The sequence below is a fragment of the Acidobacteriota bacterium genome, assembly GCA_016208495.1.
GTDB lineage: Bacteria > Acidobacteriota > Blastocatellia > Chloracidobacteriales > Chloracidobacteriaceae > JACQXX01.
This window is the reverse complement of record JACQXX010000010.1, coordinates 1-57,671: the sequence shown is the minus strand read 5'-3', so window position 1 is coordinate 57,671 and position 57,671 is coordinate 1. Positions and strand designations below refer to the sequence as shown.

45 protein-coding genes, 1 tRNA gene and 1 pseudogene (1 of these 47 running past the window's edge) are annotated in these 57,671 nt (G+C 51.0%); 12 read left to right on the top strand and 35 right to left on the bottom strand.

Annotation, left to right across the window (positions count from 1 at the left end; genetic code table 11):
* A protein-coding gene (locus HY774_01625) for a hypothetical protein (protein ID MBI4747161.1) crosses the window boundary here: on the bottom strand, positions 1-580 show its 5' portion. It extends 1,106 nt beyond the left edge of the window; 580 of the gene's 1,686 nt are visible here — the first part of the coding sequence; it begins with the start codon at positions 578-580; its stop codon lies off the left edge, out of view.
* 409 nt (positions 581-989) lie between these two features.
* A complete protein-coding gene (locus HY774_01620; GenBank protein ID MBI4747160.1) occupies positions 990-1,784 on the bottom strand; it encodes a Fic family protein in 795 nt (264 codons plus the stop codon).
* Between the two features lie 453 nt (positions 1,785-2,237).
* On the opposite strand from HY774_01620, the gene HY774_01615 reads away from it, so the two are divergent.
* A complete protein-coding gene (locus tag HY774_01615) occupies positions 2,238-4,007 on the top strand; it encodes an alkaline phosphatase family protein (protein ID MBI4747159.1) in 1,770 nt (589 codons plus the stop codon).
* A gap of 197 nt (positions 4,008-4,204) precedes the next feature.
* A complete protein-coding gene (locus tag HY774_01610; GenBank protein ID MBI4747158.1) occupies positions 4,205-4,975 on the top strand; it encodes an enoyl-CoA hydratase/isomerase family protein in 771 nt (256 codons plus the stop codon).
* A gap of 263 nt (positions 4,976-5,238) precedes the next feature.
* On the opposite strand, the gene HY774_01605 is transcribed toward HY774_01610, so the two are convergent.
* From HY774_01605 to HY774_01545, 13 genes and pseudogenes are all read right to left on the bottom strand, one after another.
* Positions 5,239-8,712: a TonB-dependent receptor gene (locus HY774_01605; protein ID MBI4747157.1), complete on the bottom strand. Its 3,474-nt coding sequence runs from the start codon at positions 8,710-8,712 to the stop codon at positions 5,239-5,241.
* Positions 8,713-9,084: 372 nt separating this feature from the next.
* On the bottom strand, positions 9,085-10,209 hold the full coding sequence (locus HY774_01600) for a DegT/DnrJ/EryC1/StrS family aminotransferase (GenBank protein MBI4747156.1): 1,125 nt from the start codon (positions 10,207-10,209) through the stop codon (positions 9,085-9,087).
* A gap of 318 nt (positions 10,210-10,527) precedes the next feature.
* Positions 10,528-11,793 carry a VWA domain-containing protein gene (locus tag HY774_01595; protein MBI4747155.1) on the bottom strand — a complete coding sequence of 422 codons (1,266 nt, stop codon included), beginning with the start codon at positions 11,791-11,793 and terminating at the stop codon, positions 10,528-10,530.
* 89 nt (positions 11,794-11,882) lie between these two features.
* Positions 11,883-13,379 carry a magnesium chelatase gene (locus tag HY774_01590; GenBank protein MBI4747154.1) on the bottom strand — a complete coding sequence of 499 codons (1,497 nt, stop codon included), beginning with the start codon at positions 13,377-13,379 and terminating at the stop codon, positions 11,883-11,885.
* Positions 13,380-13,561: 182 nt separating this feature from the next.
* On the bottom strand, positions 13,562-14,104 hold the full coding sequence (locus HY774_01585; GenBank protein MBI4747153.1) for a DinB family protein: 543 nt from the start codon (positions 14,102-14,104) through the stop codon (positions 13,562-13,564).
* 27 nt (positions 14,105-14,131) lie between these two features.
* Positions 14,132-14,446 carry a hypothetical protein gene (locus tag HY774_01580; protein ID MBI4747152.1) on the bottom strand — a complete coding sequence of 105 codons (315 nt, stop codon included), beginning with the start codon at positions 14,444-14,446 and terminating at the stop codon, positions 14,132-14,134.
* Positions 14,447-14,749: 303 nt separating this feature from the next.
* Positions 14,750-14,992 (bottom strand): hypothetical protein, encoded by a 243-nt coding sequence (locus HY774_01575; protein MBI4747151.1) that lies wholly within the window; start codon positions 14,990-14,992, stop codon positions 14,750-14,752.
* Between the two features lie 104 nt (positions 14,993-15,096).
* Entirely contained in the window at positions 15,097-16,731 is a 1,635-nt protein-coding gene (locus HY774_01570) for a hypothetical protein (GenBank protein ID MBI4747150.1), read from the bottom strand.
* A 346-nt stretch (positions 16,732-17,077) separates the two neighbouring features.
* The gene (locus HY774_01565; protein MBI4747149.1) at positions 17,078-18,718 is read right to left on the bottom strand and encodes a hypothetical protein; all 1,641 of its coding nucleotides are present in this window, start codon (positions 18,716-18,718) and stop codon (positions 17,078-17,080) included.
* A gap of 398 nt (positions 18,719-19,116) precedes the next feature.
* Positions 19,117-19,383: pseudogene (locus HY774_01560) on the bottom strand (hypothetical protein).
* 321 nt (positions 19,384-19,704) lie between these two features.
* Positions 19,705-21,516 (bottom strand): M61 family metallopeptidase, encoded by a 1,812-nt coding sequence (locus HY774_01555; GenBank protein ID MBI4747148.1) that lies wholly within the window; start codon positions 21,514-21,516, stop codon positions 19,705-19,707.
* Positions 21,517-22,038: 522 nt separating this feature from the next.
* On the bottom strand, positions 22,039-23,592 hold the full coding sequence (locus tag HY774_01550; GenBank protein MBI4747147.1) for an aldehyde dehydrogenase family protein: 1,554 nt from the start codon (positions 23,590-23,592) through the stop codon (positions 22,039-22,041).
* Positions 23,593-23,860: 268 nt separating this feature from the next.
* Entirely contained in the window at positions 23,861-24,148 is a 288-nt protein-coding gene (locus HY774_01545) for a hypothetical protein (GenBank protein ID MBI4747146.1), read from the bottom strand.
* A gap of 375 nt (positions 24,149-24,523) precedes the next feature.
* Between HY774_01545 and pgsA the strand changes: the two genes are divergently transcribed.
* Positions 24,524-25,315, top strand: a complete 792-nt coding sequence (gene pgsA, locus HY774_01540) for a CDP-diacylglycerol--glycerol-3-phosphate 3-phosphatidyltransferase (protein MBI4747145.1) — start codon at positions 24,524-24,526, stop codon at positions 25,313-25,315.
* A 97-nt stretch (positions 25,316-25,412) separates the two neighbouring features.
* Here the strand turns inward: pgsA and HY774_01535 are convergent, their stop codons facing one another.
* From HY774_01535 to HY774_01515, 5 genes are all read right to left on the bottom strand, one after another.
* Positions 25,413-26,405 carry a hypothetical protein gene (locus tag HY774_01535; protein ID MBI4747144.1) on the bottom strand — a complete coding sequence of 331 codons (993 nt, stop codon included), beginning with the start codon at positions 26,403-26,405 and terminating at the stop codon, positions 25,413-25,415.
* 288 nt (positions 26,406-26,693) lie between these two features.
* Positions 26,694-27,512 (bottom strand): enoyl-CoA hydratase/isomerase family protein, encoded by an 819-nt coding sequence (locus HY774_01530; protein ID MBI4747143.1) that lies wholly within the window; start codon positions 27,510-27,512, stop codon positions 26,694-26,696.
* Between the two features lie 497 nt (positions 27,513-28,009).
* Complete coding sequence (locus tag HY774_01525; GenBank protein MBI4747142.1) at positions 28,010-29,836, bottom strand: VWA domain-containing protein; 1,827 nt, start codon at positions 29,834-29,836, stop codon at positions 28,010-28,012.
* A 7-nt stretch (positions 29,837-29,843) separates the two neighbouring features.
* Positions 29,844-30,206 (bottom strand): hypothetical protein, encoded by a 363-nt coding sequence (locus tag HY774_01520; protein MBI4747141.1) that lies wholly within the window; start codon positions 30,204-30,206, stop codon positions 29,844-29,846.
* A 109-nt stretch (positions 30,207-30,315) separates the two neighbouring features.
* Positions 30,316-30,858, bottom strand: coding sequence for a hypothetical protein (locus HY774_01515; GenBank protein ID MBI4747140.1), 543 nt, complete (start codon positions 30,856-30,858; stop codon positions 30,316-30,318).
* A 232-nt stretch (positions 30,859-31,090) separates the two neighbouring features.
* Between HY774_01515 and HY774_01510 the strand changes: the two genes are divergently transcribed.
* The 3 genes from HY774_01510 (at position 31,091) to HY774_01500 (ending at position 33,865) form a co-directional block, all read left to right on the top strand.
* Positions 31,091-32,155, top strand: coding sequence for an SMP-30/gluconolactonase/LRE family protein (locus tag HY774_01510; protein MBI4747139.1), 1,065 nt, complete (start codon positions 31,091-31,093; stop codon positions 32,153-32,155).
* 241 nt (positions 32,156-32,396) lie between these two features.
* On the top strand, positions 32,397-33,062 hold the full coding sequence (locus tag HY774_01505; GenBank protein MBI4747138.1) for a site-2 protease family protein: 666 nt from the start codon (positions 32,397-32,399) through the stop codon (positions 33,060-33,062).
* A 17-nt stretch (positions 33,063-33,079) separates the two neighbouring features.
* Positions 33,080-33,865, top strand: coding sequence for a segregation/condensation protein A (locus tag HY774_01500; GenBank protein MBI4747137.1), 786 nt, complete (start codon positions 33,080-33,082; stop codon positions 33,863-33,865).
* A 238-nt stretch (positions 33,866-34,103) separates the two neighbouring features.
* Here HY774_01500 and HY774_01495 read toward each other — a convergent pair whose 3' ends face one another.
* Positions 34,104-34,241 (bottom strand): hypothetical protein, encoded by a 138-nt coding sequence (locus HY774_01495; GenBank protein MBI4747136.1) that lies wholly within the window; start codon positions 34,239-34,241, stop codon positions 34,104-34,106.
* 52 nt (positions 34,242-34,293) lie between these two features.
* Here HY774_01495 and scpB point away from each other — a divergent pair, with 52 nt between their 5' ends.
* The 6 genes from scpB to HY774_01465 all read left to right on the top strand — a co-directional run bounded on the left by scpB (position 34,294) and on the right by HY774_01465 (position 40,095).
* Positions 34,294-34,830 carry an SMC-Scp complex subunit ScpB gene (gene scpB / locus HY774_01490; GenBank protein MBI4747135.1) on the top strand — a complete coding sequence of 179 codons (537 nt, stop codon included), beginning with the start codon at positions 34,294-34,296 and terminating at the stop codon, positions 34,828-34,830.
* Positions 34,831-34,886: 56 nt separating this feature from the next.
* Positions 34,887-35,870, top strand: a complete 984-nt coding sequence (locus tag HY774_01485; protein ID MBI4747134.1) for an rRNA pseudouridine synthase — start codon at positions 34,887-34,889, stop codon at positions 35,868-35,870.
* A gap of 220 nt (positions 35,871-36,090) precedes the next feature.
* Positions 36,091-37,368, top strand: a complete 1,278-nt coding sequence (locus HY774_01480) for a tyrosine--tRNA ligase (protein MBI4747133.1) — start codon at positions 36,091-36,093, stop codon at positions 37,366-37,368.
* 220 nt (positions 37,369-37,588) lie between these two features.
* Complete coding sequence (locus tag HY774_01475) at positions 37,589-38,074, top strand: S24/S26 family peptidase (protein ID MBI4747132.1); 486 nt, start codon at positions 37,589-37,591, stop codon at positions 38,072-38,074.
* A 319-nt stretch (positions 38,075-38,393) separates the two neighbouring features.
* On the top strand, positions 38,394-39,329 hold the full coding sequence (gene rocF / locus HY774_01470) for an arginase (GenBank protein ID MBI4747131.1): 936 nt from the start codon (positions 38,394-38,396) through the stop codon (positions 39,327-39,329).
* A gap of 337 nt (positions 39,330-39,666) precedes the next feature.
* Complete coding sequence (locus tag HY774_01465; GenBank protein ID MBI4747130.1) at positions 39,667-40,095, top strand: CBS domain-containing protein; 429 nt, start codon at positions 39,667-39,669, stop codon at positions 40,093-40,095.
* A gap of 94 nt (positions 40,096-40,189) precedes the next feature.
* Here the strand turns inward: HY774_01465 and def are convergent, their stop codons facing one another.
* The 14 genes from def to tuf form a co-directional block, all read right to left on the bottom strand.
* Entirely contained in the window at positions 40,190-40,693 is a 504-nt protein-coding gene (def, locus tag HY774_01460) for a peptide deformylase (GenBank protein ID MBI4747129.1), read from the bottom strand.
* A 32-nt stretch (positions 40,694-40,725) separates the two neighbouring features.
* Positions 40,726-41,919, bottom strand: coding sequence for a chorismate synthase (gene aroC / locus HY774_01455; GenBank protein ID MBI4747128.1), 1,194 nt, complete (start codon positions 41,917-41,919; stop codon positions 40,726-40,728).
* A 92-nt stretch (positions 41,920-42,011) separates the two neighbouring features.
* Positions 42,012-42,689 (bottom strand): hypothetical protein, encoded by a 678-nt coding sequence (locus tag HY774_01450; GenBank protein MBI4747127.1) that lies wholly within the window; start codon positions 42,687-42,689, stop codon positions 42,012-42,014.
* Positions 42,690-43,115: 426 nt separating this feature from the next.
* On the bottom strand, positions 43,116-47,297 hold the full coding sequence (rpoC, locus tag HY774_01445; GenBank protein MBI4747126.1) for a DNA-directed RNA polymerase subunit beta': 4,182 nt from the start codon (positions 47,295-47,297) through the stop codon (positions 43,116-43,118).
* Positions 47,298-47,479: 182 nt separating this feature from the next.
* Complete coding sequence (rpoB, locus tag HY774_01440; protein MBI4747125.1) at positions 47,480-51,892, bottom strand: DNA-directed RNA polymerase subunit beta; 4,413 nt, start codon at positions 51,890-51,892, stop codon at positions 47,480-47,482.
* Positions 51,893-52,721: 829 nt separating this feature from the next.
* Entirely contained in the window at positions 52,722-53,099 is a 378-nt protein-coding gene (gene rplL / locus HY774_01435) for a 50S ribosomal protein L7/L12 (GenBank protein ID MBI4747124.1), read from the bottom strand.
* A gap of 200 nt (positions 53,100-53,299) precedes the next feature.
* Positions 53,300-53,842 (bottom strand): 50S ribosomal protein L10, encoded by a 543-nt coding sequence (locus tag HY774_01430; protein ID MBI4747123.1) that lies wholly within the window; start codon positions 53,840-53,842, stop codon positions 53,300-53,302.
* Positions 53,843-53,863: 21 nt separating this feature from the next.
* Complete coding sequence (locus tag HY774_01425; protein MBI4747122.1) at positions 53,864-54,559, bottom strand: 50S ribosomal protein L1; 696 nt, start codon at positions 54,557-54,559, stop codon at positions 53,864-53,866.
* Positions 54,560-54,707: 148 nt separating this feature from the next.
* The gene (gene rplK / locus HY774_01420; GenBank protein ID MBI4747121.1) at positions 54,708-55,133 is read right to left on the bottom strand and encodes a 50S ribosomal protein L11; all 426 of its coding nucleotides are present in this window, start codon (positions 55,131-55,133) and stop codon (positions 54,708-54,710) included.
* Between the two features lie 81 nt (positions 55,134-55,214).
* Positions 55,215-55,778: a transcription termination/antitermination protein NusG gene (gene nusG, locus HY774_01415; protein MBI4747120.1), complete on the bottom strand. Its 564-nt coding sequence runs from the start codon at positions 55,776-55,778 to the stop codon at positions 55,215-55,217.
* A gap of 37 nt (positions 55,779-55,815) precedes the next feature.
* On the bottom strand, positions 55,816-56,040 hold the full coding sequence (gene secE / locus HY774_01410) for a preprotein translocase subunit SecE (GenBank protein ID MBI4747119.1): 225 nt from the start codon (positions 56,038-56,040) through the stop codon (positions 55,816-55,818).
* A 96-nt stretch (positions 56,041-56,136) separates the two neighbouring features.
* Positions 56,137-56,212 (bottom strand) — tRNA-Trp (locus HY774_01405).
* Positions 56,213-56,223: 11 nt separating this feature from the next.
* Positions 56,224-56,376 (bottom strand): 50S ribosomal protein L33, encoded by a 153-nt coding sequence (gene rpmG / locus HY774_01400; GenBank protein MBI4747118.1) that lies wholly within the window; start codon positions 56,374-56,376, stop codon positions 56,224-56,226.
* Between the two features lie 107 nt (positions 56,377-56,483).
* The gene (gene tuf / locus HY774_01395) at positions 56,484-57,671 is read right to left on the bottom strand and encodes an elongation factor Tu (GenBank protein MBI4747117.1); all 1,188 of its coding nucleotides are present in this window, start codon (positions 57,669-57,671) and stop codon (positions 56,484-56,486) included.

Below are 57,671 nucleotides of genomic sequence, written 5' to 3'. Positions count from 1 at the left end.
TAATAGTGTAGTTTTCTGGAAGAGTAAACTCATTAAAATCTTCATATTCCCGTGCCGAACCAACTGGCTCCTTGCTGATGCTCACGTTATAGGTTCGCACATCTGAACGCGGGGTTTGTCCCAGCGCGGCCCCAGTCGGGGCATTAAACACCCATAATTTGAAATTGGCACCAACCGTCAAGGGAAAGGTTTCGTCAAAAGCTTTACTGATTGACAAATACAATACGCTTTTCAATGTGGCTGGATAGGCTGGTGGGGTAATCTGTTCACCAAACACCAGATTTTTAATGCTTTGTTGTGCCCGGATCCCGGTTTCAAGGTCGTCAAAGACCGGCTTGTCTGGGTCCAATCCAGCGGGTTTGACAACCACAGTACTGGTCGGCGGCAAGGCAGGTGGGACATCCCAACTGAGATTCACACTGCTCCCAGTCACGATTGCCTGCAAATTGGTTGGGGCTGGCGGAGCAGTTGACTGTCTGGTTTCAGCGGTATCAGCGGCAATATTGGCAACCAGCGGGAAACCTGCCACCAACATACCGACCATAAAAAAGACGATTCCTCTCGTCAAAAGACGCTGCATAGTAAGACTCCTCATCTTCAAACTTAGAAGTTCCCTGGGAAATTAACTTCGAGTTCATTCTTCGCACTCTGTTCCAAAGCCACATCCAGCACAGGGCAAAATCCTGCCTCAAAAATGCATGCCGGACACCTGGAATTGGTTTACATCTGCAATTTTCGATGGCGAGAGTGAGAGAAGGTTTTTTGGAAAGGTTAATATTAGAGGACTTGAGGCAAAATGCAAAGCTGACCAGATGACAGGGTGACCGGGTGACATCTGACCAAATGACACAGTGACATCTGACACAGTGACAGAATGATCTATTGTCACCCTGTCACCCTGTCACCTTGTCACCCTGTCACCCTGTCACCTTGTCACCTTGTCACCTTGTCACCCTGTCACCTTGTCACCTTGTCACCTTGTCATCTTATCATTTGGTCATCTCCAGCCACTGGTCCAGAGTTTGCTCCAGGAGTCGGGCAAAGAGTTCCACGCCGGGTTGAGTGATCATCTGAAATGAAAACCCAAGGGTGTCAAAATAGGCTGGCCGATTTTCAGCGGAAATCATCAAGGGCGGCAACCCGTCACGAAGCAAATAGTAACTGGCCAGAAGACGCACCAGCCGATTGGTGTGGCTGGCAAATGGCTGTAAATCCAGCATCCGCAAATGGAAGAGGCTGGCCTTTTCAACCGGGTGCATTTCGGCAAACGAGTCAGTTGTAAACCAGTCAAGCGCCATTTCAACCAGAACCGGTAATGCCTGAGGCGCGGCTGGTTGATGAGTTGGAACCTGGGGAGCGGCTTCGGCCCGACGAAATAGTTCGTTCCAGCCAGATACTGGATTGCCAGTCACCAGGCGGTAACTATGGATCAGGTCTTCCTTGCCAAGGGCATCACGCTCAGTGGTTGGTAGCGTGTTGGCCCGCTGGAAAACAGCGTTCGCCGCCTGGGAGAAACTCACGAGTTCACGCTGAATCGGATCGGTGGGTTGTGATTGATCAGCTTCTGTCTGCCAGGCTGTTGCCTGATCACGGTCCAGATCCGGATAGTCAAACTGGAGTTCAGTCAAAACCCACTCGTTCAAAGTCCAGGCTGTCACGTGTTCAATCACCGTACCCTTTGCCTCCACCTGGGTTTGCCAGAGCCTTTGTTTGGCAGCCAACTGGTTCGCCCAATCAGAAGAAGGATGATAGGAATTACTGTAACTTGGCAAAATCGGAAGCATAACCGGGTTTTCTCCATATATGGTTTTCCCGATTTAAAACTGAAACGGGCAAATCACCAATTCCAACTTCCGGTAAGTCCGGGTTCCGGGTTCTTTAAGGGATGAGGGATGAAAGATGAGGGATGAAAAAAATCACCTTGTCACCCTGTCATCTTGTCTGGGTTCTGGGTTCCGGATTCCGGGTTTTCGAAACCAGGTAAGTACTTTGTCATAAGTTTCCTGAGATATTGGATTGAGTAAGTGTTTGATTCTTTTCGTGTATTTCGTGTGTTTCGTGGTTCAAAATGTCTTGGAATTTTCGGTAAGGTACTTACCAGTCACCAGGTACAAAATACAAACAAGGTGGACGGATCTGACCATGTTCCGTTAGAGTAGGCAGCCTGTTTCCCAAACAGCCTTTCCGCCTGCTGACTCCCGATGCCCAACCTTACTTTTCCACCGAGCTAAACTGGCATGATCAATTCTGTTTCTCCCTCCACATCACCATCACATACAATCGGCTCCCGCATTTTTGCTACTTCTGCCCACCTTCGGCGATATCTGTTGATCTGGGTTTGTCTGGTTCTGATTTGGCCAGGTTTGGCCGTTGCGGCACAAAAACGAACCCCACGTCCTTTGCCAGCCAAATCAGCCGGTCCACCCAAACTAATTCTCTTAATTGTGGTTGACCAGTTTCGCCCCGATTACCTGACCCGGTTTGGAGACTTGTTTGGAACGGGTGGATTTCGACGGATGCTCAATCAGGGAGCCTATTTTACGTCGTCGCATTACCTGCACGCCTGCACCTATACCGCCTGTGGACATTCAGTTTTGCTTTCTGGATCAATTCCGGCCATTACAGGAATTATTGGGAATGAATGGGTGGACCGCGAATCAGGCTTTAAGGTCACCAGCGTGAGTGATGCCGATTATGTTGGCGTTCCCGAAGGCCGCGGCGCCAGCCCACGGAAAATGATGAGTACAACGATTGGTGACCAACTCCGCCTGCAGAACAATTTTCGGTCACGGGCAATTGGGATTTCGCTCAAGGATCGGAGCGCAATTCTTCCCGCGGGAAAAAGTGCCAATGCGGCCTACTGGTTTGACACCGCCAAAGGGCAGATGCAGACCAGCAGCTATTATCTTCCCCAGCTTCCAGCGTGGGTAAAAGCTTTTAATGATCAGAAAATTCCATTCGGGTATTTTGGAAAAACCTGGGATCGGTTGCTTCCACATAGTGAATATGCGCGCTCAGACCAGGACAATGCACCCTATGAAACTGGGCTTTCAGGAGTGAAGACGTTTCCACACGTTATCAATGGCGGCGGCACGCAGGCAGGCCCCAAATTTTATGATGATTTCACCCGAACCCCCTGGGCCAACGACTATCTGGTGGATTTTGCCGAACTGGCGATTGAGAACGAACATCTGGGGGAAGACGAATATCCGGACCTGCTCTCCGTCAGTTTTTCAGCCAATGACATTATGGGGCATGCCTTTGGCCCGTACAGTCAGGAAATGCAGGACATGGTGATCCGCACCGACCGCACACTTGAACGGTTTTTTCAAATCATTGATCAGCGAGTTGGACTGGCCAATACGCTGGTGGTCTTTTCGGCTGACCACGGTGTGGCGCCGGTCCCGGAATATGCGCAGGCAAAGAAGTTAGGTGGCGGACGGGTTTCGAAAAAAGCTCTCTATGAAATCATCAGCCAGACACTCAACGGAAAATATGGTGACGCGCCCTGGATTGCCGGCAGTTCCAACGAATCAATTTACCTCAACCAGGAAGTGATCAAATCAAAGGGATTGAATCGGTTAGAGGTCGAGCGTGTGGCAGGCGAGGCCGCGATGAATATTCCAGGGGTGGCGACCTACTTTACCCGAACCCAACTGATTAACGGCCCACAACCAGCCAATGACCTCTCACAGCGAGTTGCCGCCGCGTTTAATCCACAACGAAGCGGCGACGTGTATCTGATTGCCCAGCCGTACTTTTTCTTCGAAGAAGACTATTTTCTGGCCACGACTCACGGGTCTCCATATAGTTATGACACGCACGTCCCCGTCATTTTGATGGGGAAAGGACTGCGCCCAGGTCAATACCCAGCCCTGAGTTCGCCTTCCGACATTGCACCCACGCTGGCTGAAATCCTTGGGATTGAACCTCCGAGCGGATCAGTCGGTCGGGTGCTGACCGAAGCGTTGGAACCAACTGTAGCCCCATCCAAAAAGAAAAAATAACATCAGTTCGTAGTCAGTAGTCAGTAGCCCGTTAAATTCAATTTATAGAATCACTTGACTATTTTTCATCACAAAAGGTTCACTTCCAAACAACCTTCTTTCACTTTGAAATCCCACCTTGTGTTCTTAACCGGCGAAAGGGTTGAAAGGTCTGTATTTCCCTCAGCCCTTAGCCCTTAGCCCCAAGCCCTAAAGATATGACTACCGAATTTTCACGCATCCGCTATCAAGTCGAGGCACCGCTGGCAACGATTCTGCTCAATCGTCCTGACAAACGAAACGCTTTGGATGATCAGACACTCCACGAACTACGAACGGCAGTTGCCGTTGCCGGGGCTGATCCGGCAGTGCGGGTGGTTCTTTTGAAAGGCGCCGGAAAAGATTTTTGCGCTGGCGCCGATTTATCAGCCCTTGAAAAAATTGCCCAGGCTGGAACACTTGAAAATATCAGCGATGCCGAAGGCTTTATGCAGCTTTTTATCCAGATGCGATATCTATCCAAGCCGATTGTTGCTCAGGTGACAGGCCGGGCCCTGGCCGGAGGATGCGGACTGGCATCGGCCTGTGATGTCATTTTAGCGGCTGAAAGCGCTCAGTTTGGCTATCCAGAAGTCAAAATTGGGTTTATTCCAGCCATGGTGATGGCGATTTTACGCCGCAATATCAGCGAGAAACGGGCGTTTGACTGGATGGCGATTGGCGACCCACTTTCAGCCCAGGAAGCAGCAAATTATGGACTGGTCACTCACGTCTATCCAGATGCTGAATTTGAAACCAGAGCCCTGGCATACGTCACCACACTGGCGTCACGGAGTGCATCAGCCCTTTATTTAATGAAGCGCCTGCTCTATCACATGGATGGAATGACGTTTGAATCAGCAGTTCGAAGCGGCGTTGACGGAAATGTGCTCAGTCGAAGCACTGAAGATTGTCAGGCTGGGGTCGCCAAGTTTCTCAAGAAGAACTGATATAGAATTTCAGATAAAGAAACCACGAAACACACGAACTACACGAAAAAGAAAGCCAAATTTTTCAATGGTTTCTGAACGATGATCACCAAAAACACCAGGGCAATATTTATCTGAAAAACTATAGCAATTTGGGCTGAGGGTATCAGCCCACATTGCTATCACTATCTGGACCTGTCAAACACACAGCCCAGACAGAAAAAGGGAGACAGTGAACCACTGTCTCCCTTTTCACATTTCCAATCACAAACGAAGTCGTTTGATTAGAAGCTGTACTTAAACGCAAACTGGATCAGACGCGGGCCAGTTGAAGAGCTCACGATCCGTCCAAAGTTGGGGTTGGAACGAACATTCACCGGGTTGGCAAAATTCGTCTGGTTGAACGCGTTGAAGAACTCAGCCCGGAACTCAACTTTGTGACGTTCCTTAATCGGGATGAATTTCACAACTGAAATGTCAGTGTTGGTTTGGCCAGGGCCGGTCAAAATGTTACGACCGGTGTTACCAAAGTTTCCAGCACCACTCGAGAAAACAAAGGCACTGGTATTGAAGTACCGGTTCAGCCGTTCTTTATCTGGTCCGCTGCCGTTGGCATCGCCGCCGACAAACAACGGGTTGTAGCTGGCACGTGACGAGTCAAAGAGACCAGCCGTGTTGATAATGCTAAACGGTGATCCAGCCTGACGGGTGAAGACGCCTGAAATCTGCCAGTTGTTGAGCAACGATTTGCCGACAACACTATCACCTTTGTAGACAGCGGGCAGGTCATAGACCATGCTGACCACCAGGCGATGACGACGGTCGAAATCAGCCGAGGCCCGGTTCCCAGCAAAGTTCCCCTGGTTTCCGAAGTCAGCCGACACATCGCTCGTTCCGTTGGATGATCCCTGACCAGAGTATTCGTCAATGGCGTGTGAGTAGGTGTACGCCACCAACCCTTGCAGCCCATTGGCATACCGCCGGGTCAAACTCACCTGCAGTGAGTTGTAGTTGGATCGCGCCGTGTTTTCGGTCAAATGCACGCCAAATCCCTGAATCACAACTTCAGACAGCGAGGGTGAGAACGGTCCGGTTTGAACCAGGTTTGGCCCACGCAAGGTGTTGACATTGCGCAGCCGTGACAATTTGCGGCCTTGCGAGCCGACATAGGTCACTTCCAACTGGGTATTTGGAACGAACTCCCACTGGAAGCCTAATGTGTACTGTTGAATGTACGGCGTCCGTGACGCATGCAGTCCAGGGTAAATCCCTTGAACCGGAATCGGCACGCCACCCGCGAAGAATGGCAGGCCACCCGTTGGGAAGTTGGTGCGATCCTGAAGGTTCAATGGATAGGACTGTGGAATCGGAGCAAACGGGCTGCTGAATGGTCGTGAGAATGGCGTGCCAGGCAGAATTGAAGCAATCGTGTAATACGGGAAGCTCAACCCCTGGTTATTGGCCGCACGGGCATTTGGACGATCATAATACACACCATATCCGCCACGAATCACAAACTTTCCAGCATCAAACGGGGTGAAGGCAAACCCAAACCGTGGCGCAACGTTGTTCCGGTCTGGATCAACCAGTGATTTGCGCAGGGTTGGAATCCCAGCCAGCGGTGTTTCAGCATTATCAGCCTGGAAGAACCCGGTGAGCGTTCCTATCCGGCCAGCTCCTGGCACCGTGTCATCAAAGGTCACAAACCGACCTTCAGTGTCATAGAAGGCACCGTAGTAGTCATACCGAATGCCCAGATTCAGGGTCAGCTTGTTATTGACTCGAATGTCATCCTGGAAGAAAAACGCATGGTCATGTGAACGAACCGCACGCTGGGCTGAACCAGGACCAATGATTGAGAAGATGCTCGGCAACCCAAACAACTGACCATTTGAAGCCAGCGTTGGGGCCACCAGCAATTCGGTAAAGGCGTCCGGACGGGTAATCGAACCTGGACGGCTGGCCGCCAGCGCCGCCGCCACACCACCCGTGAAGGTGATCGAACCACGGGCGAAAATATCAAAGTCGAGGCGCACCCGGTTGTAGCGGTATTCGCCGCCAAACTTCATCGAATGTCGGCCTTTGGTCCAGGTTACCGTATCACCAAATGACAGGGTGTCGGCCTGGTTGTCGCTCTGCGAAAATCCTGATGGACCAACCGTAAACTGGTTCAACAGGGCAATCGCCGGCAACCCGCTGAAGTTCCCCTGATTGGGAGTGTTGATTCCAAATTGAGCCGCAGTGAACGGTTCTTCTGGAATGGCGGTGGTCGGAATGGCGTTGTAGCCAAACCGAAATTCGTTGACGATCCCGCCCCCAAACACATGCGTGTCAACCACTGACAAAAAGCGGTTGTCGGCAGTGGTGGCCACCGGGTACCCCGGCGTTTGCAAGGCATTCGCCAACCCAAACTGGCTAAACAATCCTTGATCGAGTGAATTGTTGGCAAAGAAGAATTTGACGCCCAACCGGTTGTTACTGTTGACCTGGGCATCCACGTTGGCATTGAACTGGTCTTCGTCAAAAGTTGACTCTGACGTCAAGGTCCGAACCGACAATCCATTTCCAGAAGGAATCAGAAAGTCTCCATTTGGGTATCGGGCTTGCAGCAATCCAATCGAGACTGGATTGACATATCCACCAAAGAGTGGCGCCCGGGTCCGGGATAAGGCGGCCAGTGCCGTCAATGACCGGTCATCGGTTAAATCTGGTGATGTAAACGCCGTCGCCAGACTGTTGGTCAATGAAGTACCGTTGGTTTCACGCGTTCCCTGGTATGAACCAAAGAACCACACTTTATCTTTGACAATCGGGCCACCGAAGGTTCCGCCAAACTGGTGGCGATTGTTCTTGGGCCGATCAACTCCCTGTCCGTTGAGGAAGAAGTTGTTGGCATTCAGCTTTTCATTGCGAATAAAGTAGTACGCGTTGCCGTGAAATTCATTGGTGCCTGATTTGGTCACCGCCGTCACAATCCCGCCGGCATTGCGTCCTTGAGACGCATCAAACTGGCTGGTTTGAACGATGAATTCCTGCAGCGCATCGGTGGCTGGTACCGCCAGGTTGGGAGTTGAGCCAGTTCCGATTGAGTTGGCATCAATCCCGTTGATCAGCACTGAATTGCTGGTTGTACGCTGACCGTTTACGTTGATGGCAGTGTCGCCACGACCCACTTCTGAAGTGTTGGTGATGTTGCTGGAGGTCCCAGCCGACAGCGTCAACAATTGCTGGAAGTTGCGGGTTGGCAGTGGCAATTGACGCAGGCTGCGTTCTTCAATCACCCGCCCGCCCGTGGCTGAATCGGTTCGCACCAGTGGTGTTTCACTGGTGACGGTAATAATTTCCGAGGTTCCGGCACCGACTTCCAGTTTGGCGTTCGCCACCGTGGTTTCGGTGATGCGTACCGGAACATTGTCAAGCGTAAACTGTTTGAAACCTTCGATCTTGACCTCAATTCGGTACGTTCCTGGCGGAAGAAGGGTGACCAGATAGTCACCGGATTCATTGGTGGTCACATCACGGCTGACCCCTGTATCCTGGTTGGTGACGGTCACCGTAGCCCCCGCAAGTATTGCCCCGGATGGATCCGTGACCGTACCACGAAGCTGCCCGGTTGCGGCCTGGCCCCAAGCAACGGTTGGGAAAAGACACAGAGCGAATGCCAAGAAAAACACGGCAGTTGAAAAGATTGACTTTTCGCGTTCGCCCAGCCTTTTCTTCTTCGGAGCTACAGCCAGATGTATGAGTTGGTTGAACATGTAGCAAACTCTCCTTTTATTTTCTGGACTCTTGCAAACGATGATGGTTGGAATGCCCGGCGATGGCACCTCCGTTCAATGTGAATGAAATCTCGGGGAATTGACCAGAAGGCCGCACCTTCCCCTGATTCCTAAGCACACTGAAGGCGAAGATATCCAAGTGTGTGGGCAAACTCACTGCACAAAAGCTGGCTACGGCTGGATTATAGTTTAGGATTTGACGAGTCAAAGGAAGATTTACACAAGGTTTAGTTCTTGTCTAGCCTTTTCCGACATTAGGGTACACTTCCTGCAACTCCTTGACGCCGTTGCACAAAAATCCAAATTTCCATAGGTGAAATCCAATTCTTCAGATCTTTGAGAATCTGAATTTCAGGGCATTTGAGCGTAGAAACCTGCCAGGCTTTCAACTACATATTGACGCATTTCAGCGGTGAGTTCGGGATAGATTGGAAGTGCCAGTGTTTCGAGCGCGGCGCGTTCAGATTCAGGAAAATCACCCGTGCAATAGCCTAAATCAGCAAAGCATTCCTGTTGATGGAGTGAAAGTGGATAGTAGACTTCAGTGCCGATGCCCTGCTCCCTGAGGAACTTCCGCAGGGCATCGCGGTTGGTGGCTCGAATCACAAATTGATTAAAAATATGTCGCACGTCAGGCAAAACCGTCGGCAAGTGAATCTTGTCGGCCAGCCCTGGGTGTGCCGCGATGAGTTCCGCATAGTGGCGAGCATTGTTCGCCCGAGCCGTGCTCCACGCATCCAGATGACGCAATTTGATCCGCAGTACCACGGCCTGGAGCGCATCAAGGCGACTATTAAAGCCAACATAGCGATGATAATACTTGGTGGTTTCACCGTGAACCCGGAGCGCCCGCAGCCGGGCTGCCAACCCAGCGTCCAGCGTGGTGAGGCATCCGGCATCACCTGCCGCCCCCAGATTTTTGGTTGGGTAAAAACTGAAGCACCCGATCAACCCCATTGAACCAGCCCGCTTCCCTTTCCACTCAGCACCAATGGCCTGGGCGGCATCTTCAATCACCGGCAGGTCGTGGGCACAGGCAATCTGATTGATGGCGTCCATATCCGCGCATTGGCCAAACAGATGAACTGGGATGATGGCACGGGTTCGGGGCGTGATTTTTTGTTCAAGCTGGGTGGGGTCAAGATTGAAGGTGTGAGGTTCGATATCAACAAAAACCGGAATGGCACCCAGGCGGGAGATCGAGCCGGCGGTGGCAAAAAATGTGTAGGGAGTGGTGATGACTTCATCGCCGGGTTTGATATCGAGTGCCATCAACGCCAGCAGCAGTGCATCCGAACCGGAAGCACAGGCAATGGCGTGTGGAACACCACAATACTCGGCGATTTCTTTTTCCAGGAGTTCGACTTCACGACCCAGGATAAAAGCCTGGTTTTCAAAGACGGTTTCAATTGCAGGGAGAAGTTCAGCACGAAGCGTCGCAAACTGCGCTTTCAGATCAAGCAGGGGAACATTCATGGGAATCAACTTTAGGATAATTTCAGGATGAGAGATCACCCAAGGTTACACCTCGATCACTCACTGGATACCAGTCAACCACAGGCCGAATCTCAAAAAGGGGCTACCCTACCCTATTCGCAGTTTGGTTGTCCACCTTTGGGAACAGGCTGAGAAAACCAGGGCCTGGGGTTTGGAGCTTGGGGCTGAAGACACCAAGCTGAAGACTCGCAAGCTCGGGGCAATCGAAGGGATGAAGGATGAGGGATGAAATCAAACCACTTCTTCAGCCCTCAGCCCCTGGCCCAATGTCTTCAGCCCGTTGTTTTCAGCCCGGTTCTAATGCACCTTCTGTGTTTTCTTCTTGAGAAAATCCATCATCACATACTGCCCGAGATTGTAGGTTGTGGTGAAATACGCTTTGCCCTGGGCAATCTCGGTCACTTTCTTGATGAAATCAACCAGGTAATAGTCATCCGCCAGCATAAACGTGTTGATCATAATGTTGCTGCGACGGCAGGCGGCCACTTCGCGGTAGGTGGCGTCCATAATCAACCGGTCAAGCCCCATTGGATTCTTGTAAATCCTTCCACCTGGCATAGTTAAGGCTGATGGTTTACCGTCAGTGATCATAATGATCTGCCGCATATCCTTGCGCTGGGCAGTCAAAATCCGACGGGCGAGTTTCAGTCCTTCGGCAGTGTTGGTGTGATAGGGGCCGACCTTGACCCGAGGGAGTTTGGCAAGGGGAACTTCTTCGGCTGAATCATGAAAGAGAACCAGTCGAATCGAATCGCCTGGATATTGCGTCCGGATCAAATGGGTCAACGCCAGCGCCACGGTTTTGGCCGGGGTGAAGCGATCTTCACCATACAGCACCATGCTGTGGCTGCAATCGAGCATGACCACGGTGGCACACGAACTGGAATATTCCGACTGATGCACCATCAAATCTTTGTATTCAACATTGAGCGGGACGCCCAGACCTTCGCGACGAATGGCGGACAGCAACGTGGCATTGACATCCAGATTGATCGTGTCGCCAAACTCATAGGGTTTGCTGGATTCGTGGGCTTCAACTCCGGTTGAGAGAAACCGGGTATCGTGGCGACCAAAGCTACTTTTCCCAACTGCCCCAAGCAACTTTCCAAGTGCTTTAAACCCAAGGAAATCAAGCCCTTTCGAGGTAATTTCAAATTCCAGCTTGACTGGTTTCGAGGCTTCGGCTTTTCCCTGCCCGGTGGCATCCGGCGGCGCGGGTCCGATCTGCCCATCCTCGGCTGACTGCGTGCTGATATACCCGGATTGAGTCAACCGCTGGATGATTTCGTCAATCAACTCATCCAGCTTTTCCGGACTCATATACCCATTTTCATCCATCAGGGATTGAAGGTCATCTTCATCAATCAATTCACCACGCATAATGAGCTGGCGGATGGCTTCGCGCAACGCCTCAACCGAGGTATCAATGTCTCGAATCCGCCGGGTATATCCACCCATAAATCCGCTCTGGAGCAAAAAATCCGACAGCCGGTCCATGAGCTTGCCCAGATCGAATGAATCCCAATCAATACCACTCCATTTGCCATATTTGGTGAATTTCATAACCCCTCAGAAGTCAGTACCACCTGCGTCAGTGGGTGGGAGTTGCTTGTGAGAACCCACCCGCTGACGCAGGTGGTACTGACATAGACTCAGTTCACGTTCCCGGTGTCGGTCCAGTCATAAAATCCTTCGGCGTCTCCGCCACGCCGACGGCGTTCGGGGGCAACCTTTCCGTAGCCGCGTTCTTCGCTCCGGCTGATTTTCTTCTGGGCATAGAGTCCTTCGAGAACAAGTTCAGCGGCGGCAACCAGATGGGCTGAGGTTGTGCCTTCAGCAAAGTTTCCAAGCCAAACGACATCAAGCAGTGTTCGAATGTTCTGAACCTGCCGCAGTCCCTGGTCTGCCGGAATCATATCGGACAGCTTTAGATGATGTCCCTGGTTGAACCAGTCCGTAATTTTTCCAGTTTCAGCCAGTTCCAGGTATTCCAGATACACTTTGCCACAGGCTTGCCGGATCAAATCACGGGCAATTCGCTCAGACCCAACCTGTTCGCCTTCATATTCAAGTTCGATTTTGCCAGTGATTGAAGGAATGGCGGCATAAATGTCACTAATTCGAGGCACAATCACGGTTTCGCGGCACATCAGCGCCCGGCGTTCGGCATTGCTCAGGACATTTTCCAGAACTGAGATTGGCAGGCGCTGACTGACGCCTGACCGTTTGTCAATTCGGCTGTCTTCGCGTGCCAGAAAGGTGATTTGTTCGACAATCTGTTTGATAAAGCGCGGCACCTGAACCTGTTTGGTTTGTGGGCGCTCGATCCAGGCTTCCTGTTCAGTAATTTTAATTGCCTCCGCCACCGAAGTCGGATAGTGGGTCACAATTTCTGACCCGATGCGGTCTTTGAGTGGAGTGATGATTTTCCCGCGAGCGGTGTAGTCCTCCGGGTTGGCGGTAAAAACAATCAGGACATCAAGCGGAAGCCGAATGGGATAGCCTTTAATCTGAACATCCCCTTCCTGCATGATATTGAACAGTCCAACCTGGATTTTCCCAGCCAGATCCGGCAATTCGTTAATGGCAAAAACCCCACGGTTAGCACGTGGCAACAGCCCATAGTGAATGGTCAATTCATCCGAAAGCAGATAGCCGCTTTTTGCCGCCTTGATCGGGTCCACATCTCCCAAAATATCAGCAATGGTGACATCGGGGGTGGCGAGTTTTTCCACGTATCTGGCGTGGCGTGGCATCCAGGCAATTGGGGTATCATCCCCTTTTTCTGCAATTGTTTGCCGGCCATAGGCACTGATCGGGTTGTAGGGATGATCATTGACTTCAGAACCGGCAATCACGGGCATTTCCTCGTCCAACAAGTTTTCGAGTGAGCGTAAAATCCGGCTTTTGGCCTGACCTCGATGCCCAAGCAAAATAAAGTTGTGACGTGACAAAACAGCATTGATCAACTGTGGAATGACCGAATCTTCATAGCCCACAATTCCTGGAAAGAGGGGGGCACCGGCTTCGAGTTTCCGGATCAGATTTTCACGCATTTCATCCTTGACGGAGCGATGGCGTAAACGGCTTTCACTCCAGGCGCTCTGCCTGAGTTCTCCAAGGGTCGCTGGTTTACTTAAATTTCCCATAAAACAGTTTCGTTGAGGCGGGTTGGTAATACCAATTTGGGCTGAGGGTATTGGGCTATGGGCTGAGGGAAACACAACATTTTCAATATTTTAGCATTTCCTGAATGCGAGAATTTCATCCCAGAATGGTATAACTGGTGGTTGGTTCCTGGTCCTGGTGACTGCCTGGTTGTTCTTTGGCACTAAGCACCTGATCTGAGTTTTTCTTTCAATGCCTGAATCTGAAGCAAATGGCGCTGGAAATGATAGGTATCAATCAACATTAATTCATAGAAATTGAGCGCACCAACACCCGGATGTTTGATATAGAGCTGGGTTAATTGTTCAGAGGAATACAGTTGCTCACATTGGGCAAGGTCGTCGAGTACCTGCCTCAAACCGGCAATCAGTTCGTGTCGAGGGGGAGTGGAAAGTGGTGCAACAAAAGAGGGGGCTTTGACTTTAAACAGTGGTCGGGCAATCATCCAGTGACCAGCCAGGAGGCCAATCCTGGCAATGAGACGCTGGCTCAAGCGGCGCTCACTGGGTTTTTGTCCCGTGGCGACCCGGCGAAAGAGCTTGAGCAATAAGGCATCAACCTGCCGCAGGTGCTCGATGACTTCAGCAATTGACCAGGTGCCAGGGGTAAGCTGACGGTACAAATCAGCATCAGAAAGCGGCTCAACTTCACTGAAGAGGTTTGAGTGAACGCGATGGCTAAATTCCATAATCGCTTTTGAGTTCACTCAGTCCTCCGTTCGATGAATCATCCGTCAATCGAGGTCTTCAATCATTTGTGAAATTTCATCCGCCATGCTGGGGTGACCGTGACTTTCGGCGGCCTGTTGACCAGCCAGCCAGGCGGCACGGGCTTCAGTCAGGTTTCCAAGCTTGTGGTATGCCTGACCCAACATGCGATAGCCGGCCCCTTGATCATCGGTGGCTTTCAAATAGGCAGTCATTTGTTCAATAACCGCTTCATAGTTGGCCATTTTCCAGTATTCATTGGCCAGACCATAGCGCACCATCACATTGGAAGGATCGCCAGCCAGCATCTTTGCCAGGGCATCAATTCGCGACTGAGACATAGGAAACCTTTTTGAATGAAGAATTGAGAATGTAGTTAGTGGTTAGAAACCAATACTTTCGAAGAAGAACCAAGAGCCAAAAACTGGCCACTAACCACTAAGGGAGTCGGATGGAAATATCATACCGCCAGGGTTCAGGGTTCAGGGCAGGATCATCCAACTTGAATGGTACCTGCTGGTTTCTCAGCACTTATCTTGAGTGGGATCAGTCAATTCATCACCCAAACCCTGAACCCTGAACCCTGAACCCGATTTCAGTGGGATTTTATTTTCTTCTGGGTCCCTAACCACTAACTACATTCTTCATTCTGCCTTATCATCCTTTTTCTTCGGTTCAATCCATTCGCGTTTGACAAACGTGAGTTCCGGGTGCTCTCTCTCAAGCTGACAGAAGAGCCCGTCGGTCATACGCAACCCACGAGTGGCCCAAAAGGCGCCGCGCTTTTCATATTCAAGCTGGAGTGGAAGCGATAAGCCTCGCACTTCGACTTCTTTACTCCATACAATGGCATCAATCGGTGAGGTAGGAACAGAGTTTTCAGACATATCGAAAGATTGTGTTCACCAAACGGAAGTTACCTGAAATCACTCAACTCTGGGTGAGAGTGAACGTCGTTTGATGCTCTTTTTTCAGATTGGATTTGAAACGGTTAGCTGAGTTGAATCAACTGATCAATCATTTTTATCACAGCTTCTGGTTTTTGGATATTCCAGACGCCGACGACACCCTTGCGGTCAAGTTCGAGCGTGTCTTCAACCAGTTGAATGGCATCGGCCTCAACCGAGGCACCAACGTTGAGGAGGTTGACCACATAGGGTCGCTGATAACTTCGGGTGACTGAATGGACCAGCGAGCGCAGATACGTCATTGCCGAACGCTGATGCATGCTGACAAAAAAGACAAAGCCCCAGATATTTCCGCCTAACAACCGCGTCACATCAATCAATCGGCTTTCATCTTCGACATCATGGATACTCATCAACAAATCAGAACGCATTAAAACTCTGGCCACTTCATATTCAGGTAAAGCTGGAATGGCCACCGAGGCACCACGCTTGATGAAATTTGATTGAACGGAGGAAATAAAACGCAGGGTATCGGCAAAGGCCCCCCGATACGCTGGCGGCAATCCAAGCGAGAGCAATTTGGCCCACTGAGCGTCAGATCCATAGGTTGAACGCAGCGCATCTGCCAGATCCAGTGTTTCGACGGCGGTAAAGTAGGGTTGATCCGGTCGTTCGCGAGGCGCCGGCTTGGCCAGGCTTGGGAGCGGAACTTCAGAGATTTCACCGGTTTCTTCATCAATGACCGTCTGGGTCTTCGGTGCATCCGCCACCGTTTCCAGCAACCCGGTTTTGACCATGTAGGAGGCTAAAAATTTGACTTTCTTTCCAAGCTTCGGATTCGCCGCAATGATTTCCCGGAGTGAGTTCCGGCCATCAAATAAGTCAAACAATGCCACCGTTTCCGGCGCAGCTTCGCCAAGGGCAATTTTGATCCCCAGTTTGGAAGACTTGTCAAACACGCTGTCAAGTGAGGGAATCACCTCCTCAAACAACAACAAATCAACGATATCCGCTGCAATTTCAGGAGTTTCGGCTGGGACTGCCAGCGCCGACCAGTCACGCGAACTTCGCACGTGATACATCTGGATTTCCTGCTGTACCACACTCACCAGGGCTTCAGGAGAAACGGGCTTGGTAATTGAGGACAATCCCAAAAGATGGAGCGAACGTGCCAGAGAGGCATCCGGCGTTCGGGTCAGGGCAATAATTGGCAATTCTCGACCATGATCGTGGTCGCGGAGCTGTTCAGCCGCCGCTAACTCGCCGTCTCCGGGTTCGGTGTCCAGAATAATCAGAGTTGGGGAAATTTGGGCCAGGGTTTCAACCGCCTGAGCTGAACTTGGCGCCACACTGACCTGGTATCCGATTTGTTCGAGTGTGTTTTCAGCCATTCCCGTAAGGCCGACATCTGCCGATAAAATCAACACATGGCCTCGGGCCCCGGCCCCGCGATCACTGGATTCAAAAAGTCCGTACCCGCGTTCAATTCGACCTTTGATCAACCGATACACGCCGGTTTCCCAGGTGGTGACGATATCTAACCCTCGATCACTCGGGAGCTGATTCACTTCCATGCTCTCGATCTTGCCATTACTGAAGTGAAAATCAACCCGTGTCGGACCGCGCTCGCAAATCAACGTGGCGACGGCTTCTCCCTGCGACAAGAGGCGAATTAACCCTGCGATTGTACCTGGACGGATGGCACCCAGTAAGGCCATGGCAATTGAACCTTTAAAGAGAGTTAGCGAAATAGCGAACTGAAAGCGAGTAGTGAGTAGCGAGTAGTCAGGTAGATTTTATAGAGGAGCGTAGAACATGCATACCCCTAAGAGACTATCTCAAATCGCTAAAATAAAATCTGTTCTCAACACTTAGCCTGGCTAAATTGGTGTTTTGAGATAATTTCTAAGTATCTTATCGAAAAATTCCAGACATTTTAACCACGAAGAGAAATGCAGAAAAATCAAACACTTACCAGGTCCACTATCTCTGAAAAGCTTATGACAAGGCACTGAGAAATAAAGGATTGACTACTCGCTACTCGCTACTCGCTACTCGCTCTTTTCAGGCTTCCCCAGCCGCACGGTTGGCGCCTTGCTGGGCATCTAAATATTCCTGGAGACGCTCAATGCGTTTTTCGAAGACCAGATTCTTAATTTCCTGAATGAGTTCCATTTGGCCAAGTTCGGCCAGCAAGACGTTGAGCCGCCACATGACCTGCTGGCGGTCTTTGCGGAAACGCTTCTTTTCGGATGACTCACTTTGACTGTACCAGTCTTCCAGTGTGGCGCGTTTGAAGAGGAACTGCTGGCGTTTGAGTTCTTCGAGGCATTCACCAATTTCGTTCAGGCGTTTGCTTTCCTGGTTCCCGGCTTCGCTCAGTTGCTGGAGCTGCTGTTGATACTGACGGAAGCGGTCGCAAATGCGCTCTGCCAGCCAGACTTTAATTCCCGCCGCCGCGGCAATGTCACCAGGCGAAGCGACAAAATAGACATCCAGGCTGGTCATACCGATTGAGAACAACTTCTTGATGGTGCCCTGACCAACGCCTTTAACCTGCTTCAACAAAGAATTGATGATAATGCCTTCGGGTGACTCTGAATCTTCTGGAATCTGGAAGGTTTGCGGCAGGAATTCTTCAAGGTCGGCATACGCCTTCATCAATTTGGCTTGCCAGTTGGACTTAATCGCCCGGTTGTCAGGTTCCTGCTGGGCACCCGCCAGATATTCATCAAAGGATCGCAACCGACGATACAATTCAAAGTATTCCATTGACTCTGCCGCCCGACCAATGCTCTGCACCGAAGGACGACAAATTTCAAGCCATTCCTTTGAAACCTTCCCGCGTCGCAATTCAGCAATAAATTCCTTGACTGGTTGGACGTAGGCCGCAGCGATATTGGCAAACAAGTCTCGCAGGTCATCGCTTGGGGTTTCAATCGCATATTCTTCGTGATGGCCAAACCCATGACCGCTGCCAGTCAACATCTCGGCGGCGGCGGCCTCGGAGAGTTCCCCGGTGGTCATCGCATGGACATCAAAGCCGTCGCTTTCAGCCGATCCACGCAGGGCACTATCGAGTGCATTATCCAGCCCGCCAATTACATCATCGAAAAAGTCTTCGCCCAGGGCCAGTTCATCAAACGGATCATCTTCCGCACTGAATAAAACTTCGGCTTCCTGCGGTGGCGGCGGAGACAGCGTCGAAGGCCCCTGCAACGAACCGGTCGCGTTGGCCTGGGCCGAGATGGAACCGGCACTGAGCAACGTCCGCAAATGGTGGGTAATTCGGTTGACCTGGCTCAGGTCAAAAGGCACCTCGATATTGCTTAAACTCCGCACCACACCTTCAAAACAGGATGTTGCCTGGGTTACCGAATCGGTTACTTCCCCAGGGTTGGTTACCTGCTGGGTGGCTAACCGCAAGGCTGAGTACTGAATCAGTTCCGCCAGGTCCGACAAACTCTCGATACTGGCAGCCAGATGAAATGAAATGCCCGGAGAAAGTGAACCGTCAGGGGTATAGAGCTCACGTTTGAGCAGATGCACCGCCTGGGCGATTTCCTCGCTATGCTGGCAAATCGCCTCGCAGTAGGTTGCGGCTTTACTGGGAGCACGTCTGAGCCGATCCAGGTAAAGCTTCAGCAAGGTGGTGCTGTCTTCAATATCGACAATAAAGTGTTCAAGATTGCTGAGCCGGTTCATTAAATTTCTTCGGCGCGAGACCCTCGGCCCTGAGGTCGAGGAGGAGCGCCGCCCCTCTCCGGAATTATGGTGTGACGGACACGTAATTTCGACAGGACACCCAATGGCTAAACCATCAAGACGTGTTGAGATGAGAGCAATGTGCCAATTACCAGGCGTTCCCCTTTTCGATCAAGTTGATGCGTTGAAGGTGTCCGCCTGACATGAGTGCTGAGTGATGCCTTCTGGAAGGGCGTGTCCGGGCCACAGCTTCAGCCGTCAGGTATGGCTGCGTTTGGAAATGTGGCTTTGGATGGAAATACACCTGCTGCCGTGAAAGCAGCACACTCTACCACAACTTCCCCAGAAATGCAGAGAGCGAGACAAAAATTTGTACCCGTTTTTCGGTGCCCAAATCCTCATGATTGAATCAATTCAACCAGCGATTCCGGTACTTCAATTTCCATGCGCAAGAGTGCCGAACTATAGGTCTTCCCCTGGGCGTCCGTCTTGAGCGATAGCGTTCCACCCCCCCCGAGCGAATGATGCAGGAGAAAGTTCAATGCTTCGAGATTTGGCAGCTCAAATCGTTCGACCTCCCCCAAACAGATTCCATCAAAATGCTGCTTGACCCGTTCAGCCGTCACTTCCTGGCACAAAACAGGATAAAATTCAGGCCGCAACGCACACCGCGAAGCGGTGCCGTTCGGATAGCCGGTCGGTTGGCCGCTTTGGGCCTACCACCGGATCCAAAGGCCACCCCTTGTTGCTCCCCCGCTTCGCCCGCGCCCCGCAGGGGCGCGGGCGAAGCGGGGGAGCACTGGAGAGAACGAACCTGTTCCCGGTGGTAGCTCCTTGTAGCCGAGCAACCACCGGCTATCCGAACTGCAGCCCTCCGGGATGCTCAATCCAAATGCCTGATTCCCAAACGAAAACGGGAAGTTGATTTTTTACAGTCCCTAAGAACCAATTACTAACCACTAACCACTAACCACTTTCTTCATTCTTCATTTGTTTGACGGCTCATTGAGCCACGAATTGAAAACCTTTTGTTGTCGGGTGGTCAGATTTTGTCGCACCCGAACTTCATACCGCAGACTGGTGCTTTCCTGCAAGGTAACGCTGAGTTCGCGTAAGCGCCCACGACGAAAGACATGAACTTTGACTTGCTCACCCGGCTTATGCTTGCGGCAGAGCACTGGGAGTGATGCGGCTGTAACTTGTTCAAACTCAATCGCAGCCAGGATGTCCCCTTTATCCAATCCAGCCCGAAATCCGGCTTCATCTGGTCGAACCTGGGCCAGTGTGACCTGTTTTTCATCCCCTCCGAAAGTTACGCCAAACACGCTCTCAGCCGTGTCTATGGTTCGACCTTCAACAACATCAACCCCGGCAATGTCGAGTGATTCTCTGTAGGGTAATTCCTTGACACCAGCCACATAGGCTTCAAAAAACTCAGCGAAGCTACTGCCGGTCACGGCTTCGCAGGCTTTCTGGATTCCGTCTTCCGGGAATCCAATTCCCTTCTGGGCGTAGGTGGCATACAGGTAGCGCATCACATCATCGAGCGTTTTTTGATTATCCGTTCGATGCCGCACCGCCATATCGAGCAATAGCCCCAGAAGCGCCCCCTTCGTGTAAATGTCAGTCTCGACATTGGCGGCATCATCCGGGGTCAGCCATTCGTCAAAACTGGCTTGAGCCGCCGAAGTAAGTTTGCGTCCGACCGAATTCTGCTGGGTCGTAATATTGCCGGCCAGCCCATCCAGATACCCGGCGACAGTGACCAATCCGGCCCGCTTGCAGAGCAAGTCGTCATAATAGGTCGTGATGCCTTCGGCAAACCACAGATTGCGCGTGTAAATCTCCTGTGAATAGTCAATCGAGGCAAGGACTTGCGGATAAAGGCGTTTAACATTCCAGACGTGGAAGAATTCGTGGGTGCTGATTGAATAAAACCGATTGAGTCCCCACCCGGTGGTAAAGGTCGCCGACGGCACGGTAATCGAAGTTGAATTCAGATGCTCAACACCGTGATAGCGGGCATCCGGCAAAACATGAAACAGAAACCAGTATTCACTAAATGGCGCTTTTCCAAAGATTTTGAGGGCTTCCACCACGGTTCGCCTCAGATTATCTGCCAGCTCCCGCCTGTCATATTCCACCTCTCCCTGAAAAGCCAGGAAATATCGGGCACCGTCATGGTCAAATGACACAACCTCCAGGGTTGGGCTGGCAATTCCAGGCGCATCGGCCAGCACGTGATAGTTGGCCGCCAGAAACACATTGGGTTCACGAGTCTTCTGCAAACCAGTCGCAATCCGCCAGGAAGGAGGAACATTGACTTGCAACCGGGTCGGTTGATCCTTGTGCCCAACCACATACATCAACAGGTTGGTCCCATTCCAGTACAACTCGTCTTCGTTGAGAAGCGTTGAACCGGCATCAAACACATTGGCATAGACTTTATAGCGAACCGTGATTTGCTTGAATGTTTGACCATTCACCCGCCAGGTGTTTTTGTCGATTTTCTCAGTTTTGAGCCGCTGGTTGCGTTCGTTGACGGCGGCAAACTCCCGCACATTGCGCGCATAGTTTTGAATTTTATATCGTCCAGGCCGCCAGGCGGGAATCGCAAAATCAACCGAAGCCACGGCTGTCGGTGGGGTATAAGTGATTTGAACTTCGATCAAATGCGAATTTGGCACGCCTGGGGTGAGTGCATATTCAATGGTTCGGCCATTCTGGCCAGCTTCAATCGTCATCGCCATCACCAGAGTCAAAATCGAGAAAACAAAGGCATGGACTACCGGTTTCAAATCAAAACCTCAAAGAATGTATCGTGATTTGTGTTTTCGGCAAGTACGGTACTTTCCGAAATCCACGTGCGGCCTGGGCAGCAGAGACCCATCAAAAGGCAGGAACAGCCAACAAACTGGAAGGAACGTGCAGGAAGGAAAATAAAGAACCAGGGCTTGGGGCTTGGGGCAGAAAGACTCGCAAGCTCGGAGCAATCGAAGGGATGAAGGATGAGGGATGAGGGATGAGGGATGAAATAAAACCAGTTCTTCATCCCACTTTCTTCAGCCCACTTTCTTCAGCCCGTTGTCTTCCACCCGAAGGTTTCAGCCCCATAAGCGCCAGGATAAGGAAATGTGGGCCTGTTTGAGACAAGGAGCTAGGAGAGACAAAGAGACAAGGAGATCCTCCGACCGACGTTGGGAGCGGGAGAATATTTTTTCTCCTTGTCCCCCTTGTCCCCTTGTCCCCTGTCCAGATTGGGCTCTGTTCCCTTATCCTGCCGCTTATGGCCCTCAGCCCTCAGCCCTCAGCCCTGGGTTTTAGTCTTCAATCTGGGCTTTTTGCAGGACACCGCTGAAGTCAACGTAAATGGACTTCCATTCGGTGTACACATCAAACGCTTCCAGACCGCCTTCGCGGTGACCATTGCCCGTGCCCTTGGTACCGCCAAATGGCAGGTGGACTTCAGCACCAATCGTTGGGGCATTCACATAACAAATGCCCGTTTCCAGATCGCGCAGGGCTGAAAATGCACGGTTGACATCACCAGTGTAGATTGAGGATGACAATCCATACTCAACTCCGTTGGCAATCTCAATGGCATGGTCAAAGCTGTCGCAGGGAATAATGGTCGTGACCGGACCAAAAATTTCTTCCTGGGCAATCGTGGCTTTGGCATCAACCTCGCCAAACACCGTCGGAGCGATGAAATATCCGTACTGCAAATCGCCTTCGGTCAGGCGTTCGCCACCGCACAGGAGTTTGGCTTTGTCTTTGGTTTTGCCAGTTTCGATATATCCGAGCACCTTCTCCATTTGCTTCTGGTTGATAACGGGTCCCATTTCACTGCGGTCATCAAGTCCTGGGCCAACTCGCAACGCTTTGACACGCTCAACCAGCGCGGCGGAAAACTTTTTGACAACTTTCTTGTGGACAATCAGCCGTGATGAAGCGGTGCAGCGTTGACCTGATGTTCCAAACGCGCCCCAGAGTGCCCCATCAACCGCCAGGTCCAGATTGGCGTCATCCATCACGATGATGGCATTTTTGCCACCCATTTCGAGGCTGCAGCGTTTGCCATTGGCGGCAGCTTGCGTGGAAATCACCCGACCAGTCTGGGTTGAGCCAGTAAACGAGATAACTCGAATCGTGGGATGATTGACCAGTGGATTACCAGCCGTGGCTCCATATCCGGTCACCATATTGACCACACCCGGTGGAAGGCCAACTTCTTCAAACGCCTTCATGAAATTGACGACTGAAAGCGGTGTATCTTCAGCCGGTTTGATCACGGCAGTGTTGCCGCACAACAATGCTGGCAGGAGTTTCCACGACGGAATTGCAATCGGGAAATTCCACGGGGTAATCATGCCGCACACCCCAACCGAATCGCGCACCGACATGGCAAATTTATTGCGCAGTTCCGAAGGAGAGGTATGACCATACAGCCGACGGCCTTCGCCAGCCACAAAGTACGCCATATCAATGGCTTCCTGAGTATCCCCACGGGTTTCCTTCAGAATTTTGCCCATTTCGCGGGTCATATCGCGGGAAATTTCTTCCTTGCGACGAACCAAAATATCAGCCACCCGGAAAATCATTTCGGCGCGTTTGGGGGCTGGGACCAACCGCCATGATTTGTAGGCGTCGCGAGCGGCATCAACCGCGCGATTGACGTCTTCGACCGTCGAATTCGGAAATACACCAACCACATCGCGGGTATCCGCCGGGTTGCGGTTTTCAAATGTCTCGCCATTGGTGGCGGGCACCCATTGACCACCGATAAAGTTTTTGTATTCCGCAGGTCCAGTTTGCGAAGTCTTTGCGGTCGTGGATTTTGCAGTTTTGCTGGTTTCAGCTTTGGCTTTCGCCATGGCACTCCTCCTGAGTATGAAAACTTATGAAGATTTCGAGATGAAAATGAAGAAAATTAGAGACCGGCCACTATAGTGAATTTTTTGAAATTTCGCGACATGAATGAGGAAGAATGAAGAATGCGCCTGGTTCCCAGTTTCTGACTCCTGGTCGAACAGATTGATTTTTTTAAACTTCAGCCCGTCTTCTTCAGCCCCAAGCTGGCGAGTCTTCAGCCCGCCTTCTTCAGACCGTCTTCTTCAGCCCCGAGCTGGCGAGTCTTCAGCCCTATTTTGCAGTGGCTCGCTGAATTTTATGACAACCTAAACAGGAAAATTTTTCGTCACGCCATTTTTGGGGATGGCGGATGGTTAGACGAGCAGAAGGCGGCTGCCCTTTTTCAGGGTCGTGGCAGACAAGACATTCCACACGCGTGGTTTGCGATGTCAGGCTTTGGTGCGCCGGAATTGGCGGAACCGCCGGTGGATGAGGTCCAAAATACGAAAGTGCGGCCAGGATGAAAACCACTGCCACCACAATTCCGACAAATATCCAATCTTGCTTTCGAAAGGCCATGTTGTTTGTGTGTCTGAAATCTGAAGAGAATAGGAAATGCGCAGGAAAGTACCAGAAAAAGCAGTCTGAAGCCAAGAACAGCACCTCTGGTTGAGAAATGAGGAACACCAAACCTGAAGAATGCCGAAAACAAACCAGGGGAACTTCCTTTTCTTCATTCTTTATTCTTCATTCTCCAGGGTCTTCGGAGGGACAGTTGACAACTCCCAAGCCCCAAGCCCACTATATTGATTCAGGTTATTTCATAAAACAATTCGCTCACTTGTTGACTCCCTTCTCGCCTGGTGCTTATTTGGCTCGCAGGTTTAGAACTCAATTCCCAACCCCGACTGTTCAGATGCAAAACCCCATTTTTCCCGAGCGAGAGGTTTGAGTTTGAATCTTCCCAATACACTCACGCTGTCACGCATTTTTATCGTTCCGGTGCTGGTGGTGATCTTGATGACCGAGATCTCTGAGTACTGGTTCGGCATCCCCCGCCAGATTCCAGCGGTTATTTTATTTGTGGCGGCTTCGATTACCGATTTGCTTGATGGGTATCTCGCCCGCCGCCGTGGCGAAGTGACAACCCTCGGAACCTTGCTTGACCCCATTGCGGATAAACTCCTGATTTCAGCCGCTTTAATTTCTTTAGTCGAAAACAAACTCGCGCCAGGGTGGGCTGTCGTGATTATCATTGGACGTGAGTTTGCCGTCTCGGGACTGCGCACGATTGCCTCACAACAAGGATTAGCCATCGGAGCTTCCAAAATGGGGAAGTTCAAAATGATGTCCCAGGTGGTGGCCATTACGCTGCTGATGCTGGGCAGTCAGAATGGTGGGCCGCCTCAACTGGATGAACCAACATCAAGATTCGCCGTGATGAAAGCCTTGAACATCCTGCTGGAATGGGATTTTAGCGGCAATCATTTGCAGGTTCTGGCTTTTGGGCTGGGGCGGGCGGTGATGTGGACCGTGGTCGTGTCGTCACTATGGTCCATGTATAACTATTTTAAAGACTTCTATGGTGGGGTGCGCGACCAGATCGAAGTCAGGAAATTCCCACCTATCCGCGAAACACTCGCCGCCAAATTCCGGCGACGTGGGCGACTGTCGCGGCGGCCTCCCCCCAATCGTCCAGATCCTCCGCATCGCTCCCTGCCCTTTGAACCCAAACAGCAGAAGTAGCCAAGGAGTTCAGCGTTGCGTCTCAGGCGGGTTCTCTTAACCCATAAACTCTTTGTCTTTCACTATTTCGCTATTCCACTCCTCGCCGCTCACTCTTTCACCTACCGCTACTAATTTGTTGGAGAACACCAAGCTCAGATGGGCTGATGAGCAAGTTGTCCAGGATGATCGAGGATTTTTCCCAGGTCTGCCCCCGATTATCAACGGTGAAAATAACCTCGTTGACCTTCAACACATTGAGTTGAGAACAGTGTTCACATCGAAACACATCAAACCGGACCCAGCTTACATCATCGCCCCGGCGTCTGGGTGCGGCTCTCAAAAATGCGTAATCTTTTGCCCGCACTCGGGATAGCAACTCTGGATTTCCCAATCCGCTCAGTTCCAATACCGCCGGGTCACGCAATGACCATGTCAGACAGGTCTCACAAAACGGAACCCCGTCAATGACCTTGACCCCGTTCACAAAAATAAAACCAAGGATGATCAAAGCCTCAATAGCCCATACTACCCACAGAACCACTCCTGAAACCTCAGTGCCTTTCAATGACCAGACACCAGTGGTATTGAGTGACCGCATAATATCCCACACCACCCAGGGCTGAAGTGCCACTGCCCAAAATGAAACCATTTCCCCTTCCCGATCCAGCAAACCATATATCCACATCACCCAGGCGCTATAAAGTGTTATGAGTGACACGGCGCCAATGAGGCTGTAAGCAACCTTCATATTTCGGATCTTGCCCAGGCTGAGGGCATAAGCCGTTGCCCATCCAACCCCAAAGCCAAGGCCCACGGTTCCGAGAATTCGCACGTAAATGAAGGGGACAAAAATAATGAAATAGGCATAAATCGCCGCCAGGACAAAACCAGCCGTCGCACCACCCATCAAGCTGAGTGCGACCCCAGAAAAGGAGGCTTTCCCGCTACTGTGGTAATACTGCTCACTCATGGCTGAAACTGGTAGAAAGAATGGTTGCCGGGGGCTGGCCACGGGCTCATCAGGCTCAGGTACTGGAACCGGTTCAAATGGAATTGTATTGAATGAAGCCCGGCAAAATACGCACACGTCGGCGCTTTCGGAGTTCATTCTGCCACAGGAAAAACAGGCTTTTTCAGACATAGCAATCAGGCGTACAGCAGGCGCATCCCTGGTTCCCATCTCACTATAAAGCTTGGCTATCAGTACGAAAATGAACGATTTCGCTCACCAAACGCGCTTTTCTTGAGGGTTACTCGTCATAGACGGCGCGCGCTGTACGGCTAAACCCTTTCTTCAGAATTGAAACACAGGTGAGGAACAGTGTTTCTTTACTGTACAATTTTGGTTTTGTCTATCTTTTATTTTTTGAAGGAAAAGAGTTTGAGTTGACCCTGGTTACACTCCTCGAAAGACTGGTGGCCGCTTTTCCTGAAATGCCCGGATGCCTTCGGCCAGGTCTTCAGACAAAATTGCTTCCAACGCCATCCGATTTTCAAAGCGAAATCCATCAGCCAGCGGCAAGGATTGGGTCTGGTTGAGCGCCTGTTTGGCCGCCCGAATCGCCAGCGGTGACATGTGGGCAATCCGGTGGGCGTACTCGACGGCGACGGGCATCAACTGATCTGCTGGCACCACCCGATTGACCAGTCCGATGCGAACCCCCTCATCACTGGTCACCGGCAATCCAGTCAGAATCATCTCCTTAGCTCTCGCCAACCCAATCAAGCACGGTAAGCGTTGTGTTCCACCCTTGTCCGGGATCACACCAACTGAAACTTCAGGCAGGCATAACTGAATGTTTTCAGCCGCGATTCGCACATCACAGCACATCGCCAGTTCCAATCCGGAGCCGTAGGCTAACCCATTGAGCGCCGCAATCGTCGGCATGGGCAGGTCCGCCAGCCGATTGAAGGTATCTCGCAACCAGTTCAGTTCGTCAGCAATTTGGGCACGCCGATCATGGTTGGCCTGACTCAGAAGGTCCCACACAATCGGATTATCTGGTGACAGATCCAGTCCAGCGCAAAAGGCACGATCACCAACCCCAGTGATAATGACCGCCCGGACTTCATCTCCGAGTTGTTCCAACTCACTCAGGCTTGCATCCAGGATTTTCCACATTTCCAGGTTGAGGGCATTGAGGACAGTTGGCCGATTCAGTTTGAGAACGGCAACCTTGTTTTCAATCTCAAGCAAAATCAATTCTTTCGCCATAAAAACACCCCAAACAACGACATCACGTTGGGAAGACAGGAACCGAAGCGCCAGGTGTGGAAGCAGTACAAAAAAGAGGGTTGCAAGTTATATGGGCCGGTGCCCAACTTGCAACCCCCTGAACCGATGGCTCAATGACAAGAGGACAGAGGGACAGAGGGACAAGGGCAAGGTGACTATCAAAGTAGAGACTTTTCAGTTTTTTGTGTAAATGGCTAAACTGGATTTTTAGCTCGTTTTTTAAGCTTAGATAAACTGTTTATATTCAATACTTAATGGCTAAAGAAAGAGCCGATCACCTGGTTTTTCCAGGTTAAATTGACTGGTTACAGAAAAATTTGGACAGTCCCTCACTCTGTCACCTTGTCACTCTATCACCTTGTCACCCTGTCACCCTGTCACCTTGTCACCCTGTCACTCTGTCCCCTTGTCCGCTTGTCCTCCTGTTCCCCTGTCCTCTTGTCATTTGTCATTTGGTCAAAATCTCAGCCTGGCCCCTATTGCAGTGGATACCCTGACGGGGACACCGGAGCAGTTTTGCTGCGATCCTGCAAAGTTTGGGCTTTGGCAATCAACCCTATCAATTCCTGGCGTTCCGCATTGTCAGAAGATGACGACTCACGGGCCAGTTGGGCAACGGTTTGAAGCGACCAGTTCCGAGCCAACTCACTGCCGCGCAACACTTCGGCAAAAGCAGCCACCGCGACGGCAAACCGAAAATCCTCTGATGTCTGAACAAACTGGGCTGGAATGCGTGAAGTGGCAAATTCGGCCAGAACTTCCTGAGAACTCTGGCCTTCCGGCTGTTTGTATCGCAGCCGAACCGTCGCCAGTTTTGGCGCTGGATTATTGGTCAATTCCAATTCATACAGAGCTGTCACGCGGTGACCCGCGCCGATTTCGCCACCATCAACCCGATCATTGCGAAAATCTTCGTCAGCGACATCACGGTTTTCATAGCCAATCAGGCGATATTGTGAAACGGCGGCTGGATTAAACTCGACCTGAACTTTTACATCCTTGGCAATGACCTGGAGTGTGCCGGTCAATTCATCCACAAATACCCGCCGGGCCTGATCAAAAGTATCAATGTAGAAGTAATTCCCATTTCCTTTGTCGGCAAACCGCTCCATCATCGTGTCTTTATAGTTCCCCATTCCAAACCCGATGGTGCTGACGGTAATTCCTTCTTTGACATAGCCTTCAATCGTTTTGAGGATTTCGTCAGGGCTGGTTCGGCCAACATTGGCGTCTCCGTCTGAGCAAATCACAATCCGGTTGATCATACCCGGACGATTGACCGAGGCCGCCTGACGATAGGCAAGGTCAATTCCAGACTCCATCGCGGTTGAACCACCAGCTTCCAACCGATCCAGCGCTGCCAGAATTTCATGGCGACGATCAATACCAGTCGGTGTCAGGACCGTGCTGGTGCCACCAGCATAGGTGGTGATGGCGACCGTATCACCCGGCTTCAGGTTTTCGACCAGTAATTTCAGGCTTTGCTTGAGCAATCCGATTTTGTCAGCCGATTGCATTGAGCCACTGGTATCAACCAGAAAGGTCAAATGAGCCGGGGGCCGATTGGTTACAGGAATCTCTTTGCCGTGAATCCCGACCCGCATCAGATGCCGGTTGGCCTGAAATGGCGAGGGTGCGGCTTCGAGTGTCACTGAAAAGGGATGGGTTGTGGCTGGTTGAGGATAATTATAATTGAAGTAGTTAATGAATTCTTCGACGCGCACTGCCGCTGGTGGTGGAAGCTGGCCTTCATTTAATTTTCGGCGGGTGATGGTGTACGAAGCGGTGTCAACATCAATGGCAAAGGTTGAGAGTGGGTCCTTTTTCGCCGAGATCATCTGGTTTACGCCATAGTCGCGGTAGTCTTCAGTGTTGGATTGATCAGCGTCAACCGGCATACTTGAGCCAGCTTCTTTGGCGGCAAACGGCGGCGGTGATGCCGGGACCCCATTGCCGGATGGCCGCTGAGCAGGCGCCGAGGTCACAGGTGATGTCGGGCGAGTCTTATCTTTACTTTCTTGAGAAGACGGCGCCCTTCCCATGTAACAACCTTGAGCAAAGAGTAACCCTGTCAAAAACAAGACCATGAGCAACGTACGGTTTGACTTTGGCATAAACGTGATGCACTCCGAAAATTTGATGTGGTGTATGGTGTTGATTGTCTCGACGGGTGCTGAAAGGTTCCCTGAAAAATGAAAAAGGGTGAATACCTGATGTGTCAGGCATTCACCCTTCAATGAGAGCTTGGGGCTTTGGACTTGGAAAGTATTGATTCTAAGTACCAGGCACCAGGCACCAGACATTCACAAGCTAGGCTACGGCTTTATTGCCACAGCAAGCGGAACCGGGCGTGCAGCATGGCGAACCAGGGAAGCAGCATCCACTGTCTGCATTTGCACTGGCCTGTTTTTTGGCCGCATCTGCTTTCTCAGCTTTGCAGCAGCCTGGTTTTTCCGTGGCGGTGCAGCATTCTTTCTTTGCAGCACAGCAGCCTTCAGCTTTGGCCTGCTCACCAGCTTTGCAGCAGCCAGCCTGTTGCGTCGCACAGCAGGCTTCCTTTTGCTTGCAGCAATCGGCTTTGGTGTTTTCCGCTGCCGCGGCACCTGGGATTGAATACAGCAAACCAGCCAGAACCAGACCAAATCCTAAAATGATCACATGAATGCTTTTCATACAAAGTCTCCTGAGATGTGGGTAAAAACCCGGATAAAGTTTGTTGTCAGACACACTGAGCCTCACAGACCCAGTCATACAAAGGCAAAAGTGCTTGATCAACAAAGATTTAAATCAGGAAGACACAGCATTTCAGGTAGGTATGTCCCCGGTTTGGCAGGTAGACTTGAGGGGCAGGTGCAAATGCTGTCAGGGAAAGAGTAAAAACGGATGGAGCTTTTTTGGCAGGTAGCTGGGCAACCGGGGTATCAGAGGGCCGGGAAGCTGGAAGGAGTTCGATTTTTCCTTCACAGGCGCACCATTCGCAGTTGCTTTGATTGGTATCAATAGCCACCAGCGATTCGACTGTACCAGGGTCCTCTTGATCATCGTCAGCCGATTCTTCAGATGAGGCGCAACAGCCACCACCTGAAGCCGAACAATGCGACGCTGGTGACTCAGCCTGTGAATGACACGATTCCGGTTCGGTGTTGTCACCACTAACGACGATTTCGGTCTCAGCCTGACACGACTGACCTGAAAGTTCGGAACAGCCCTGATTCCAGCAACACATCAAGCACAACAAACACCCGACACCGCTCAGCCAGAGGGCTAATCCGGCAGCGATTACAGAGGACGTTAATTTGTGATGTGAAGTGAAAAAGAGAGGCATAGAAAGGTAGTTTACGCTTCGGTAAAGTGGTCTGTCCAGATGCTTTTTTGAAAAGTGCAACACTTTGGTTGAACTTCGCTTCGGGGTGGCTGATACGGGAGGGACTTTCCAGCTTGTTCCCCAAATGTGCTATGCTCAACAGGTTCAAAACATTTTGATTGTCCACGCCTTTCCAGACTGAAGGTAAGGCGTCATCTTCAACCTTAAATTTTCATTCTGATACTGAAAGCGAATGGCGCTCAAACCTCAAATTTCACATGTTCATCCACAGGTTGGAATTCCTGGCGGCGAAGTTATTGTAACCTGTCAGGATTTCGATACCTCAAATTTCACCCAATGTCAGGCTTTTATTGGCTCGACCCGGGCTCGAATCATCAGTGCTTCAACCACACGGGTGGTGATTGGCATTCCTGAAATCAGCGCCGACGATGACCTCTCAGCCGGAATTCGGTTAAAAGCCAATCACCAGGAAAGCAATGTAGCGGCCTTTCATGTTGGGGCATTACTGGCCAGTGACCTGCATCCGGTTGCCAATCCGGCGTTTGACCCAGATAGCGGCAATATCTACACCACGTTGTCGGGTGCGCGGGGGAAAAAAGTCGAAGTCTCGGTATGGAAGATTTCTTCAAGCGGAAAAGTCTCGAAATTCCTCTCAGATATTATCAATCCGACCGGTCTGGCTTTTGACCAGGAAGGAACGCTCTACATTTCCAGTCGCTATGACGGGAATGTCTACCGCGTGTCTCCCTTTAGTGAATCGGAAGCCTTTGTTCGAGATTTAGGCGTTGCCACTGGAATCATTTTTAACCGCAAAGGTGAATTATTTGTTGGTGATCGCCAGGGCATTGTCTATCGCATTGATGAACTGGGTAAAGCACATAAATTTGCAATGTTAGAGCCCAGCGTTGCCGCCTATCATTTGGCCTTCAGTCCAAACGGCAACCTGTATGTCACCGGCCCCACCACTGGCGGAAGTCGCGAAGTCATTTCCGAGATTACACTTGAGGGTGAGGTCAAACCGTTTCACATTGGCCTTGGACGTCCACAGGGGCTGGCGTTTGACACAGATGGGAATCTGTATGTCGCGGCAAGTCTTGATGGTCTGCGAGGCATCTTCAAAATCCCAGCCGCCGGAGGTTCTCCTGAACGGGTACTGGCTGGAAATAATCTGGTCGGGCTGGCCTTTGATGACCAGGGAAATGCTCTTTTGACCACCACGGGTGAAGTGTATCGTGCCCCGCTCGGCGTGAAAGGCTATATGCCCTGGCTGGATGAAAGTGACTCAATGACAAGGTGACAGAATGACCAGGTGACAAGGTGACAAGATGACAGGGTGACAAAGTGACAAGGTGACAGAATTCCTCATATTTTCGAAAAACCCGGAACCCGGAACCCGGAACCCGGAACCCGGAACCCGGAACCCGGAACCCGGAACCCAGAACCCAGAACCCAGAACCTAGAACCCGGAACCCGGAACATACTCACGCCGACTGGATCAAGAAATACTCCCAGTCGGTTTCTCAAGAAAGAGGTACGTTGTGAATCTTGGTGAAGCTGCCATTGCTTTTGTGGTGTTTTTGTTCTCGCTCACCATTCACGAGGCGGCACACGCCTGGACATCTGAAAAATTTGGCGATGACACAGGGCGGTGGATGGGCCGGGTTTCACTCAATCCAGCCGTCCACATTGATCTGTTTGGAACCATTCTTTTCCCTTTAATGACGTTGTTGACGGCTGGAACGATCTATTTTGGTTGGGCCAAGCCAGTCCCAGTCAATCCATCACGCTGGAGAGACCACTTTTGGGGAAACATTGCGGTTTCAGGAGCTGGACCAGCGAGCAATTTAATCCTGGCTTTTATCGCTGGCGCACTGTTTAAAATCTTGTTGATGACTGGACTCTGGACCAATCTGGCCGGTGCTGGATTACAGGAGCCAATCGGATTTCTGCTGCGATTTATGATTATGCTCAATATTGGTCTGGCAGTATTTAATATGATTCCAATTCCACCTTTGGATGGAAGCCATATTCTCTCCAGCCTGTTGAGTGTGATTTCACCAACACTGATGGATGCCTATGAAGGTCTGCGCGAATATGGGTTCGTCATTTTGCTGATCGGGATTGTCACTGGCCTTCTGAACATGATTTGTGCTCCGGTATTCAAAATCGTGACGCTTGGATTGGTCTTTCTCCTCGGTTTGTAAAGGTAGCCTCAGCAACTATGGAAACACCAAAACCTGTTGAATCCAAACGACCAATTGATCTGGAAGCTGCTTTTATCAAGGAGAATTCGGAATACGATTACAAAATCAAACTGGCCACGTTTGAGGGTCCGCTTGATTTGTTGCTCTACCTGATTAAACGGGATGAAATTGATATTTATGACATCCCGATAGCTCGCATCGCGAAAGAATACCTGATTTATATTCAAGAATTGCAAGAACTTGATATTGATCTGGCTGGCGAGTTTGTAGTGATGGCCGCGACCTTGATTCAAATCAAATCGCAAATGCTCTTACCCAAAGCACCGGCTTCAAGCATTGAAGCCGGTGACGAAACCGAAGACCCCCGCTCAGAACTGGTTCGCCGGTTGCTTGAACACCAAAAATACAAAACGGCTGCCCATATGCTCTGGTCACGGGCCGAAGTCGAACAGGCAGTATTTACTCGACCCATTCCGGAAGACGAACTCGACAGCGAAGTGGTCGCCACCGTCTTCGATTTATTGGAAACGTTTCGCCGCGTCGTGGAACGCCGCCGCGAAAAAGTCGAAATTGAAATTGCCCGGGATGAAGTCACTCAGGCCCAAAAACTGATTGAATTGCGTTCCCTGCTTTCCAAACAGAAAGCCATCAATGTTCGCTCCCTGTTTGAAGCTTCACGCTCAAAACGTGAAATGATTTGTATCCTGCTGGCCCTGCTGGAGTTAGTCAAAGAGTACTCATTGTTGATCGTGCAGGAAAAAACCTTTGGCGACATCCTTGTCAAACGACAATCGAACAGATAGTCAGTAGAATTTAGTCAGTAGTCAGTAGATAAAACCTGGATAGTTAAGTTTGTCGAATTCTTAAGAAGAATTGTTCCTAAATGACTCGAATAGAACCAAATACATTTGACACCAATCCCAGAATCCCAACACTTGACTACTGATGCGAATTAAGAGTTGAAAAAAGAACGGATTTGAGCCCAGGAACTGGGCGGAAGGCATGTAGCCCAGGGTTTTAACCCTGGGAAAATTTGCCTCCTTACCCGCCCCCGCCCGGCCAGCCGCCGTAGGCGGCGGCTGGCCGGGCGGGGGAAAGGTGGGGAATGACCAGATTCCCAGGGCTCGAAGACTCGCCCTGGGCTACAAGCCGGCGCCCAGTTCCAGGGCTGAGCACCAAAACGGCTTCAACTCTTAACTGGCACTACTGACTACTGACTACTGACTACTTTATGCACTTTGACGAATTAAAATCTGTAATTGAGGCGTTGATTTTTGTTTCAGACGAGCCAATCACCCTCAAACAACTCATTGAATTGATTGACGAGGCCAGCCCGGCAGATATCGAAGTCGCCCTTCAACATCTGGAATCGGACTATCGCGAACGCCGCTCTGGTCTTGAACTCCGGGAAATTGCTGGTGGTTGGCGGTTGTCCAGCCGTCCAGAGTTTCATGAATATTTGCGGCGGTATGCCAAATCCAAACCTTCATCGCGGCTTTCGCTGGCGGCGTTGGAAACACTGGCGGTCATTGCCTATAAACAACCCGTCACGATTCCCGAAATTCTGGAGATTCGTGGGGTTTCGTCATCTTCCGCCATCAAGACGCTGCTGGATCGCAAGTTGATCGTTCCCAAAGGTCGCAAGGAATGCGTAGGCCGGCCAATGATGTATGGCACCTCAAAAGATTTTCTGCTTCAGTTTGGACTCAAAGATTTGACGGGACTGCCCAATATTGAAGACCTTGAAGATTTGTCGGCTACGACCTAAATCCCTGGGCGCAGTTCACAACAGCGACGCCCCTACTTCTTGATTTTTTTGTACTTATGCTCGAACGACTTCAAAAAATTATTGCCAATGCCGGCCTTGCCTCACGGCGCAAAGCTGAAGAACTCATCCAGGAAGGATTGGTTACCATTAATGGCCAGGTGGTGACCGAACTCGGCACCAAAGCCGATCCGACCCAGGACCATATCAAAGTCAACGGAAAACTGATCAACCCGCTGCTTGAAAACTCCGCCAAAGTGTACCTTTTGCTGAATAAACCCAAAGGGTACCTCTCCAGCCTTTCAGACCCTCAAAACCGACCGCTGGTGACAGAATTTATTCCAACCGGAATGCCTCGGGTGTATCCGGTTGGACGGCTTGATTTCAACACGGAAGGGCTCTTGATCCTGACCAATGATGGCGACCTCACCAATCTGATTACCAAAGCCGGCAGTCACTGCCCGAAGGTCTATCACGTCAAGGTCAAGGGAAGCCCGACCCAGGAACAACTTGGGCGAATTTTGCGCGGAATGATGATTGAAGGCGAACTGTATAAAATCGCCAAGCTGGGCAAACTGGAAATCACCGACGCGGCCAATACCTGGTTTGAACTGACCCTGCACGAAGGGAAAAATAACCAGATTCGCAAAATGTTTGACGAAATCGGGCATTCCGTCGTCAAGCTTCGCCGGGTTGCAATTGGTCATTTGACCGATGAAAAGCTTCCAATCGGAATGGTTCGCGAACTGACTCAAAAGGAAGTCGAACGATTTTTCCAGAAAGCCAGAAAGACCGCCCGCCAAAAAGCTACTGGGAAGGCACCGGTTGAAACCGCCCCGATCACTGTCGAAGACCTCACGGCCCGTCCCCAAAAACTTGGAAAACCCAAACCGCAGGGAGTCGCCAAATTTAAACAGAAAAAACGACTCACTCACACGATTGGGAAAGATCCCGCCAGCAAATATGGAAAGCGCCCAAATGCCCAAAAGCGAAGTATCAAACGTGATGGGGTGAAGGGGCAGAATAGTGATATCAGTCAGTAGTCAGTAGTCAGTAGTTCGCTAAATTTATTTGGTTGAATCACTTGACTGTTTTCCAGCACAAACGTTTCATTGCAAATTGATATGAACTGGTGAAATAGCAAGCTTTACCCTTCGCTCATTGCTGTCAACAATGAAACTCTGTTCAGGTGGTTTTTCTACTTCGCAATTTCGCTATTCACTATTTGCTCTACTGACGAGTTTGCCAAAATAACCAAAATCTATGACCACACACACTATCCTTGATGAATTGACCTGGCGCGGTCAGGTCCATGATTTTACCCCTGGCCTGGTGGAGGCACTCGCCAAAGATTCATTGACGCTTTATGCCGGGTTTGACCCGACGGCGGATAGCCTGCACGTCGGCAGCCTGGTGCCGATTATGGGGCTGGTTCGATTTCAACGAGCCGGGCATAAACCAATTGCTCTGGCTGGCGGAGGAACGGGCCTGATCGGCGACCCAAGCGGGAAATCCGCCGAACGTCAGCTTCTCACGCTTGAACAGGTCAATGCCAATGCAGAAGGTATCAAACGGATTCTGGAACGATATCTTGACTTTTCAGGCACTTATGCCGCCCAACTGGTCAACAATGTTGACTGGCTCAAGGAAATTTCGATTCTGGAATTTTTACGTGAAGTCGGTAAACACTTTACGATCAATGCCATGATGGGCAAAGAGTCAGTTCAGCGGCGAATTGAAACCGGCATTTCCTACACGGAATTCAGCTATCAATTGCTCCAGGCACGTGACTATCTTGAACTCTTTGATCAGTATGGCTGCTCGCTCCAGATTGGCGGCAGCGATCAATGGGGCAATATCACTGCCGGAATTGACTTAATTCGCCGAATGCGCTCGCAGCCAGCCTATGGCGTCACATTCCCGCTGGTAACCAAAGCTGACGGCACCAAGTTTGGGAAAACTGAGCAGGGCAATGTATGGCTGACCGAAGACCGGACTTCGGCCTATGAGTTTTATCAATTCTGGTTTAACACTAATGACCAGGATGTGGTCCGGTACCTGAAATGCTTCACCTTCCTCGGTCAGGAAGAAATTGCCGCCCTGGAACACGAACTTCAAGCGCATCCTGACCAGCGAACCGCCCAAAAGAAACTGGCGGCTGAATTGACGGCGTTTATTCACGGTCCGACAGCCCTGGAACAGGCCCTGCAGGCATCCCGGATTTTGTTTGGCGAAGCCATTACTGATATCAGTGAATCAACCTTGCTCACCATCTTTCAAGACACACCGTCGTCTGACATCTCAGCCTCGTTGTTTGCCGATGGCGAAGCGAGCATTGTTGACCTGGTGGTGGCGGCAGGTCTGGCACCGTCAAAAGGCGAAGCCCGACGAACGATCCAGGGAGGCGGGATTTATTTCAACAACGTTCGTGTTGCAGCACCACAGGAACGCATTTCGCGAGAGCGTTTTGTGAGTGGTCGCTACGGAGTACTTCGCAAAGGGGTCAAAAATTATCATCTGGTGCGGATCGAGGTCGAATAATTCTCATTCCATTTCGGGTTTCAGGTTTGCGTTCCCAAACCTGAAACCCAGAGCAAAGAGATCATCGTTTGGGAACCACACCTGTTTTTTCAGCAAGCTAAAAACCAGACGCAAATTCCAGTGTTGTTCAATCCAGGACTTGCACAATTCAACCTGCTCGTTATGATTGAGCGGAGCCTCCCGCTCAGTGATTTTTCAGCGTTACGGGTGACCCCACGCTATGCGCATTCAGAGCAAAACCAAGGTTCGATCTACCGCCGAACTCACTTTGGCATCACCTGAAATCCTCAAACTGGCTCAAGCTGAGCTGGCTCGTCACCGCACCTTCCGGATGCGCCTGAGTGGCAACACCATGCGACCCACGATCCACAATGGTGATTGGATTACAATTGAACCCATCAAACCTGGCACGCTCAAAGCTGGCGATATTGTGCTCCTGGTAACCAGTAGTGAAACCGCCATGATTCACCGATTAATCCGGCTCGATTTCACCAAAGACCCACCGTATGTTTTGACGCGTGGTGATTCAACCGAGTACTTTGATGTTCCGGTTCCACTCTCACATGTCCTTGGACGCATCAGCCATATTGAGCATAACGGCCAGAAAACGGATTTGACGACATTCTGGCAACGAGTTCGCACGCGATTGTTGGGTTTAAAAATGCGCTGGCAACTCCGTCGGACGGTTTTTTCAACTCCCAAATAGCCCAACACCACATCTCTTCCACATTTGAGCTGGTCAGAAAACATCCAGATTCCCACAAGTCACATTTCGCCGCCTGCAACAAAGTCGCTTACTGTAACTTATTCGTTACAAGCCGGTTTTGGTTGCTTTCTCTCGCTTTGAGCCGCAATATATCCATAGATCATCGTTGCACGCATCATGCACAGTTACCCTTTTTATCCAATTGAAACCATACACGAGGAATTGGGCAGACAGACATCGTGGCTGCCTTAAGTCGAGCAGTCTTTGCAGATTCATTTGCCTGATTTATCGTTCCGAATTTATTTGAGGAGAAATTTTTATGGTAAGTCCTAAGGTATCAGCCCGAAAACTGAAAATTGTGGGCGCGCCGATGGACCTCGGAGCAGACCGACGCGGGGTTGATATGGGCCCCTCGGTTGTGCGCATTGCAGGACTCAGCGCCAAACTCCAGGAAATGGGGTATGAAGTTGAAGATATTGGAAATGTTCCAGTTGACCTGGCGGAAACACTCACAGTCGGTGAAACCGACCGGCGTCATAAATATCTGGCTCAGGTCGTCAAATCATCCGAAATTCTGGCCGAACGGGTCGAATGGATTTTAGAACAGGAAGCCTTGCCAATCATCCTGGGAGGCGATCATTCAATTGCGATTGGAAGCGTGGCGGGAATTTCCGCTTATTACCGTCGTCGAAATCAACGGATTGGGATCATCTGGATTGATGCCCATGCCGATGTCAACACGCCTGATACTTCGCCCTCCGGCAATATTCATGGAATGCCGCTTGCGGCTCTGTTAGGTGTTGGTCCAAAGGAATTGACCGACATCGGCGGATTTTGTCCAAAGGTTCGACCGGAAGACACCGTGATCGTTGGTGTACGTCAAATTGACCAGGGTGAGCGTGATCTGGCTCGCAAGCTTGGACTCAAGGTCTATACCATGCGCGATATTGACGAAAAAGGCATGGCGCGGGTCATGGACGAAGCCATTGAACACGCATCTCGCTACACCATCGGGTTTCACGCCACGTTTGATATGGATTTTGTGGACCCAGAGCACGCGCCGGGCGTTGGTACCCCAGTACCGGGTGGCGGCACCTATCGCGAAAGTCATCTGGCCATGGAAAAGATTCACGATTCAGGCCGAATGCTTTCGGTTGAAATGGTGGAAATCAACGCCGTGCTCGACGAAGCCAACCGAACTGGCGAACTTGGCGCCCACTTGATTCTTTCCGCCCTTGGACTGAAAATCATGTAACTGCAGTTTGTAGTCAGTAGTCAGTAGTCAGTAGTTCGCTAACTCCATTTGATCAAATAGCTTGACTGTTTTCTAACAGAAAGAGATAAGTTCAAAATGAGATAATATCAGTCCAGCGTCAAGTCATGATTTTGAGCTGGTTTTCCTCACAAAAAACAAGGAGCAGGCTTCTTTACCCTGCTCCTTTGCGTTCAGTCGCCACAAACCGACTCAGTAAGTAATCAAAAAATCGCCTCCACCTCACTTCCCTCCCTCCTTTTCTGGGCAACCGTCACGACTTTACCTACTCCTACCTTATCCAATCTGTGTCCTGCCACAGAGAAAGGAAGTTCGTCACATGAGAACCGTCAAAGAGCTTTTAGGATCCAAACCAATGAATGTCTGGTCAATTACCCCAGAAGCCTCTGTCTTCCAGGCACTTGAACTCATGGCTGAAAAGGAAATCGGAGCGCTCGTCGTTCTGTCAGGGTCGAAACTGGTCGGCCTGCTTTCTGAACGGGACTATGCCCGAAAGGTGATCTTGAAAGGAAAAGCGTCAAAGGAGACTCGGGTCCGGGAAATTATGACCGACAAACTCATCACAATTCGACCAGAAACATCCATTGATGAATGTATGGCCTTGATGACCGACAAACGCATCCGTCACCTGCCAGTTTTGGAAGGTGAGAAGCTGGTGGGAATGATTTCAATTGGGGATGTGGTGAAAGCCATTATTTCTGAGCAGAAATTTATTATTCAACAACTCGAAAACTATATTACCGCCTGATGAGTGAGCAAATGACAAGATGACAAGGTGACCAGATGACAGCGTGATAGTCCTGAGTTTTCAGTCACCTTGTCATCTTGTCACCTTGTCATCCTTACCATTTCCCGGCTTTCATCATCTTCTTAATGCGACCCTTGATAATGTCGCGTTTGAGCGGGCCGACTCGATTGATAAAGAGTTCTCCGTCAAGGTGATCGGTTTCGTGCACTGCACAGCGGGCTTCAAGCTCCATCAAGTCAACGGTAAATTTCTTTCCGTCAACATCCTGGGCTGAAACCACCACTCGCACCGGGCGTTCCACTGCAAAATAGATTCCAGGAAAACTCAAGCAGCCTTCATCGCCTTTTTGTTTCCCTTCGTTTGAAAGAATCTCTGGATTGATAAACACAAACTGCCGGCTACGGTCTTTCGAACAATCCATCACAAACAACCGCTTCGAAACGCCGACCTGTGGAGCGGCCAGTCCAACTCCAGGCGCTTCATACATTGTCTCAAACATATTGGCGACCAGTTCTTTCAATTCTGCATTGAACTCAGTGACTGGCTCAGCTTTCTGCTGCAGGATTGGATCTCCAAATTTTACAATATTCAACTTCATAGTCTTCCTCTGAAATGAGTTCAACCGACCGATCAATAAGCGGCCACCTGGTCGGCATAGGTGTTAAAGTTTCGCTGCATCTCCTGGATTGAATCTCCGCCGAACTTCTCACGCATTGCCTCAGCCAGCACCAGCGCCACCATCGCTTCACCAATCACCCCAGCCGCGGGAACAGCCGTGATGTCAGAGCGTTCAAAAGCTGCTTCGACCTCGGCTTTGGTTTCGATATCAACACTTTTGAGTGGTTTTCGGAGTGTGGAAATCGGCTTTAAGTGACCCCGAACCCGCAATTCCTGGCCGTTGGTCATTCCGCCTTCAAGTCCACCAGCCCGGTTCGTAAGACGTGTGTACTGCTGAGTTTCGGAATTATATCCAATTTCATCGTGAATCTGCGAGCCGGGCAAGCGGGAGACTTCCACACCAACTCCAATTTCGACTGCCTTCACCGCCTGGATTGACATCAGCGCCTGGGCCAGTCGGGCATCCAGCCGGGTATCCCATCGGGTATGCGAGCCTAAACCAACCGGAAGGCCACGGACCACGACCTCAAAGGTGCCACCGAGGGTATCGCCACTCTGGCGTGCCTGATCAACGGCCAGGACCATTTGCCGCTCAAGATCAGTGTCTACACATCGCATGACCGTGTTGTCCTGAATGGCGGCAATTTGTTCCCAGGTGGCACTCGTCAGACGCTGATCTGACGGAATTCCACCCAGCACGGTAACGTGACTGATCAGTTCAATGCCAAACGGAGCGAGTACGGCTCTGGCCACCGCCCCGGCTGCCACCCGAGCCGCTGTTTCACGCGCACTTGACCGTTCCAAAATATTGCGTAAATCGCGGGTTGCATATTTCACACCGCCTGAAAGGTCGGCATGACCGGGACGTGGACGTTTCACCTGGCGTGATTTTTTGGTATCGCCCTCGATGGCGTCCCACTCAGGAATGGCGTCGGAGGCCATCACGGTCTGCCAGTTGGCAAAATCCCGATTGGGAATCAGCAAGGTGATCGGTGAGCCCAGCGCCTTGCCATGGCGAATGCCGGACAGAACTTCCACCGCGTCGGTTTCAATTTTCATGCGTCCGCCGCGGCCATACCCTTGCTGACGCCGCCAGAGCTGGTGGTTGATCTGGCTGGTCTCGATGGTTAACCCGGATGGGACTCCTTCGACAATGGTCACCAATGCCTTGCCGTGTGATTCGCCAGCCGTTGTGAATCGGAACATAGCACCTCGTTGTTTGATGAAAAAATAAATAGGGGCGAAAAAGGTTCACCCCTTTTCGCCCCTATTGTAAACCAACTGTCGAGTGGTTGGGTTTAACTTTCGCCAGTAAACCCACCGCTGTACATTGAGAAGCTGCCCCAGATACCATCAATGATATCTTTATTGGCATCATACTTATCAACGTCTGTCCACAGAATCACGATGTAGTTATCTGTCACATCCGTTGCGACCAAAATCTTCATTTTGTATTTCTTTCCATCTTTTAAGGTGCCGCTCCCTTCAGCCAGGGAATAATCGCCACTGAGTTCCTTGGCTTCACCAATCACAACATCCGTATCGCCGTCCTGAAGGCAAAATTGTTTTGCAAGCGCTAATAAATCTTCTTTCGAGGCACTTTTATCTTTATACGCTGCAACGTTTACCTGAACGTTTGATGGGGTGGTCCCCTCAAACCAATCCACACCTTCAACCGTTACCCATTCAGCTTTGGTCCCAGTTGGAACTTCAAACTGATATCCCTTTTCACTATCCCAATAGGTATCCCAATCAGCCGGAACCGCTACTTTGGTGGCGGCTGGAATTTCTTTCTTGGGCTGTTCAGGTGGCTTGCTTGGTGCCGGTGCGGGTTTGGTGGACGTCGGTTTCGGTTTCGCCGGAGCGGCGGGGGCTGCGGGTTTTGCGGGGGCTGCGGGAGGTGGTGACGAGCAGGCCATTCCTCCAAAAGTCACACTTATAGCTAACAAACCGGTAATCATGGTCTTGCGGTTCATAGGTGTTTTCTTCCTGTTTTTCTCGAGTGATGATGCGGCAGGTATGCTCTGGAACAAGTGAAGTTCAAACCGGACACACATGCGTCCAGTTCTTCCACTGGGAACCAGTGTTTTTTTGAGATGTAAGAGGTGATTTTGGTCCTGAGAGAGTGTCTATGGACGTGCATCATAATCAATTGTTTTTTGTCGTCAACAACTCTTTTTTCTTTTTTCTCTTTTCCTGACAGATTTATAGCAATTTCCCGTTAGATTTCCGCAGATAACCTGCTTTTCTAGTTAGATTTATACTTTCTTTGAGTTTTTTTTCAAAATCAGGGATTATGCAAAACAAACAGGGCGGATAAAGGTAATTTCATCCGCCCCGATCATTTTTTCAGTCCTCGAAGGAACTCGGATTGTATCAACTCAACCAGATATCAACCGGCGTTATTTTTCTTTTGCTGCCTGACGAGCACTGATTTCGTGGCTGACCATTGTGTCAAGGACTTCCTCAGTTTCACGCATGGTCATATGGTTATCCTCAATGTGAGATTCGTTCATCAGGCGGAACCGACGATAAAATTCCATTCCGGTTCCAGCCGGAATCAACCGGCCCATAATCACGTTTTCCTTCAAGCCGCGCAGGTAATCAGTGCGACCTGAGATTGAGGCTTCGGTGAGCACCCGGGTGGTTTCCTGGAAGCTGGCAGCCGAAATGAAACTTTCGGTTGAAAGCGAGGCTTTGGTGATTCCAAGCAACAGCGGCTCGGCAATCGCCGGCTGGCTATCCTGTTCCAGAACCCGTTTGTTTTCGTCTTCAAAGCGGAACCGGTCAACCTGTTCTTCGAGCAGGAATTCCGTATCGCCAACTTCTTTGACTTTCACCCACCGCAGCATCTGGCGAACAATGACTTCGATATGCTTGTCGTTAATGTTGACGCCCTGCAGACGATAGACTTCCTGAATTTCATTCACGAGGTATTTCTGCAATGCGTCCATTCCCTGCACCGCCAGAATGTCATGTGGGTTGAGCGGTCCATCCATCAAAGGTTCGCCAGCCCGCACGCGGTCACTTTCCTGCACATTGAGGTGCACGCCGCGTGGGATTGAATACTCGCGAACTTCACCGTCGTCCCCAACGACCCGGATCTTGCGTTGCCCCTTGGTCACATTCCCAAATTCAACCCGGCCATTGATTTCAGCCATCACCGCGGTTTCCCGTGGTCGGCGGGCTTCAAAGAGTTCGACCACCCGCGGCAAACCGCCGGTGATGTCCTTGGCACGAGTTGATTCGCGCGGAATCTTGGCAATGATATCGCCCGGAGCAATCTTGTCGCCGTCCCGAACCGTCAAGTTGGCCCGGATTGGCATTTGATAGCTCTTCAGTACTTTCCGGCTATCTGGTGCCAGAATTTCAATCCGTGGCTGCCGTTTTTCATCGGTTGATTCCATCACGATCATACTGCGGTTGCCGGTGTGTTCATCAACTTCCTCATGGATCGTGATACCGTCAAGCAGGTCTTTAAAGTGAATGGTTCCTTCAACTTCGGTGAGAATTGAGAACGTGTATGGATCCCACTGGGCCAGTGGTTGACCTTCCTCAACCATATCACCATCATTGACGAGCAATTTGGCGCCATACACAATCTGATAGCGGGCAATTTCGCGATTGTTGCGTTTTTCATCAATCACAATAATTGACCCGTTGCGGTTCATGGCAACCAGCTTGCCGTCGCGATTCTGGACAGTGTTGAGTTCAAAGAAGCGAACGCGGCCACCCTTGCGGGCTTCGTGAGATGACTGTTCGGATGACCCCGAAACGGCACCACCGATGTGGAAAGTCCGCATCGTCAACTGGGTTCCAGGTTCACCGATTGATTGAGCGGCAATCACACCAACCGCTTCACCCATTTCGACCATCTTCCCGGTGGCCAGGTTCCGGCCATAGCACTTGATACAAATGCCGCGCCGTGATTCGCAGGTCAACACCGAACGCAACTTCACGCGTTCAATCCCGCCAGCATCCTGAATTTCAGCCGCCAGCAATTCTGAAATTTCTGAATTAGCGGCCACAATCGTTTCGCCCGTCACCGGGTCAATCACGTCTTCTAGCGCCACCCGCCCAATGATGCGGTCGCGCAACGATTCAATGACTTCGCCGCCTTCGGTAATCGCTTCGACCCAGATGCCGCGAATCGTGCCGCAATCATCTTCCGACACAATCACGTCCTGAGCCACGTCCACCAGACGCCGGGTCAGATAGCCCGAGTCAGCCGTCTTGAGTGCCGTATCCGCCAACCCCTTGCGTGCGCCGTGGGTTGAAATGAAGTATTCCAACACGTCCAGACCTTCGCGGAAATTGGCCCGGATCGGTTTTTCGATAATCGCGCCGGATGGTTTGGCCATCAAACCGCGCATCCCGGCCAACTGGCGAATCTGCTGAGCTGAACCGCGCGCCCCAGAGTCAGCCATAACCATAATCGGGTTCATTTCGCCAAACTTCTCTTCGCGGGTCTTCATGGCCTTGAACATCTGCTCGGCGACGGCTTCGGTGGTTTGAGACCAGATGGCAACGACTTTGTTATAGCGTTCGCCATTGGTAATGGTGCCTTCTTCGTACTGGCGCTGGAATTCGGCGACTTCCTGGTCGGCTTTCGCCACCAGATCCACTTTGTTATCAGGTGTCACCAGATCATCAATACCAATGGAAATCCCCGCCTTGGTGGCATAGAGGAAACCAATTGCCTTCAGCGCGTCGAGCATTTTGACTGTTAATTCGTGCGAATAGCAAAGCTGGCAGTAGTTTACCAGTGATTGCAGCCCCTTCTTCTTCATCACGCCATTGATGAACGGCATTTCCACGGGCAGATGCTCGTTGAGAATGACGCGACCCACCGTCGTGTTGATGACCTGTTTGATTTCGCGCACCGTTGCCCGGAGCACATCCTGTTTGTCACGCTCCTGCTCCATATCAATAATCCGACCTTCAAAGGCCAGTTTGACCGGAGTCTGGGTACTCACAATACCGGAGTCATGTGCCAGCAGCACATCCTCCTTGCTCGCAAAAATTCGCCCTGCCTTTTCATCATGTGGCCGTTCAGTGGTCAGATAGTAACAGCCCAACACGATATCCTGGGTTGGAACGGCAATTGGCTGACCGTTGGCTGGCGACAGAATGTTGTTGTCGGCCCGCATCAATACAGTGGCTTCGATCTGGGCTTCGTGTGAAAGCGGAATATGCACGGCCATCTGGTCACCGTCGAAGTCAGCATTGAATGCAGTACAGACCAGCGGGTGAATTTTGATGGCTTTCCCTTCGACCAGAACCGGTTCAAATGCCTGAATCCCCAATCGGTGGAGTGTCGGAGCGCGGTTTAACAGCACCGGGTGCTCGCGGATGACATCTTCGAGAATATCCCACACGGCTGGATCCTGGCGTTCGACCATTTCCTTGGCCTGCTTGATGGTCGCGGCATGGCCCTGACGTTCAAGCTGGTTGTAAATAAACGGTTTAAACAATTCGAGCGCCATTTTCTTGGGCAGTCCGCACTGGTGCAATTTCAGTTCCGGACCAACCACGATCACCGAACGACCGGAATAGTCCACGCGCTTTCCAAGCAGGTTTTGACGGAAGCGGCCTGACTTTCCTTTGAGTGTGTCTGACAGCGATTTGAGCGGGCGGTTATTGACCCCACGCAACACGCGGCCACGGCGTCCGTTGTCAAAGAGCGCGTCAACAGCTTCCTGCAGCATGCGTTTTTCGTTGCGAACGATCACTTCCGGGGCTTTGAGTTCCAGCAGTTTCTTCAACCGGTTATTGCGGTTGATCACACGGCGATACAGATCGTTGAGGTCTGAAGTCGCAAAACGCCCACCATCGAGCGGCACGAGTGGCCGCAATTCAGGTGGGATCACCGGAATAACGTCTAAAATCATCCATTGCGGATGGTTCCCCGAGCGTCGGAAGGCATCAACAACTTTCAATCGCTTGGAGTATTTCAATTTCTTTTGCTGGGACGTTTCATCTTTCATGCGCTGGCGCAGTTCAACCGCCAGGTCATCAATTTCCACTTTTTCCAACAAAATTTTGATCGCTTCGGCACCCATCTTGGCCACAAATCGGCCTGGGAATTCCTGCATCAGCTTGCGATATTGCTCATCGCTCAGCAGGTCTTTTTCCTTGATATCAGCCACGTCGCCCGCATCCACCACGATGTACGACTCGAAGTAAAGGACCTTTTCCAGCTCACGGAGTGGAATATCGAGCAGATGGCCGATGCGTGATGGCAATCCTTTGAAAAACCACACGTGGGAACACGGGCTGGCCAGTTCGATGTGCCCAAGGCGTTCGCGACGAACCTTAGAAAGCGTGACTTCAACGCCGCACTTGTCGCACACCACCCCACGGTGCTTCATGCGTTTGTACTTGCCGCACAAACATTCCCAGTCAGTGACCGGCCCAAAAATTCGCGCGCAGAAAAGACCATCCCGCTCTGGCTTGAACGTGCGGTAGTTGATGGTTTCAGGCTTGGTCACTTCCCCGTGTGACCAGGAACGAATCTTTTCCGGGGAAGCTAATGAAATTCGAATTGCCTCAAAATCCGGGGCAACTGTTTTGTTGTCATACATCCTGAACACGTTTATACCCTCCCCATCGAATGGAGAATGAAGAATTGAGAATGAAGAGCGGAGAATGAAGAGCGGAGAATGAGTAATGAGAATTTAAGCCTACCAGCTTATTTTCTTCATTCCTCATTCTTCATTCTTCATGTGACCTCACTCTTCATTCTTCATTCTGCTTCATCCTTCATTCAGTTTGCGGTTTCTTCCTTTTCTTCGCGCTTGACCAGCTCGACATCAAGGCAAAGTGATTGCAACTCACGAACGAGCACATTAAAGGACTCTGGCACACCTGGATCAAAGTCGGTTTCGCCTTTGACGATGGCTTCATAGCTCTTTGAACGTCCCGCGACGTCGTCTGATTTGGCCGTCAGCAATTCTTGCAAAATGTGGGCTGCCCCATAGGCTTCGAGGGCCCAGACTTCCATTTCCCCAAATCGCTGGCCGCCGAATTGCGCTTTTCCGCCCAGCGGCTGCTGGGTAATGAGCGAGTATGGTCCAATTGACCGGGCGTGGATCTTATCGTCCACCAAATGCGACAGTTTGAGCATATAGATATAGCCCACCGTCACCATTTGTTCGAACGCTTCGCCGGTCATTCCGTCAAAGAGCATGGTCTTTCCAGACTGGTTGATCATTGGCGGAATTTCATCAGCATCAAGGATATCTGAGGCGATCTTCAGCTTTTCCTTAATTTCGAGTTCCGACGCGCCGTCAAAAACCGGGGTCGCAAATCGGACGCCAAGGATTTTGGCCGCCCAGCCAAGGTGGGTTTCGAGGATCTGACCGACGTTCATACGCGATGGCACCCCCAGTGGGTTAAGCACGATTTCAACTGGAGTTCCATCAGGCAGATACGGCATATCTTCTTCAGGGAGAATCTGGGCGATCACCCCCTTGTTCCCGTGACGACCGGCCATCTTGTCACCGACGGAAAGCTTGCGCTTCATTGCGATGAAGACTTTGACCATCTTGATCACGCCTGGCGGCAGTTCGTCACCTTTTTTGAGCTTGTCAACTTTTTCGCGGTGGAGTTCCTGCAAAATGTTGATCTGGCGTTTGGTGCGTTCTTCAAGTTCTTTTACCTCGCCGGCAACATCAATTTTGGCATTTTCAAGTTCAATTTTCTTGATCGTGCCTAAATCGAGGGTGCGCAGTGTCTCCAGGGTCAGCACATCGCCTTTGCCAACCACGGTTCGTTTCCCGTGAATGACTTCCTTGGCCACGCGCTGTCCATCCAGGAGTTCGTACACACGCTTGTTGCGCTCTTCCTCCAGGATTCGCTTTTCGTCGTTCAAGTTCTTGATCAGGCGGTTTTCTTCGGTCTGTTCAATTGCCAGTGACCGCTTGTCTTTCTCAGCGCCCTTGCGAGTAAAGACTTTGACATCCACCACCGTGCCTTCAATTCCTGGAGGACAGGTCAGCGAGGCATCGCGCACATCACCGGCTTTTTCACCAAAGATGGCTCGCAGCAGCTTTTCTTCCGCCGTCAACTGGGTTTCACCCTTTGGTGTCACCTTGCCGACCAGAATTGACCCAGGTTTGACCCGAGCGCCGATGCGAATGATGCCCGACTCATCAAGGTCACGCAGCATTGATTCCGAGACGTTTGGAATATCACGTGTGATTTCTTCAGGCCCCAGCTTGGTGTCACGAGCTTCGATTTCGAGTTCTTCAATGTGAATTGAGGTGTAGGCATCTTCCCGCACCAGCTTTTCAGAAATCAGAATTGCGTCTTCGAAGTTGTATCCACGCCACGGCATAAACGACACCAGGACGTTACGGCCCAGGGCGAGTTCTCCGAAATCAGTACATGGACCGTCCGCCAGCACATCACCTTTTTTGACCCGTTGTCCAACCTGCACAATCGGTTTCTGGTTGATGCAGGTGCTCTGGTTTGAGCGACGGAACTTGACCAACTGATAGATATCGGCGGTGACTTCGCGTGAAAGCGATCCGGACTGAGTATTGTCAACCCGAATGATGATTCGTTCCGAGTCAACGCTATCCACCACGCCATCACGACGGGCCAGCACGACAGCCCCCGAATCCTGGGCGGTGACTTTCTCCATCCCGGTTCCGATCAATGGAGCTTCGGCTCGCAGCAGCGGCACCGCCTGACGTTGCATGTTTGATCCCATCAGTGCGCGGTTGGCGTCGTCGTGTTCGAGGAACGGAATCAACGCGGCAGCCACCGACACCAACTGTTTGGGCGAAACGTCCACAAAATGAATTTCATGGCGAGCTGATTCTTTAAAGTCCCCCTGGTTTCGTGACGAGACCCGTTCGTTGAGGATCACGTTATTTTCATCAACCGTGATGTTGGCCTGTCCGACCGTGTATTTATCTTCTTCCCAGGCGGAGAGATAAAATGGATGCGGTTCATAATCGGCGGTCTTCTTGCCTGGTGGAAGGGCTTTATTGATGCGATTGACCTCATCAGCCGACAGGTGCATCTCAGGTTTGAGTTCGGTATCGCCGCCATTGGTAATGCGCACGTACTCAACCACCCGACCATTTTCAACTTTGCGGTACGGTGACTCAATAAAGCCGAATTCATTGATTCGAGCAAAACAGGACAACGACGAGATCAACCCGATATTCGGACCTTCAGGAGTTTCAATCGGACAGATACGGCCATAGTGCGTCGGATGCACGTCGCGGACTTCAAACCCGGCTCGCTCACGCGAGAGACCGCCCGGCCCGAGGGCCGACAGACGCCGCTTGTGGGTAATTTCCGACAGCGGGTTGGTTTGGTCCATAAACTGCGACAACTGGGAGGAACCAAAAAATTCGCGCACGGCAGCCGTCACTGGTTTGGCATTGATCAGGTCGCGCGGCATCGCGGTTTGCATTTCCTGGTGGATCGACATCTTTTCCTTGATGGCGCGTTCCATCCGGACCAGACCAATGCGGAACTGGTTTTCCAGCAGTTCGCCGACAGCACGGACCCGGCGATTCCCCAAATGATCAATATCATCCGCTTCATAAATCAATTCTTTGCCGTGTGGTCCGGTGACCTTGCCCTTACGCAGTTTCAGCACATAGGCAATCACATCAAAGAAATCCTTTGGAGACAGGGTTTGCTCGTTGAGGCGGTCGCGGTCAGGTCGGCCCATTTTAATGTTGAACTTGAGGCGTCCAACCCGTGAAAAATCAAATTTCCGCTCGTCAAAAAACATTCCGTGAAACAGATTCCACGCCGTCATCACGGTTGGCGGGTCACCTGGGCGCATCTTGCGGTAGATTTCCAGCAACGCATCAACCGGCTTGCGAACGCTATCTTTCTTGAGGGTTTGCACCAGGATGGTCCCGACATCGTCACGTTCCGGGAAGAAAATCTCAAACGTGTCTGTTTCAGAATCAACCAGTGCCGCGTACTCTTTGGCCGTCAATTCGCTGTGGGATTCGCCCAACACTTCGCCAGTGGCGTTGTTGATGACTTCATCCACAAAACAGGCACCTTCCAGGTCCATGGCTTCGACCGGGATTTCCGTAATTTTGGCCTTGTGGAGTTCGTCAATTTTGCGGTTGGTGAGCTTCCCAGCCGGTTTGACAATCACTTCGCCGGTGGCCGGATTGGTCACACCGCCCTGGATTTTCATATCGTGCAGGCTTGGTCCAACTTTCAACCACAATTTCTTGTCGTGGACGGAAATTTTGCTCACGTTATAGAACGTGCGCACAATCTCGGCGTCAGCATAGGACGCCAGCCGGATTTGCTCTTCAATTTGTGAATCCGAATAGTCACCCCGGTGAATTCCCGGCACATCAAGTTTGACCATCAGGCCAAGCGCCCGCAGGAAAATCGAAGCCAAAAACTTTCGTTTTCGGTCAATTCGGACATAGAGCAGGTTCTTCTGGTCATATTCAAATTCGATCCAGGAACCGCGGTATGGAATAACCTTTGCCAGGTAAACCGGTGATTTTTCAAAGAATACCCCAGGGCTGCGATGCAACTGTGACACGATCACGCGCTCGGTCCCGTTGATGATAAAGGTGCCCTTTTCCGTCATCAGCGGGATATCGCCGAAGTACACATCTTCGTCACGGAAGTCACGCAGTGAACGCTTCCCGGTTTCTTCGTTTTTGTCCCACACCGTCAGCCGGATTTTGACTTTCAGTGGAACAGCATAGGTCATTCCACGTTCCTGGCACTCTTGCACATCATATTTGTGCTTCAGACCAACGGGTTCGCCGCACACATCGCACAGCGTGACAATGTTTTTGTTGAGGGAGCCGCACGTTCCGCACACGATGTCTTCGCCGGAAAGGGGGTCAATGCGAATCGTCGAACCACAACTGTGGCAGTTGGAACGCAAGAATTTCAGACCTTCGTTTTTTCCGCATTTGCACTTCCATTCTCCAATCGAATAATCGACGAAGTCGAGTTGTGCTGTCTCGCGAAAATCGTTAATCGGAAAAACAGATCTAAATACAGACTGGAGCCCGATACTTTCGCGTTCATCAGGCAATAAATCCATTTGCAAGAAGCGGTTGTAGGATTCGCGCTGAACCTCGATCAGGTTCGGAATGCGAATCGTGGTTTTGATCTTGGAAAAATCGTGGCGCTCAGTAGGCGTAGGGTTAGTTGTCAGAGACATTGACATAGCAGCGTTTCACCTCTGTTTGCATGTGCGCTGGTGCGCCAAACTGTAAGTTGGAAAATCGGATGAACGGCGAAGGAGTGATCCAGCCAGCCGGACGGTGTGCTGTGGCAGGAAATGAAGAAACATAATGGCGATATTGTCCCACATGGCTGATCAAACTGGGGTGGTACTGGGGCCAGTGATTGGCGATTGGAGCGGATCATCCAGAAAAGCCAGGATAAAGGTGTTGCCCAAGGAAACAACCTTCGACTGGTTGATTAGGCTTACCAACTCGCCGCTCGCAGTGCCGGGGAAAGTCAATCAACCGAATGTAAATCAAAAAAGCGGCTTAAACACAAAATGGAAGACCGTACTGAGACACGTTTCTCAGCACGCTCTTCAAGCGCGTTTCAGAACTAAAAGCAACCAATGCCCCAACCTGATGAAAGATCCCGTATCGGAATCAGTCGAATCTGCCAGAACTGGCCAGAAACGGGTACTCCAGGTCGGATTTGGAGCACTACCATATTATTTTGGAAATCATGAAGCTGACAATTTTGTGAGGTCAGCGGGCCCTCCTCTGAAAAAGTATGATTATCAGAGGTTTGAAAAACAGAGATGTTATGGCGTGTCCTTCGAACAGTTCCAGTGAGGATGGTGGCGATCCTCTCTGAATGAACGCTGCCAGAGACACATTCTGCGATCCAGGATTAAAATGAACTGAAGGGGGAAGAATGCACTTCCCCCTTTTAAGCTTAGGCGTTGCCCGGCGAAGTGCAAGTCACTTTACCGCATTGCTGGCCGAAAACCAGGTATGGCAAGCCGTAAAGTGACCGCAGGGAAACTACTTGATTTCGACGGTTGCGCCAGCATCGACCAATTTCTTCTTGACGGCTTCGGCTTCGTCCTTGTTGACGCCTTCTTTGACAGCCTTGGGCGCGCCTTCCACCAGGTCTTTGGCTTCTTTCAGGCCGAGTGAGGTCAATTCGCGGACCACTTTGATCACATTGATCTTGTTGGCGCCGGCGCCGGTCAAGATCACGTCAAATTCGGTCTTTTCTTCGACCGGAGCAGCAACCACAGCAGCAACCGGTGCAGCAGCGGCAGTGGCAGCGGCAGCGGATACGCCAAAGCGAGTTTCCATCATCTTGACCAACTGGGCAGTTTCCAACAAGGTCAAGGATTCAACACTTGATAAAATAGCTTCTAATTTCTCAGACATTATCTCTTCCTCCAAAAAACGATCAAAACACGTAAGATTCCAGATTTCCCAGCGGTTGTGGTGTATACCGCCAGTGAACGCGTCTCCGAAGGTGCATCTCCTCGAAAGGCTACGTCCAGGCTCCCAACGCGCGCCTCTGACAGACCGCGGCGTTGTTTGAAACAATAAAAGTAAAGACTTTAGGCGAATCCCCGGCGCAATTACTCGGCAGCGGCTGGGGTTTCCGCATTGGCCCGCTGTTCGTGAATCTGGTTGAGTACAATCGCCAGGTTGCGTGCCACACCGTTGGTAACGGATGCCAGGCGCTGAGCACCTGAATTCAGCACAAACAACAGCTTGGACAGCAATTCTTCACGGGATGGCATGTTGGCCAGTTCGTCGAGTTCAGTCACCTGAATCGCACGGCCTTCAACCACAGCGGCTTTGAAAACAAACTTCGGGTTTTCTTTGAAAAACTTTTGCAGCAATTTGGCGGTGGTCACCGGGTCTTCCGGATGAATGGCAACTGCCGTTGGGCCGACAAAGTCCTTTTCAACCACTTCCAGCGCCGTGCCTTTCGCGGCACGTCGGGCCAGGGTGTTTTTTACTACTTTGTAGGTAATGTTGGCTTTGCGCATTTCCGCGCGCAAGCTGGTATCCACCCCGACGGTCAATCCCTGAAATCCAACCAGGAATGCGTGTGGGGTGCTTTGAAAGCTTTTGGCCAATACCTCAAGCTCTTGGTTTTTTTCAGTCCGATTCATAGGCTTTTCTTTTCACTCCCTTTAGACGTGGAAACTGGCCGCATCCAAACGCACGTTCGGCCCCATCGTCGAGCAGAGGTGCATTCCTTTCACATAGCGCCCCTTGGCAGTCTGTGGTTTGGCTTTGATGACCGCATCAATGAGCACCTTGGCATTTTCAAACAGCTTTTGTGAGCCAAAGGAAACTTTGCCGATTGGAGCATGGATCACACCGGTTTTATCAACGCGGTATTCCACCTTCCCAGCCTTGGTTTCTTGAACTGCCTTGGCGACATCAAAGGTCACAGTGCCAGTCTTCGGGTTTGGCATCAACCCACGTGGCCCAAGAATTTTACCGAGCGTCCCGACCTGTTTCATCACGTCCGGAGTTGCAATCACCGCATCAAAATCAAGCCAGCCGCCTTTGATCCGGTCAACGAGTTCTTCGCCGCCGACTTCTTCAGCACCGGCTTCGCGAGCTTCGCGCTGTTTTTCACCAGTGGCAATCACACACACCCGTTTTGATTTTCCAAGCCCATTGGGCAGCACAACCGTGCCGCGCACCATTTGATCCGCTTTTCGCGGATCAACGCCAAGCACCATGGTGACTTCCACGGTTTCATCAAACTTGGCGAAGGCAATCTTTGAGACCAACTGCAGCGCGTCGGGCAATTGATACAATTTGGTGGCATCAATCTGCGCCGTTGCGGCTTTATATTTTTTTCCAACCTTTGCCATATAATGTCCTTTCAGGTACAAACGTAGCCGGCCTCGCAGCCGGAACTACTCCCTGGATGCTCATCGAAGCACCCAAACGAAGAGGTTGCCTGGAATGAAAAATCACCCCCGGTGGCAAAATCGAGGGTGATCATCAATGCAACTGAAATTAGTCAACAATCTCAAGGCCCATATTGCGAGCGGTGCCCGCAATAGTTCGAATCGCTGCTTCGACTGAACCGCAATTCATATCCTGGATTTTTGATTCTGCAATTTCGCGCAATTGTTTACTTGTGATTTTGCCAACTTTGTCGCGATTGGGTTTGGCCGAACCGGAAGAAATCCCTGCTGCTTTTTTCAACAGGTCAGCCGCCGGCGGCGTTTTGGTAATAAAGGTATAGGATCTGTCAGCAAATACCGTGATCACCACCGGGATTTTCAGGTCTCCCATATTGGCGGTGCGGGCATTGAATTCTTTGCAGAAGCCAATGATGTTGAGGCCGTGTTGACCGAGCGCCGGACCAATTGGAGGCGCTGGATTGGCTTTCCCAGCCGGGATCTGCAACTTGATGTACGCAGTGATTTTCTTTGCCATAGTTGTCTTTCGTGCTGTGCTTCAGAGTCTAACGGGTAACTCACGACACCAGGGCCGGTCGCTACCTGAACCAACTGTGTATTATTCTTCAGAAAACGAGAGCTTATTGACCCCGGTGAAATCCAGTTCAACTGGTGTTGCCCGTCCAAAGATCGTCACCATGACTTTCAATGTGTTTTTATCAAGGTTGACTTCTTCGACCACGCCCGTGAACCCGGTAAATGGCCCACTGGTAATTCGGACAGTTTCGCCATGAGTAAAGGAGACCCGCGGCTTGGGGTTTTCCGTGGCTTCTGTAACGTGATGGATAATCTGATTGACTTCTTCGTCAGTTAACGGCGTGGGTTTTTGGCCTCCGACAAAACTGGTCACTTTGGGCGTGCTTTTAATGATATGCCAGACTTTATCTGACATTTCACCGGTTTTGTCATCTGTCTCGATTTCGACCAAAACGTAGCCAGGAAAGATCATCCTCGACGTTTCAATTCGCTTGTTTCCACGCATTTCAAAGACGGTCTCAGTCGGAACGAGCACCTGAGGGACTTCATCTTCCATCCCATAGGCTTTGACGCGTGTTTGCAAGCTTTCTTTGACTTTTTTTTCATACCCGGAATAGGTATGAATAATAAACCACCGTTTTGCCATTGCTATTCACTTTTCGCCGCGGCGAAACCTTGTATTCCTATCGAGTAAACCACTTGGTGAGTTGTTCAAATCCGAGTGTGATTAACACATCAACAACCCAGAGAAAAAATCCAAAAAAGGTAACGGCTACCACAACGACCACTGTGGTTGAGAGCACTTCGTTTTTTGAAGGCCAGGAGACTCGTTTCATCTCCTGTTTCACATCTCGATAAAAGTGGGTCACGCCCGCCCATTTGGTTGCCAACCAGTTGGATTCACTCATGCGTGCTACCTCAGAAGCCTGACTCATACGTACTCTACTCTCCTCAAAAGTTCAACTTTGAATAAAGGGACGGCGCACTGCTGCGATTGGATGAAGTGGCAGGGGTATCAGGATTCGAACCCGAACTTTCGGTTTTGGAGACCGACGTGCTAACCGTTGACACTATACCCCTGTGAGCAATGCTTACTTGGTTTCTTTGTGAGGAGTATGCTTGCGGCAAAAGCGGCAGAATTTTGAAAACTGCAGGCGTCCCGTTGTGGTTTTCTTGTTTTTATTGGTCACATAGTTCCGGTTTTTGCATTCCGGACACTGCAACGTCACATTATCACGAGCCATAACTCACCTCATTTGTTTTTTGCGATTTGCCCTTGCCAGTTGCCACTTGCCATCGTGTTGAATTCACAATGGCAAGTGGCAAATCGCAAATCACAAATGCACGTTTCTTACTCAAGAATATCTGAGATCGTACCGGCACCGACGGTGCGGCCACCTTCACGGATGGCGAACCGCAACCCCTTTTCCATCGCGATTGGGGTAATCAATTCGACTTCCAGGGCCACGTTGTCGCCCGGCATCACCATTTCCACGTTCTCCGGCAGCGTCGCCACTCCGGTCACGTCCGTGGTCCGGAAGTAGAACTGGGGCCGATAGCCTTTGAAAAATGGCGTGTGGCGGCCACCTTCTTCCTTCGTCAAAATGTAGACTTCGCACTTGAACTTTGTGTGCGGCGTGATTGATCCCGGCTTGGCGATCACCTGGCCACGTTCGATGTCGCTTCGGTCCACACCGCGCAGCAACAATCCCACGTTGTCCCCTGCCCGGCCTTCGTCGAGCAGTTTTTTGAACATTTCCACGCCCGTCACCACCGTCTTGCGTGTCGCCCGGATTCCGACGATTTCCACTTCTTCCCCGACCTTCACGATTCCGCGTTCAATGCGGCCTGTCGCCACTGTTCCACGGCCTGAAATCGAGAAAATGTCTTCGACCGGCATCAAGAATGGCTTGTCCGTCACACGCACCGGCGTCGGAATGTAGCTGTCCACCGCTTCCATCAATTCCAACAACTTGGCTTCCCACTTCGGATCCCCGTTGAGCGCTCCCAGCGCCGACCCGCGAATCACTGGAATGTCGTCGCCTGGAAAATCATACTTCGATAGCAGTTCCCGGACTTCGAGTTCCACCAGTTCCAGCAACTCTTCGTCGTCCACCATGTCGCATTTGTTCATAAACACGCACATCGCCGGCACACCCACCTGCCGCGCCAGCAGGATGTGTTCCCGTGTCTGGGGCATCGGGCCATCGGTTGCCGCCACCACCAGAATCGCTCCGTCCATCTGCGCCGCACCCGTGATCATGTTCTTGATGTAGTCAGCGTGACCGGGGCAATCCACGTGCGCATAGTGCCGATTTTTGGTCTCGTATTCCACGTGCGCCGTGTTGATTGTGATCCCTCGCGCCTTTTCTTCCGGCGCCGCGTCAATCTGCGCGTATGATTTCACCTGGATCTTGGTGTTGCTCTTGGCCAACACGGTCGTGATCGCCGCCGTCAACGTTGTTTTTCCGTGGTCCACGTGTCCAATTGTTCCCACATTGATATGTGGCTTACTGCGATCAAATTTCTCTTTTGCCAT

What these genes read in the sequence shown, in the direction of transcription:
- HY774_01620 (MBI4747160.1), bottom strand. Translation starts at nt 1,784, where the DNA reads ATGCTTCCGATTTTGCCAAGTTACAGTAATTCCTATCATCCTTCTTCT.
- HY774_01615 (MBI4747159.1), top strand. Translation starts at nt 2,238, where the DNA reads ATGATCAATTCTGTTTCTCCCTCCACATCACCATCACATACAATCGGC.
- HY774_01610 (MBI4747158.1), top strand. Translation starts at nt 4,205, where the DNA reads ATGACTACCGAATTTTCACGCATCCGCTATCAAGTCGAGGCACCGCTG.
- HY774_01605 (MBI4747157.1), bottom strand. Translation starts at nt 8,712, where the DNA reads ATGTTCAACCAACTCATACATCTGGCTGTAGCTCCGAAGAAGAAAAGG.
- HY774_01600 (MBI4747156.1), bottom strand. Translation starts at nt 10,209, where the DNA reads ATGAATGTTCCCCTGCTTGATCTGAAAGCGCAGTTTGCGACGCTTCGT.
- HY774_01595 (MBI4747155.1), bottom strand. Translation starts at nt 11,793, where the DNA reads ATGAAATTCACCAAATATGGCAAATGGAGTGGTATTGATTGGGATTCA.
- HY774_01590 (MBI4747154.1), bottom strand. Translation starts at nt 13,379, where the DNA reads ATGGGAAATTTAAGTAAACCAGCGACCCTTGGAGAACTCAGGCAGAGC.
- HY774_01580 (MBI4747152.1), bottom strand. Translation starts at nt 14,446, where the DNA reads ATGTCTCAGTCGCGAATTGATGCCCTGGCAAAGATGCTGGCTGGCGAT.
- HY774_01575 (MBI4747151.1), bottom strand. Translation starts at nt 14,992, where the DNA reads ATGTCTGAAAACTCTGTTCCTACCTCACCGATTGATGCCATTGTATGG.
- HY774_01570 (MBI4747150.1), bottom strand. Translation starts at nt 16,731, where the DNA reads ATGGCCTTACTGGGTGCCATCCGTCCAGGTACAATCGCAGGGTTAATT.
- HY774_01565 (MBI4747149.1), bottom strand. Translation starts at nt 18,718, where the DNA reads ATGAACCGGCTCAGCAATCTTGAACACTTTATTGTCGATATTGAAGAC.
- HY774_01550 (MBI4747147.1), bottom strand. Translation starts at nt 23,592, where the DNA reads ATGGCGAAAGCCAAAGCTGAAACCAGCAAAACTGCAAAATCCACGACC.
- HY774_01545 (MBI4747146.1), bottom strand. Translation starts at nt 24,148, where the DNA reads ATGGCCTTTCGAAAGCAAGATTGGATATTTGTCGGAATTGTGGTGGCA.
- HY774_01535 (MBI4747144.1), bottom strand. Translation starts at nt 26,405, where the DNA reads ATGAACTCCGAAAGCGCCGACGTGTGCGTATTTTGCCGGGCTTCATTC.
- HY774_01530 (MBI4747143.1), bottom strand. Translation starts at nt 27,512, where the DNA reads ATGGCGAAAGAATTGATTTTGCTTGAGATTGAAAACAAGGTTGCCGTT.
- HY774_01525 (MBI4747142.1), bottom strand. Translation starts at nt 29,836, where the DNA reads ATGTCTGGTGCCTGGTGCCTGGTACTTAGAATCAATACTTTCCAAGTC.
- HY774_01520 (MBI4747141.1), bottom strand. Translation starts at nt 30,206, where the DNA reads ATGAAAAGCATTCATGTGATCATTTTAGGATTTGGTCTGGTTCTGGCT.
- HY774_01515 (MBI4747140.1), bottom strand. Translation starts at nt 30,858, where the DNA reads ATGCCTCTCTTTTTCACTTCACATCACAAATTAACGTCCTCTGTAATC.
- HY774_01510 (MBI4747139.1), top strand. Translation starts at nt 31,091, where the DNA reads ATGGCGCTCAAACCTCAAATTTCACATGTTCATCCACAGGTTGGAATT.
- HY774_01500 (MBI4747137.1), top strand. Translation starts at nt 33,080, where the DNA reads ATGGAAACACCAAAACCTGTTGAATCCAAACGACCAATTGATCTGGAA.
- scpB (MBI4747135.1), top strand. Translation starts at nt 34,294, where the DNA reads ATGCACTTTGACGAATTAAAATCTGTAATTGAGGCGTTGATTTTTGTT.
- HY774_01485 (MBI4747134.1), top strand. Translation starts at nt 34,887, where the DNA reads ATGCTCGAACGACTTCAAAAAATTATTGCCAATGCCGGCCTTGCCTCA.
- HY774_01480 (MBI4747133.1), top strand. Translation starts at nt 36,091, where the DNA reads ATGACCACACACACTATCCTTGATGAATTGACCTGGCGCGGTCAGGTC.
- HY774_01475 (MBI4747132.1), top strand. Translation starts at nt 37,589, where the DNA reads ATGCGCATTCAGAGCAAAACCAAGGTTCGATCTACCGCCGAACTCACT.
- rocF (MBI4747131.1), top strand. Translation starts at nt 38,394, where the DNA reads ATGGTAAGTCCTAAGGTATCAGCCCGAAAACTGAAAATTGTGGGCGCG.
- HY774_01465 (MBI4747130.1), top strand. Translation starts at nt 39,667, where the DNA reads ATGAGAACCGTCAAAGAGCTTTTAGGATCCAAACCAATGAATGTCTGG.
- def (MBI4747129.1), bottom strand. Translation starts at nt 40,693, where the DNA reads ATGAAGTTGAATATTGTAAAATTTGGAGATCCAATCCTGCAGCAGAAA.
- aroC (MBI4747128.1), bottom strand. Translation starts at nt 41,919, where the DNA reads ATGTTCCGATTCACAACGGCTGGCGAATCACACGGCAAGGCATTGGTG.
- HY774_01450 (MBI4747127.1), bottom strand. Translation starts at nt 42,689, where the DNA reads ATGAACCGCAAGACCATGATTACCGGTTTGTTAGCTATAAGTGTGACT.
- rpoC (MBI4747126.1), bottom strand. Translation starts at nt 47,297, where the DNA reads ATGTATGACAACAAAACAGTTGCCCCGGATTTTGAGGCAATTCGAATT.
- rpoB (MBI4747125.1), bottom strand. Translation starts at nt 51,892, where the DNA reads ATGTCTCTGACAACTAACCCTACGCCTACTGAGCGCCACGATTTTTCC.
- rplL (MBI4747124.1), bottom strand. Translation starts at nt 53,099, where the DNA reads ATGTCTGAGAAATTAGAAGCTATTTTATCAAGTGTTGAATCCTTGACC.
- HY774_01430 (MBI4747123.1), bottom strand. Translation starts at nt 53,842, where the DNA reads ATGAATCGGACTGAAAAAAACCAAGAGCTTGAGGTATTGGCCAAAAGC.
- HY774_01425 (MBI4747122.1), bottom strand. Translation starts at nt 54,559, where the DNA reads ATGGCAAAGGTTGGAAAAAAATATAAAGCCGCAACGGCGCAGATTGAT.
- rplK (MBI4747121.1), bottom strand. Translation starts at nt 55,133, where the DNA reads ATGGCAAAGAAAATCACTGCGTACATCAAGTTGCAGATCCCGGCTGGG.
- nusG (MBI4747120.1), bottom strand. Translation starts at nt 55,778, where the DNA reads ATGGCAAAACGGTGGTTTATTATTCATACCTATTCCGGGTATGAAAAA.
- secE (MBI4747119.1), bottom strand. Translation starts at nt 56,040, where the DNA reads ATGAGTGAATCCAACTGGTTGGCAACCAAATGGGCGGGCGTGACCCAC.
- rpmG (MBI4747118.1), bottom strand. Translation starts at nt 56,376, where the DNA reads ATGGCTCGTGATAATGTGACGTTGCAGTGTCCGGAATGCAAAAACCGG.
- tuf (MBI4747117.1), bottom strand. Translation starts at nt 57,671, where the DNA reads ATGGCAAAAGAGAAATTTGATCGCAGTAAGCCACATATCAATGTGGGA.